Source organism: Pseudomonas asturiensis, from assembly GCF_900143095.1.
Classification (GTDB): Bacteria; Pseudomonadota; Gammaproteobacteria; order Pseudomonadales; family Pseudomonadaceae; genus Aquipseudomonas; species Aquipseudomonas asturiensis.
This window is the reverse complement of record NZ_FRDA01000025.1, coordinates 1-57,671: the sequence shown is the minus strand read 5'-3', so window position 1 is coordinate 57,671 and position 57,671 is coordinate 1. Positions and strand designations below refer to the sequence as shown.

The 57,671-nt window shown below is 56.4% G+C and carries 48 protein-coding genes and 5 pseudogenes (1 of these 53 running past the window's edge); 9 read left to right on the top strand and 44 right to left on the bottom strand.

What is annotated here, in order from left to right; all coding sequences use genetic code 11:
- The 3 genes in view from BUB69_RS26940 to BUB69_RS26930 are tightly spaced (at most 52 nt apart) and all read right to left on the bottom strand, a layout consistent with a single transcriptional unit that may run on beyond the window.
- Window positions 1-1,007, bottom strand: the 5' portion of a protein-coding gene (locus BUB69_RS26940; protein WP_073172992.1) for a sensor histidine kinase. 58 nt of this gene lie to the left of the window's left edge; 1,007 of the gene's 1,065 nt are visible here — the first part of the coding sequence; the start codon lies at window positions 1,005-1,007; its stop codon lies off the left edge, out of view.
- A 52-nt stretch (window positions 1,008-1,059) separates the two neighbouring features.
- Window positions 1,060-2,361, bottom strand: a complete 1,302-nt coding sequence (locus BUB69_RS26935; protein ID WP_024685993.1) for an ABC transporter ATP-binding protein — start codon at window positions 2,359-2,361, stop codon at window positions 1,060-1,062.
- A 25-nt stretch (window positions 2,362-2,386) separates the two neighbouring features.
- A complete protein-coding gene (locus BUB69_RS26930; protein WP_073172926.1) occupies window positions 2,387-4,141 on the bottom strand; it encodes an ABC transporter permease in 1,755 nt (584 codons plus the stop codon).
- Window positions 4,142-4,402: 261 nt separating this feature from the next.
- Here BUB69_RS26930 and BUB69_RS26925 point away from each other — a divergent pair, with 261 nt between their 5' ends.
- Window positions 4,403-5,194: a substrate-binding periplasmic protein gene (locus BUB69_RS26925; RefSeq protein WP_084537208.1), complete on the top strand. Its 792-nt coding sequence runs from the start codon at window positions 4,403-4,405 to the stop codon at window positions 5,192-5,194.
- Between the two features lie 376 nt (window positions 5,195-5,570).
- Here BUB69_RS26925 and BUB69_RS29780 read toward each other — a convergent pair.
- The 5 genes and pseudogenes from BUB69_RS29780 to BUB69_RS26910 form a co-directional block, all read right to left on the bottom strand.
- A pseudogene (locus tag BUB69_RS29780) lies at window positions 5,571-6,164 on the bottom strand (methyl-accepting chemotaxis protein); the annotation flags it as partial.
- A gap of 309 nt (window positions 6,165-6,473) precedes the next feature.
- Window positions 6,474-7,460 (bottom strand): annotated as a pseudogene (locus BUB69_RS29775) (methyl-accepting chemotaxis protein); the annotation flags it as partial.
- 429 nt (window positions 7,461-7,889) lie between these two features.
- A complete protein-coding gene (locus tag BUB69_RS29770) occupies window positions 7,890-8,600 on the bottom strand; it encodes a methyl-accepting chemotaxis protein (protein ID WP_425439410.1) in 711 nt (236 codons plus the stop codon).
- Window positions 8,601-8,759: 159 nt separating this feature from the next.
- A pseudogene (locus BUB69_RS29765) lies at window positions 8,760-8,927 on the bottom strand (HAMP domain-containing protein); the annotation flags it as partial.
- Window positions 8,928-10,482: 1,555 nt separating this feature from the next.
- A complete protein-coding gene (locus tag BUB69_RS26910; RefSeq protein WP_073172914.1) occupies window positions 10,483-10,707 on the bottom strand; it encodes a DUF6555 family protein in 225 nt (74 codons plus the stop codon).
- A 518-nt stretch (window positions 10,708-11,225) separates the two neighbouring features.
- Between BUB69_RS26910 and BUB69_RS26905 the strand changes: the two genes are divergently transcribed.
- Both BUB69_RS26905 and BUB69_RS26900 read left to right on the top strand, forming a co-directional pair.
- Entirely contained in the window at window positions 11,226-12,677 is a 1,452-nt protein-coding gene (locus tag BUB69_RS26905; RefSeq protein WP_073172911.1) for an iron-containing redox enzyme family protein, read from the top strand.
- Window positions 12,674-13,618, top strand: a complete 945-nt coding sequence (locus tag BUB69_RS26900) for a methyltransferase (protein ID WP_073172907.1) — start codon at window positions 12,674-12,676, stop codon at window positions 13,616-13,618. The genes BUB69_RS26905 and BUB69_RS26900 overlap by 4 nt, the downstream gene beginning before the upstream one ends.
- A 496-nt stretch (window positions 13,619-14,114) precedes the next feature.
- Here the strand turns inward: BUB69_RS26900 and BUB69_RS26895 are convergent, their stop codons facing one another.
- The 7 genes from BUB69_RS26895 to BUB69_RS26865 all read right to left on the bottom strand — a co-directional run bounded on the left by BUB69_RS26895 (window position 14,115) and on the right by BUB69_RS26865 (window position 21,884).
- The gene (locus BUB69_RS26895) at window positions 14,115-14,666 is read right to left on the bottom strand and encodes a hypothetical protein (RefSeq protein ID WP_175561864.1); all 552 of its coding nucleotides are present in this window, start codon (window positions 14,664-14,666) and stop codon (window positions 14,115-14,117) included.
- A gap of 849 nt (window positions 14,667-15,515) precedes the next feature.
- Window positions 15,516-16,289, bottom strand: a complete 774-nt coding sequence (locus BUB69_RS26890; protein WP_073172903.1) for a hypothetical protein — start codon at window positions 16,287-16,289, stop codon at window positions 15,516-15,518.
- A gap of 168 nt (window positions 16,290-16,457) precedes the next feature.
- Window positions 16,458-16,904: a hypothetical protein gene (locus tag BUB69_RS26885; protein ID WP_073172900.1), complete on the bottom strand. Its 447-nt coding sequence runs from the start codon at window positions 16,902-16,904 to the stop codon at window positions 16,458-16,460.
- A gap of 306 nt (window positions 16,905-17,210) precedes the next feature.
- On the bottom strand, window positions 17,211-18,494 hold the full coding sequence (locus BUB69_RS26880) for an efflux RND transporter periplasmic adaptor subunit (protein WP_073172897.1): 1,284 nt from the start codon (window positions 18,492-18,494) through the stop codon (window positions 17,211-17,213).
- Window positions 18,487-19,962, bottom strand: a complete 1,476-nt coding sequence (locus BUB69_RS26875) for a TolC family protein (RefSeq protein ID WP_073172893.1) — start codon at window positions 19,960-19,962, stop codon at window positions 18,487-18,489. The genes BUB69_RS26880 and BUB69_RS26875 overlap by 8 nt, the downstream gene beginning before the upstream one ends.
- On the bottom strand, window positions 19,955-21,172 hold the full coding sequence (locus BUB69_RS26870; protein ID WP_073172889.1) for an ABC transporter permease: 1,218 nt from the start codon (window positions 21,170-21,172) through the stop codon (window positions 19,955-19,957). The genes BUB69_RS26875 and BUB69_RS26870 overlap by 8 nt, the downstream gene beginning before the upstream one ends.
- Window positions 21,165-21,884, bottom strand: a complete 720-nt coding sequence (locus tag BUB69_RS26865) for an ABC transporter ATP-binding protein (protein WP_084537207.1) — start codon at window positions 21,882-21,884, stop codon at window positions 21,165-21,167. The genes BUB69_RS26870 and BUB69_RS26865 overlap by 8 nt, the downstream gene beginning before the upstream one ends.
- Before the next feature lie 721 nt (window positions 21,885-22,605).
- Between BUB69_RS26865 and BUB69_RS26860 the strand changes: the two genes are divergently transcribed.
- Together BUB69_RS26860 and BUB69_RS26855 are read left to right on the top strand one after the other, a co-directional pair.
- Entirely contained in the window at window positions 22,606-23,331 is a 726-nt protein-coding gene (locus BUB69_RS26860; RefSeq protein WP_073172886.1) for an NAD-dependent epimerase/dehydratase family protein, read from the top strand.
- A gap of 98 nt (window positions 23,332-23,429) precedes the next feature.
- Entirely contained in the window at window positions 23,430-24,236 is an 807-nt protein-coding gene (locus BUB69_RS26855; protein WP_073172883.1) for an isocitrate lyase/PEP mutase family protein, read from the top strand.
- A gap of 671 nt (window positions 24,237-24,907) precedes the next feature.
- Here BUB69_RS26855 and BUB69_RS29250 read toward each other — a convergent pair.
- From BUB69_RS29250 to rpmH, 23 genes and pseudogenes are all read right to left on the bottom strand, one after another.
- Complete coding sequence (locus BUB69_RS29250; RefSeq protein WP_245825330.1) at window positions 24,908-25,636, bottom strand: hypothetical protein; 729 nt, start codon at window positions 25,634-25,636, stop codon at window positions 24,908-24,910.
- Window positions 25,637-25,762: 126 nt separating this feature from the next.
- Window positions 25,763-26,161, bottom strand: a pseudogene (locus BUB69_RS29245) (TniQ family protein); the annotation flags it as partial.
- Window positions 26,162-26,493: 332 nt separating this feature from the next.
- Window positions 26,494-28,329 (bottom strand): glutamine--fructose-6-phosphate transaminase (isomerizing), encoded by a 1,836-nt coding sequence (gene glmS / locus BUB69_RS26840; RefSeq protein WP_024686457.1) that lies wholly within the window; start codon window positions 28,327-28,329, stop codon window positions 26,494-26,496.
- Window positions 28,330-28,338: 9 nt separating this feature from the next.
- Entirely contained in the window at window positions 28,339-29,106 is a 768-nt protein-coding gene (locus tag BUB69_RS26835; RefSeq protein ID WP_073172877.1) for a DeoR/GlpR family DNA-binding transcription regulator, read from the bottom strand.
- Between the two features lie 215 nt (window positions 29,107-29,321).
- A complete protein-coding gene (glmU, locus tag BUB69_RS26830; protein WP_073172873.1) occupies window positions 29,322-30,689 on the bottom strand; it encodes a bifunctional UDP-N-acetylglucosamine diphosphorylase/glucosamine-1-phosphate N-acetyltransferase GlmU in 1,368 nt (455 codons plus the stop codon).
- A 121-nt stretch (window positions 30,690-30,810) separates the two neighbouring features.
- A complete protein-coding gene (locus tag BUB69_RS26825; RefSeq protein WP_004882435.1) occupies window positions 30,811-31,236 on the bottom strand; it encodes a F0F1 ATP synthase subunit epsilon in 426 nt (141 codons plus the stop codon).
- 44 nt (window positions 31,237-31,280) lie between these two features.
- Window positions 31,281-32,660, bottom strand: coding sequence for a F0F1 ATP synthase subunit beta (gene atpD, locus BUB69_RS26820; RefSeq protein WP_004882436.1), 1,380 nt, complete (start codon window positions 32,658-32,660; stop codon window positions 31,281-31,283).
- A gap of 27 nt (window positions 32,661-32,687) precedes the next feature.
- Window positions 32,688-33,548 (bottom strand): F0F1 ATP synthase subunit gamma, encoded by an 861-nt coding sequence (atpG, locus tag BUB69_RS26815; protein ID WP_024686633.1) that lies wholly within the window; start codon window positions 33,546-33,548, stop codon window positions 32,688-32,690.
- Between the two features lie 50 nt (window positions 33,549-33,598).
- A complete protein-coding gene (gene atpA / locus BUB69_RS26810; RefSeq protein WP_073172869.1) occupies window positions 33,599-35,143 on the bottom strand; it encodes a F0F1 ATP synthase subunit alpha in 1,545 nt (514 codons plus the stop codon).
- A 21-nt stretch (window positions 35,144-35,164) separates the two neighbouring features.
- Window positions 35,165-35,701: a F0F1 ATP synthase subunit delta gene (locus tag BUB69_RS26805; protein WP_004882439.1), complete on the bottom strand. Its 537-nt coding sequence runs from the start codon at window positions 35,699-35,701 to the stop codon at window positions 35,165-35,167.
- Window positions 35,702-35,713: 12 nt separating this feature from the next.
- Window positions 35,714-36,184: a F0F1 ATP synthase subunit B gene (locus BUB69_RS26800; RefSeq protein ID WP_024686635.1), complete on the bottom strand. Its 471-nt coding sequence runs from the start codon at window positions 36,182-36,184 to the stop codon at window positions 35,714-35,716.
- A gap of 57 nt (window positions 36,185-36,241) precedes the next feature.
- On the bottom strand, window positions 36,242-36,499 hold the full coding sequence (gene atpE / locus BUB69_RS26795; protein ID WP_002555987.1) for a F0F1 ATP synthase subunit C: 258 nt from the start codon (window positions 36,497-36,499) through the stop codon (window positions 36,242-36,244).
- Window positions 36,500-36,638: 139 nt separating this feature from the next.
- A complete protein-coding gene (gene atpB / locus BUB69_RS26790) occupies window positions 36,639-37,508 on the bottom strand; it encodes a F0F1 ATP synthase subunit A (protein ID WP_024686636.1) in 870 nt (289 codons plus the stop codon).
- Between the two features lie 16 nt (window positions 37,509-37,524).
- Window positions 37,525-37,932 (bottom strand): F0F1 ATP synthase subunit I, encoded by a 408-nt coding sequence (locus BUB69_RS26785; RefSeq protein ID WP_004882442.1) that lies wholly within the window; start codon window positions 37,930-37,932, stop codon window positions 37,525-37,527.
- A gap of 146 nt (window positions 37,933-38,078) precedes the next feature.
- Window positions 38,079-38,951: a ParB/RepB/Spo0J family partition protein gene (locus tag BUB69_RS26780; protein ID WP_024686637.1), complete on the bottom strand. Its 873-nt coding sequence runs from the start codon at window positions 38,949-38,951 to the stop codon at window positions 38,079-38,081.
- Window positions 38,952-38,960: 9 nt separating this feature from the next.
- Entirely contained in the window at window positions 38,961-39,752 is a 792-nt protein-coding gene (locus tag BUB69_RS26775; protein WP_073172866.1) for a ParA family protein, read from the bottom strand.
- 18 nt (window positions 39,753-39,770) lie between these two features.
- Complete coding sequence (gene rsmG, locus BUB69_RS26770) at window positions 39,771-40,427, bottom strand: 16S rRNA (guanine(527)-N(7))-methyltransferase RsmG (RefSeq protein WP_024686639.1); 657 nt, start codon at window positions 40,425-40,427, stop codon at window positions 39,771-39,773.
- Entirely contained in the window at window positions 40,424-42,316 is a 1,893-nt protein-coding gene (gene mnmG, locus BUB69_RS26765) for a tRNA uridine-5-carboxymethylaminomethyl(34) synthesis enzyme MnmG (RefSeq protein WP_073172982.1), read from the bottom strand. Before mnmG ends, rsmG begins: the two co-directional genes overlap by 4 nt.
- Before the next feature lie 691 nt (window positions 42,317-43,007).
- A complete protein-coding gene (gene mnmE / locus BUB69_RS26760; protein ID WP_073172863.1) occupies window positions 43,008-44,378 on the bottom strand; it encodes a tRNA uridine-5-carboxymethylaminomethyl(34) synthesis GTPase MnmE in 1,371 nt (456 codons plus the stop codon).
- Window positions 44,379-44,456: 78 nt separating this feature from the next.
- Entirely contained in the window at window positions 44,457-46,142 is a 1,686-nt protein-coding gene (gene yidC, locus BUB69_RS26755; RefSeq protein ID WP_073172861.1) for a membrane protein insertase YidC, read from the bottom strand.
- Between the two features lie 2 nt (window positions 46,143-46,144).
- A complete protein-coding gene (gene yidD / locus BUB69_RS26750; RefSeq protein ID WP_024686643.1) occupies window positions 46,145-46,390 on the bottom strand; it encodes a membrane protein insertion efficiency factor YidD in 246 nt (81 codons plus the stop codon).
- A complete protein-coding gene (rnpA, locus tag BUB69_RS26745) occupies window positions 46,383-46,784 on the bottom strand; it encodes a ribonuclease P protein component (RefSeq protein WP_024686644.1) in 402 nt (133 codons plus the stop codon). The genes yidD and rnpA overlap by 8 nt, the downstream gene beginning before the upstream one ends.
- A 16-nt stretch (window positions 46,785-46,800) precedes the next feature.
- A complete protein-coding gene (gene rpmH / locus BUB69_RS26740) occupies window positions 46,801-46,935 on the bottom strand; it encodes a 50S ribosomal protein L34 (RefSeq protein ID WP_002551315.1) in 135 nt (44 codons plus the stop codon).
- Between the two features lie 584 nt (window positions 46,936-47,519).
- Between rpmH and dnaA the strand changes: the two genes are divergently transcribed.
- From dnaA to gyrB, 4 genes are read left to right on the top strand one after another with little or no spacing between them, the layout of a single operon-like run.
- On the top strand, window positions 47,520-49,058 hold the full coding sequence (dnaA, locus tag BUB69_RS26735) for a chromosomal replication initiator protein DnaA (RefSeq protein ID WP_073172858.1): 1,539 nt from the start codon (window positions 47,520-47,522) through the stop codon (window positions 49,056-49,058).
- A 38-nt stretch (window positions 49,059-49,096) separates the two neighbouring features.
- A complete protein-coding gene (gene dnaN, locus BUB69_RS26730; RefSeq protein WP_024694924.1) occupies window positions 49,097-50,200 on the top strand; it encodes a DNA polymerase III subunit beta in 1,104 nt (367 codons plus the stop codon).
- 21 nt (window positions 50,201-50,221) lie between these two features.
- Window positions 50,222-51,325 carry a DNA replication/repair protein RecF gene (recF, locus tag BUB69_RS26725; RefSeq protein WP_073172855.1) on the top strand — a complete coding sequence of 368 codons (1,104 nt, stop codon included), beginning with the start codon at window positions 50,222-50,224 and terminating at the stop codon, window positions 51,323-51,325.
- A 4-nt stretch (window positions 51,326-51,329) separates the two neighbouring features.
- The gene (gene gyrB, locus BUB69_RS26720; protein ID WP_024686648.1) at window positions 51,330-53,747 is read left to right on the top strand and encodes a DNA topoisomerase (ATP-hydrolyzing) subunit B; all 2,418 of its coding nucleotides are present in this window, start codon (window positions 51,330-51,332) and stop codon (window positions 53,745-53,747) included.
- Window positions 53,748-54,018: 271 nt separating this feature from the next.
- Here gyrB and BUB69_RS26715 read toward each other — a convergent pair whose 3' ends face one another.
- From BUB69_RS26715 to BUB69_RS28985, 6 genes and pseudogenes are all read right to left on the bottom strand, one after another.
- Window positions 54,019-54,549: a glyoxalase superfamily protein gene (locus BUB69_RS26715; protein WP_175561866.1), complete on the bottom strand. Its 531-nt coding sequence runs from the start codon at window positions 54,547-54,549 to the stop codon at window positions 54,019-54,021.
- A 173-nt stretch (window positions 54,550-54,722) separates the two neighbouring features.
- Window positions 54,723-54,965, bottom strand: a complete 243-nt coding sequence (locus BUB69_RS26710; RefSeq protein ID WP_073172852.1) for a hypothetical protein — start codon at window positions 54,963-54,965, stop codon at window positions 54,723-54,725.
- On the bottom strand, window positions 54,962-55,447 hold the full coding sequence (locus tag BUB69_RS26705; RefSeq protein ID WP_073172849.1) for a hypothetical protein: 486 nt from the start codon (window positions 55,445-55,447) through the stop codon (window positions 54,962-54,964). The genes BUB69_RS26710 and BUB69_RS26705 overlap by 4 nt, the downstream gene beginning before the upstream one ends.
- A 10-nt stretch (window positions 55,448-55,457) precedes the next feature.
- Window positions 55,458-56,000 carry a hypothetical protein gene (locus BUB69_RS26700; RefSeq protein WP_141121916.1) on the bottom strand — a complete coding sequence of 181 codons (543 nt, stop codon included), beginning with the start codon at window positions 55,998-56,000 and terminating at the stop codon, window positions 55,458-55,460.
- A 142-nt stretch (window positions 56,001-56,142) separates the two neighbouring features.
- Complete coding sequence (locus BUB69_RS26695; RefSeq protein ID WP_073172843.1) at window positions 56,143-56,658, bottom strand: hypothetical protein; 516 nt, start codon at window positions 56,656-56,658, stop codon at window positions 56,143-56,145.
- Between the two features lie 3 nt (window positions 56,659-56,661).
- Window positions 56,662-57,671, bottom strand: a pseudogene (locus BUB69_RS28985) (hypothetical protein); the annotation flags it as partial.

Genomic DNA, 57,671 nt, shown 5'->3' with positions numbered 1-57,671 from the left:
TCAGGCGTCACCCAGATACGCCCGCCATGTGCCTCGATAATGGACCGGCTGATCGCCAGACCGATTCCCATCCCCTCCTCCTTGGTCGTGTAGAACGCGTCGAAAATACGCTCGATGTTTTCCGGCTGCACGCCGACGCCATTGTCGCGCACCGAGAACTTCACCTCCCCGCCTGCGTTCCAGTCCACCATCACCTCCAGGCGAGCCTCACCGGGCTCGACCTTTCTCATCGCGTCCACGGCATTAAGCATCAGGTTCAGCAGCACTTGCTGAATCTGCACGCGGTCGGCCAGCAGCGGCGGCAACCCTTCCGACACCTGGACCGCGAGCGCGACCTGCTGCTCGTCGATTTCACTGTGGGCCAGCGAGACGATCTCGGCCACCGTATCGGCCACGTTGATCCACTCCTTGTGCGCTGCCGAGCGCTTGGCCATTGCCCGCACTCGCACAATGATATCGCCCGCCCGATTGGCATCGCCGATCATTCGCGCAAGCGCCTGGCGCGCACGGTCCAGATTGGCCGGTTCCGCGTCCAGCCAGCGCGTACAGGCGTTGCCGCTGGTAACGATGGCCGACAACGGCTGATTGATTTCATGGGCGATGGACGCTGTCAGCTCACCCAGCATGTTGACCCGGGCGATCTGCGCCAACTGCGAGCGTGCTTCGTGGACCGAGCGGATGGCTATCGCCATGCGCAGCGCCAGATAAGTCGCCATGGCAATCGCCGCCAGACTGATGATGCAGTTGATCAGCGCCGCCTCGCTGCCCCGCGATGTCGTCAGCTCGTAACTGAGCATCGTCAGCGCCATGCAGGTCACCGCGACAGCGATGACACCCGCGACCGGCAGGAACGTGACCGCCATGAGCACCACGGCAATCTGGAACACGCCCACGGCAATTTCCAGATCGGTCAGGGTATCGGCAATCGCGATCACAACGGCCAGGACCAGCAAGGCCGCCAGCCTGACCGCCATCGCGGCCTTGCCAAAGGATTCAGGCTCGCGCATCTGCACCATCTCACTCGTTTAAAGGGCCCAGCGCAGTATGCGCTGACACACCTCAGGAAGGGTTATCCAGACTGAACTGATCGGCCAGTTCATCGTAGGCGAACAACTCGGCGTAGCGTCCCCACTGCGTCACCGAATCCAGCGTCTGGCGCGCATCGCTTTCAGACATGAAGTCTTCCAGTTGATCCCGAAAACGCCGTGCCGGGGCGGTATGGGTGGAGCGATCATCCAGCACCCGACGAATATGCGCCACCAGCGGCACAAAGCTCAGCAGGTGCTGGGCAAACAGCTGCTTGCGTTCATCCACGTCCGCCAGCGCGTAACGATTGGCCGCAGGCAGCAGGCGAATGTCGCCCCCCTTGAGTTCGGCGAAGCGCAGCAGTTGCAGCACTTCGGCAATCGGAAACAGCTCGTCGGCGTTGTAGTGCAACGCACTGGCCAGTTCCGGCAGGTCGGCTTTCATGCTGTACGGCGGCGCATGAATCGCCTCGATCAGACCGGCCAGCGCGTTGGTCGACACGTGCGGCAGGACCATGCCCAGCCCGGTCCCCGGAAACACACCCTGACGAATCGCGCCCGCGTCGCTGTCCTGAGTCATCAGCACGTAGATTTCTTCGACCAGCGCCTGAAAGATCGGGTCCTGACGGTTACGTGGCTGAGGCAGGTCGACCTTGATTTCACTGATCACCCGACCCGGATTGGAGGAGAACAGCAGGATACGGTCGCACATCAGCACGGCCTCGGCGATGTTGTGCGTCACCATCAGGATTGACTTGATCGGCATGCGGCCTTCACTCCACATGTCCAGCAGGTCGGTGCGCAGGGTTTCGGCCGTCAGCACGTCGAGCGCCGAGAACGGCTCATCCATCAGCAGCACGTCAGGGTCGATCACCAGCGCCCGCGCCATGCCGACTCGCTGGCGCATGCCGCCCGACAATTCCTTGGGGTAGGCGCTTTCGAACCCGTCCAGGCCGATCAGGTCGATCGCCGCCAGCGCCCGCTTGCGTCGCAGCGAAGCCGGTACGCCTTGCGCTTCAAGCCCGACTTCAACGTTTTGCAGTACCGTCAGCCACGGAAACAGCGCGAAGCTCTGGAATACCATGCCCACCGACATGGCCTTGCCCTGCGCACGGTTGGGGAAAAGCACCTGGCCCTCGGTCGGCACCACCAGCCCTGCGATGGAGCGCAACAGCGTGGACTTGCCCGAGCCGGAGCGGCCCAGCAGGCCGATGATTTCGTTTTCGTGGAGTTGCAGCGTCACGTCATCCAGCACAAGCCGCTCTTTGCTGGCCTTGCCGTACACATGTCGAACCTTCTGCACATCCACCAGGCAACGCTTTTCGACAGCCATCATCGTGGCATCCTCCCCAAACCCAACATCAGACAAGACTCAGACGTCGCTCGGCGAACCCGTACAGTGGGCGCCACAGCAACCGGTTGAACGCGATCACGAAGACCGACATGACGGCAATGCCCAGCGCAACCCGTGCGTAGTCGCCCGCCTGAGTGGCGTTGGCGATGTACGAGCCCAGACCGGCAGCCTCCAGATGCTTGTCGCCCCAGGACACGGCCTCGGCCACAATGCTGGCATTCCACGAACCGCCCGATGCCGTCAGCGCGCCGGTAATGTAGTAAGGAAACACACCCGGCAACGCCACCCGACGCCACCACTGCCAGCCACGCATATTGAACATCGTGGCCGCTTCGCGCAGGTCGGTCGGCAAGGCGCTGGCCCCGGCGATGACGTTGAACAGGATGTACCACTGGGTGCCGAGCACCATCAGCGGCGACAGCCAGATGTCGGGGTTCAGGTGCAGGCCGACGATGGCGATGACTGCGAATGGAAACAGCACGTTCGCGGGAAACGCCGCCAGAAACTGCGCGATGGGCTGCAACCGTTCGGCCCACACCGGACGCAGACCGATCCACACGCCGACAGGCACCCAGATCAGACTGGCGATCACGATCAGTACGCTGACCCGCAGCAGCGTGGCCAGGCCCAACCCGAACGCCGTGACCAGATCGCCAAGCCCCAGCGATGCCTCGATGAAACGGAACAGGCAGACACTGGCTGCCAGGCAGCCGGCAATCACCAGCCCCAGCCAGGCGGTGTCGAGAAAACGGCTGAACCCTGGCGTGGGCTTGACGCTCCAGAAGCGCGTCAAGCCGCGCCAGTCGATCAGCATCAGGCCCTTCCAGGGCGCCACCAGCACGGCACCCAGCAACGGTGCGATTCGCGAGCGACCCAGCAGGCTGTACATCCAGGAACGCGGGCGCTTTTGCGAAGCGGTCTGCTCGAAGCGAAACTTGTCCGCCCAGGCCACCACCGGCCGAAACAGCAACTGGTCGTAGGCCACGATCACCAGCGCCATGGCAGCGACCGCCCAGGCAATCGCCGTCAGGTCTTTCTGTGCGATTGCCAGCGCGAGCCACGAACCGATGCCGGGCAGATTGACGGTGGTATCGCCCACCGAAATCGCCTCGCAGGCCACCACGAAAAACCAGCCACCGGACATCGACATCATCATGTTCCAGACCAGCCCCGGAATGGCGAACGGCAGTTCCAGCCGGGTGAACCTGAGCACCGGCGACAAGCCAAACTGACGGCTGACCTCACTCAGATCGTTGGGCACCGTGCGCAACGACTGGTAAAAGCTGAACGCCATGTTCCAGGCCTGGCTGGTAAAGATGGCAAAGATCGCCGCGCACTCGACGCCCAGTTGCCGCCCCGGAAACAGACCGATGAAAAAGGTCACGGTAAAGGTCAGAAAGCCCAGCACCGGAACCGATTGCAGAATATCCAGCGCCGGAATGATCACCTGTTCGGCCTTACGGCTTTTGGCCGCCAGCGTGGCCACAATCAGGGTGAAGACCAGCGAGGCTGCCAATGCGATGAACATGCGCAGCGTGGTGCGCAATGCATACTCCGGCAGGTTGGCCGGATCAAGCGTCATGGGGTTTGAAGTCAGCAGGGACAACGGCTGAAACATCTGCCCGACGCCGTGCAGCAACAGCATGACCACCAACGCCAGCAACGCCACACAGACGAGGTCGACCCAATACGGCATGCGCGCTCTTGCATCGCCATAGCGGGTGGCACGCAGGCTTTTACCGGGCTCGAAAATCGAATGCATGGGTTCACCTCGAAACGGCTGCACGGGTACGCGCCGACAGCGTTTCAGAAAACTGAATGTCAGCGGATACAGAGAAAATGGCAGTGAGTGTCTAACCACTCGTTGAACACAGCTTATCGATTTCCGGTGCGCGGTTAAAACCTGCAAACGTAGACCGTGTCGACTCGAAAGTATGAATGTCATATACCAAGGTATATACATACCGCTGAACATCCGACCGGCCTGTCAGTGCGTATCGGTGCAACGACGAAAGGATATCGAATGAGGGGATTACGCGTTCTGGTCCTGGGGTGTGCATGGGCGATGTGTCATCCCATCGGCGTGGCGCAGGCACAGTCGTACGTGGCCGCCAGTACCGAATGGCGGCCTTTCATCTACACCGATGAGTACAACACCTTGCGCGGTGTTTCCACAGACATTGCCCGCCAGGTATTCAAACAGGCGAACATTGATGCGCAGTTTGTTTCCTATCCAGGCAACCGCATGCAAGTGATGCTGGATAAGGGAAAGATCGATATCAGTTATGCCGAATCACCGAACTGGACCAGCGCCAATAACGCGAACAAGTATGTCTTTTCCGTGCCCTATCTGGCAGTTCGTGAGCACTTGTACTTTGCCGCGGATGATCCATTGTTGCGCGTGCCGCTGAGTGAGTTGCAAGGCGTGACGATTGGCATGGTCCGGGGTTACACCTATCGCGCTCTGGACTCCGCCCTTCAGGAACGGCGTGTGACCAAGCTTGAAACCTCGGAGGATTCAGCCCTGCTCGAGCTGGTCGCCAACAAGCGCGTAAATGCTGTGGCCATGGTCGACGACCTGTATGACTACCTCATCACGACCCACCAGATCGACCCTGGCCGGTTTCGCCAGGGCGCCCTGCTCAGCGAATCGCACTTGTCGATGATGCTGGCGAACCAGCACGCTGCGCTGCTGCCGAAAATCAATGCCGCGATCCTCGACATGCAACGTCGCGGCGAGCTGCAACGGATACGCGACGCTTACCTGCCGACGTCGTCCTCTAAAGACTGCACAACACAGGGCGTGACCTGCTGAGCCCGGAAATGGATCTCAAGGGCGGCCACAGAACCTGCGCAACATACGGCAGCAAATAAAGGATTGTAGAAGCGGACTTGTCCGCGAAAAGGCCAGTGTATTCAGTAGAAGGGTTGCGTCGGAAAGGCAGTCTTCGTGGACAAGCGGAACGCCGCCCGGTCCACTCTTACAGGCTGAAAACCGATCTCAGCCAGTGGGAGCGGACTTGTCCGCGAAAAGGCCGGTACATCCGACAACTATCCAGCGACTGGAACACGGCATTCGTGGACAAGCGGAACGCCGCACGGTCCGCTCTCACGAGGTTTGCTGCGCGATGTCGAAGACGTGGTGAGGCTTCCCACCCGTCTTCGTTTATCCGCTCGTCCGGTTAAAACCATTACACCCGAAAATGGCTGACCATCATCTGCAACTGTCCACCTAGACGCGCCAGCTCAACGCTGGAGGCGGCGGTTTCTTCGCTGGCTTCGGCGGTCTGTTCGGACACGTCGCGCACATTCACGATGCTGCGGCTGATCTCGTCGGCCACTGAGCTTTGCTGCTCGGCAGCGGCGGCGATCTGCTGGTTCATGGCCTGAATGTTCGACACCGTACGGGTGATGCTTTCCAGCGACACACCGGCCTTGCGGGTCAGTTCAACACTGCTGTCGGTCAGCGTGCGGCTGCCCAGCATGATCTCCGAGACCTGACGCGTGCCGTTCTGCAGACCAGCGACCAGGGTCTCGATTTCCTCGGTCGATTGCTGAGTACGCTGCGCCAGGCCACGCACCTCATCCGCCACTACCGCAAACCCGCGACCCGCTTCGCCAGCACGTGCGGCTTCGATGGCGGCGTTGAGCGCCAGCAGATTGGTCTGCTCGGCCACGGCCTTGATCACGTCCATGACCTTGCCAATCTTGTCGCTTTCCTGCTCCAGCACCGTCATGGCGTCGGAAGAACGAATGACTTCGGCGGCCAGTCGTTCGATCTGGCCGATGGCTTCGCCCACGACCTTGTCACCGGCGCGCGCTTGCTTGTCCGCATCGGAGGCAGCTACGGACGCCTGCTCGGCGTTGCGCGCCACTTCGTGCACGGTGGCCGACATTTCGTTCATGGCTGTGGCGACCTGATCGGTCTCGACCTTCTGGCTGTTGACGCCCGCGCTGGTCTGCTCGGTGACCGCCGACAACTCTTCGGCGGCGCTGGCAATCTGCGTCACGCCATCGCGAATCCCGGAAATCAGGTCGCGCAAAGTGGCACCCATGCGCTGGATGCCCTGTTGCAGCACGCCCAGCTCGTCGCGTCGGGTGATGACCTCGGTGTGCGTCAGGTCGCCAGAGGCGATGCGATCAACAATGGCCAGGGTTTCCTGCAACGGACGCGTGATCTGACGCGTGATAACGACTGCAGCCAGAATCCCGAGCACCAGCACCAGCAGCACGCAACCGATCTGCAGGTTGCGCGCCTGAGCGGTATCCGCGTCGCCCAGCTTCATCTGCAGGTCATAAAGTTCATCGCCCAGCTTGACGATGGTCGCGCCCTGGTTAGTCAGGTCCTTGCGCACCGTTGCCGCTTCTACAGTCGTGGCCTTGAAGGCCTCAACCGAACGGCGATAGCTGCGCAGTGCGTTTTCCAGCTGCACGACCCTCGTACTGTTGGCTGCGCCAAGGGTGGACTTGAGGCTGTCCAGGTGCTGAATGGCGGCGTCCAGTTGCTCAAAGACAGCTTTCTCGGACTTGTCGTCGGGCTTGCCGGTGTAACCGCGCACTTCATAGCGCACCAGAATCAGATCCTGCCGGGCCGTGTTCACCCACTGCACCTGATCAAAACGCGCCGGGTCCGAGGCATCCAGTTGCAGAACCGCATCGTTGAGGGCTTCAATCGACTGCATGGCCACGGCCGCGTTGGCGATCATTTCGTTACGCACTCTGGCACCGGTCTGGTAGACCGCGCGCATCTGGTTCAACGACGCCTCATAGTCGCGAATGACGTCGCTGAGCTGGTTGAGGGTTTTGACGTTGGCGGGGTTGGTGAAGGTTGCCAGCAATGATTGCTGATTCTGTTTGAAGCTATCCAGCTTGCCCTGCATGTTCTGCGCAGCGGTCTCATCACCGTCGGCCAGCATGTATTGCAGTCGGGCGATTCGCAGGTCGGTCAGCTTATTGCCGAGCTGGGTGATGTCACTGATTCTGTCGGTGCGATAGATCAGTGTGTCGAGGCTGGTCCAGCCGACCAGGGCGAGAATGGCAGTGAAAAAAAGGACGGCGCCAAATCCCAGAGCCAACTTCATGTTGACGCTGATGTTCGCAAAGCTACTGTTCATGCAATCTCCTGAATATGCTTTTTATGCGCAACGAAAGAGCTGAAGATTTGTTTTTATGAACAGCAAACCTGCGCGCTAGAGCTATCGGCTGGTATCAGGAAAAACTTGATCGAAAAGACAGAATCCGCGCGAAGACCGTTGATTCAGGAGTGATTTGGCTGAGTTTCGACACGGCGTGCAGCAGAACCCGGACCTCGTAGGAGCGGACCGGGCGGCGTTCCGCTTGTCCGCGAATACTCTGTTTCAGTCGCTGAATAATTGTCGGATGTACTGGCCTTTTCGCGAGCAAGCTCGCTCCCACAAAAGCGCGTGTATTTAGTGGGTTACAGGTTGTTTGACAGGAAGCGGCGCCAACACGCCGCTTCCCGCCATCAGGTAACGCCCATTCAGCTCAGGTCACGCCCCCAGCTTGAATCGCGACACCACCGAGCGCATTTCACTGGCCACGCGTCCCAGTTCGTCAGCCGTGACTGCGTTGTTCTCGATACCTTCCATCAGGGTCCCGGAGCTGCTGCGAATGCCCATCACGTTGCGGTTGATATCTTCGGAAACCGCGTGCTGCTGGACAGCGGCGCTGGCGATCTGGGTATTCATTTCAACGATCCGCTCCACCCCCTGGCTGATGCTCGACAGACTGCCCGACGCCTCGCCCGCGGCATTGATGCACGCCTGCGCTTTCTGTTGGCCGGCCTGCATCTGCTGTACGGCAGCTTCGGTCGCCCCCTGCAGTTGCTGGATGATGCTGCGGATCTCTTCGGTGGAGGACTGGGTCCGCGACGCCAGCGTACGAACCTCGTCAGCCACCACCGCAAAGCCGCGACCTTGCTCGCCGGCACGCGCCGCTTCGATGGCGGCGTTCAATGCCAGCAGGTTGGTCTGATCGGCGATGGTGCTGATCACCTGAATGACGCCACCGATCGACTGACTGTGCAGCGCCAGCGCCTGAACTTTCTGAGCGCTGAGCTCCACTTCCTCGGCCAGTGCCTGAATCGTCGAATGTGCCTGGTGCATGACGCGCAACCCGGTACGCGACGCGGTATTCGCCTCGTCGGCAGCCTGCGCAGCGCCTTCTGTGTTCTGCGCAACGTCGGCGACGCTGGCGGTCATTTCGTTGATGGCGGTGGCCACCTGTTCGGTTTCAGCCTGCTGGGCGTTCATCGACTGCTTGGCCAGGCTGATGGAGTTGCCCAGCCGCGCGGCCACTTCAGACAATTCGTAAGACGTGCGGTCCATGTGCGAGATGGACCCGGAGAAGGCTTGCGCCATCAGGTTCAGACCATTACCGATGTCTGCCACTTCGTCCTGGCTGCGGACCTGGACACGGGCACTCAGATCACCATCCGCCAGACGGCGCGTGACGTCCAGCAGGCCGTCGATAGCCAGACGCAAGGCACGGTAGATGCTGCAGAACGCATAGAGCAGCAGCAGGCCCATGAACACGCAGATGGCGATGACCATTTCGCGTTGCAGCAACAGTGCGTCATAGCGTGTGTCCAGCTCACCTTGCAGCGACGCCTGGATCTCGTCCTGCGCTTTGTAGAAAGCGGCGACAACGGCATTACCGCGAGCGCTCAACGACTGCCCTTGCTGAACCGATAGCGTGGTGCCGGTCACGTAGGCCTTGAGTTCATCACGGAAACTGTCCATCGCGGCGATGGCGGCCACGACCGGCGCATTGACGCGCTCGGTCAGTTCGGGCGCTCGGCGCTTGAGCAGGCGAATGCTCTGCTCCAGTTCCAGGCGGGTCTGCGCTTCCTGCTTGAACAGGGCATCCAGCGAGCCACGCATTGTCGGGCTCAGGTTCTGCCCTGTGCTCAAACCCGCCGTAATGCCGCGAATCTGGCCTGCGATGTTGATCTGACGAGGCATGCGGATGGTGCTCAGGTCGATCAGAAAGAGAGACGCGTAGTCTTCATCCAGAACCAGCCCGGACGTGGCCGACAGGTAATAGATGAAGTTGAGGGTCTGGGTCAGTTGTTCATTCCACTGAATGAACACTTCGTCCGGCGAGGCACCGGGCTTTACGCTGTCCATGATCGTGCGGGCACCATCACGCAGGCGTTGAACCCGGTTTTCTGTCTCCAGCGTACGGCCCTGACGGGTGTCAATGTCCGCCAGGTTGGCAAACGCAGCTTCCAGCTGGCTGCGATTGGCAACCAGGTCTTGAGCCGCAGCAGCGTCGCCGGTCAGCATGCGATTGGTCAGCGCACGCTGCAGCATGGAGAGGCGCAACACCGGTGTCACGACGTGCAGGTATTCACGTCCCATGCGCTCTTGCGCAACGGTATCGATACTCGCATTGAGGCTGTTGAACACCCGCAGCCCGAGAACAAGCAACGGAATCACGATGATGATGGCCAGAACGGTGAATTTGGCAGGGAAACGCAAGCGGTTGGTCAGGGAGATACCGGGCGACAGAATATTCATATCGTTCTCTTTCTAATAGGGGGCCTGATCCGGCTGAAAGAACTCCCTTCTTTGCATCGCGACAGGTGGGCGGTCAGTCACTTTTACACTCAAACGGATACATCCATATCGAGTGAAGGCATTGTGACATCACTTCTGAGCGTGCCCTCATGGGTTAGTTCAATGGGGCTCATACAATGTGATACCGGACCTATCGGCCTATCGGAGGGAAACCTGAGCGCGGCAACGCGACGCAGCACTGACGTTCGTCAACAGCTTCGGCGACGACTTTGTGTAACGTACTGTTTCTGTTGAAAACCTTTGCACACAGCTAATTCGAGGTCGGCGCGATCGCCCCCTCAATCATTTGAAACGGGATTTCATTGATTATTCGCAAAGACATCTGCGCTGAATGAAGCCATTGCGGCTCCACGAATGAGGTTGCCTGCGTGCTTGCCGCCATTGCAGGGTTATCTTCATGGAAGGACGCTGGATCAGATCAATCCCCTCGCCCCCCCTCCACCCGCGTGCGACATCAAACCTGCACGCGGGTGAATATCATCGCCCACTCAGTGCCCCGGCCTCACGCCTGCTTCCACTCCACGTTCGACAACCCGAGTTTCTCGGCCTGAGGCTTGCTCAGTTTTGGCGCCCTGTCGGAGCGGTACTTGGGAATCGCACCGAACCCTGCATCGACCGTCGCCCAATGCCAGGCTTCCTGGTTATCCATATTGACGGCCCTGATGTAGAACGTCTTGTAGCTACCGTGCAATAGATAATCAATCCGGTAGTGTTTTTCATCAGCCATTTTGGTGCTCCTGCTTTGTCCACTCGCAAAACAGATCGTGCTCATTTCGAAAAATTCCAACTTTTTTAAGGTGGGATATAGTCGATATCATATAGCCATCCCTGCCGCCCATTCATACGAATGGAAGTTGTCAAAGTTGCCCCATAGGTATTATTAATAAGTGCAAAAACTTTAATTTCCGCTGACGCGCTATAAAGAATTCATACACCCTTTGTATTCAGGCGCTGACACGCGGATCGGGAGCGGCCTGCGCAACCCCATGGCAAATAACGAAATTCTATTGAACTCCTGATAACCGCGTTTCCCGTCACCCATTCACGGGCCTGACGACTGTGCGCGCCTGATTATCCGCCAGCTGCGGCGTAATCGGCCGACAGTGGGCAGGTAAGGGCCACCTATCGGCAGGCGGTAAAAAACGCTGAATTTTCTGCAACGCCCGGCACTCCTTTCTAACTAGAACAACAGAAAGTCTCGCGCGATCGTCTCTCGTGACTCTCAACTGCCGAGGTATGTTTTTTATGACGTCTCTTCACATGATGACAGGCAGCACTGTCGTCAAACCAACCGTAGTGGAAGAAGAATCGAAAACCGTTTACCAGTCCTGCATGAGAGAGAACGCTGAAGCCCCGCGGCACGAGGCGGCCGCATTTCTGGAACGTTGCCTTGCCCTGGCCGACCGGGAAACCTGTGACCTTCCGCAACAGCCTGAAGCGCTCGAATCCTGGATCGAGCAGAACGTGGCTCAGGTTGCCGATCAATACGCGACGTATCTGGAACAACGCCGAGCGGGCGAGCCGCGACGTTTCTTCAAGAACAAAGCCCACGCCATGTACTTCATCCAGCAGGTCGCGCCCACCAAACTGGTGGACGGGGCCTGGCTCTATGGACTGCTGCCGCATTGGGCGGATTACCGTTTTCACGGGCTGATTCGCACGTATCTGGAAGAGCTGGGCGATGGCGAGCAGGCACAGAATCACGTGTCGCTGTATCGCAAGCTGCTGTCGGACCTCGATTGCGATACCCGTGCCCCGCTGCAGGACGAAGCTTATCTGCAAGGCGCGATCCAGCTCTCGCTGGGCGTGTCCAGCGATCAGTACCTGCCGGAAGTCATTGGCTACAACCTGGGTTATGAACAACTGCCTCTGCATTTGCTCATTACTTCGTTCGAGCTGAACGAGCTGGGCATTGATCCGTATTATTTCACCCTGCATGTCACCATCGACAACGCCAGCACGGGTCACGCCCGCAAGGCAGCACAGAGCGTCATGGCGCTGATGCCTGTCGGCCAGGAGCGCAACGAGTTTTATCGCCGCGTCGGCAGCGGTTACAAGCTAAACGAGCTGGGACCTGGCTCGTCTACGGTGATCCAGTCGTTCGATCTGGAACAGGAAGTCATTGCCATGCTCGAACGCAAACGCACCTTCGGCCAGCACATGCATTCTGACTACTGCCGTCTGGACGGCAAGACCGTCAATGAGTGGCTGGCCCAACCCGATCAGATCCCTGAATTTCTCGCCGTTCTGGAGAACCGAGGCTGGATCAAGCTCCATCAGGACCCGATCCACAGCCGCTTCTGGCAATTGTTCGAGGGCGTCGGCGCGCCCATGTTCGGCGTGTTCAACGGCTACGAAAAACAACTGGTGCATGACTGGATTGCGGGCGACTGGCTGGCCGATGGCAGCGCTCAGCCCAGTGCAGGAAAGCGCCTGCCGGAAGCATTCCGCTCGCGGTTTCGCAACCTCCCCGGTACGGGTCAGCCGGCACCGTTGCAGGCAGCCCACACCTCGACGGACGTGGATCCGGATGTCCGCGAACTGCATGCAAAACTCGAATCCGTTGCTGCCATTGAAAGGATGCCCACATTGATCGACAGCATGTCACCTGCACGCCACGCGAGCGCTGCCGGTCTGCACGCCACCCGCCTGTTCGTCTCCCACATGGCCGAACGCATGACAGGAGCTCACGCATGAATCCGACGCTGCCCGACCGCATGGCACTGACAACCCTCGCACAGCGCTTGAAAGCAGGCGGTTATCAGTTCATTACGCCAACCCCCCTCACCCACCAACGGGTCAACGAGCGCCCGGAAAATCGCGTCGCCTTGTCGCTGCGTGATGTCTTCGGATGGAGTCGGATCATCCCGGAGTCCATGCTGCCCGCCTCGGAAGCTCAAGGGCTGCTGGAAGCCGGTATTCTGGCGAGAAGTGATGACGGCTTGAAAAGCCGGGTCAGATTTTCCAGCCTGGATGACTTGCTGCTGGTGCATTCCGCCTACCCGACCCTGGACGAAGACTCAGTGTTCTTCGGCCCGGACACTTACCGGTTTGCGCAGTCCATCAAGGCCCATTTGCACAGCACCCCACACACCATCGCCCGCGCGGTGGACATCGGCTGCGGCACTGGCGCAGGTGCGCTGCTCATCGCACACGCCAGGCCGAGCGCTCAGGTGCACGCCGTGGACATCAACCCCAAGGCCTTGCACTTTGCGCACACCAACGCCGCCGTTGCAGGTCTTGAGAACCTGGAGTGCAGCCACAGCGATGTCCTCACTGGCATGACCGGCAGCTTCGACCTGATCGTCGCTAATCCGCCGTACATGAAAGACACTCAGAAGCGTGCCTACCGCCATGGCGGCGATTCGCTGGGCGCTGACCTGTCAGTGCGCATCGTGCGCGAATCCATCGACCGCCTCACACCCGGCGGCTCGCTGGTGCTGTACACCGGTGTCGCCATGACCGGCGAACGGGACCCGTTTCTTGAAGCCGTGAAGAGCGATATCGACCACACGGCATTGACCTGGACCTATCGCGAGCTGGACCCGGACGTGTTCGGAGAAGAACTGCTGGAAGAAGGTTATGAAGAGGCGGAGCGTATTGCGGCGGTCGAACTGGTGGTGACGCGGCAGGGGTGAGGCTGTGTTTTCAATAACATTCATGGGCCACCCAGAACGGGCGCCAGTGTTCAGCAAGGACGTGGGAAGCTGTCCAGCATCGAGCGGAACGAATCGGACCCGTCATTCCGATTGCAACGCGAACGGGTCCTTGGGAATCGAAGAACGACAGGGAAACGTTGAAGGCGAAGTCGTGTCTCGAGCAATCTGTGCGGCTTTAATTCTCTAAGATAATCACTGGTTTTAGAGAGTGAAAACTATCGCCATGCTCTAACACGGCGTTTTCGGATACTTTCATAACCTGTTGAAACCTGGCTGTTGATGCTGATCCCGAACTGCCCCATGCCTTTACCGCACTGTTGCTCAGCGTCACTGGCTGACTAACAGCCCCCCTACGGCTGCCATGGAAAGCAATAACGCAATTCGTTGCACAGGTATTCCTTGGAGAGGTTCTGGAGCAGGCGCCGTTTTTCAAGAGTCATCGCGGCGCTCGCCGTATTTTGCGCGTCGTGACCGGTCATTCCGTTACCGGTAAAACCAACTCCTTCTGCCCTTCCACCGTCACGTCATAAACCTTCTGGCTGCACTCCGAGAACCCCTGCAAATCAAACTCCACCAGATAGGTCTTGTTCGCTTTCGGCAGAAAGCTGAGCGACAACGGCCCGCACTTTTCCAGGCTGTACGAGGTCCCGCGATCATTGCGCCAGTTCGCAACGCCCTCCACCACCGTCAACTGATCCGCCGGCACCAACGTCTCACGGAACGGCCGGGCACGATAGAGCCCACGGGCCAGGCCCTTGTATAACCCTCGGAACAATGCCGGCGCCTGTTGCTCCAGGGAATCGTTGTAAACACCCCCCACGCTGCTCAAATTCCCCACGGGCCCAGCGCTAAAGCTCACCAGCGATTCGGTGCTGAGCATTCTGAAAATAATCTTCGCATGTTGGTCATCTGCCATCAGCACGACCGGCTTGGGTTTGGCCGGCGGCGGGCCTTTATGAGAAGAACAACCCGCACCCAAAACAGCCACCAGGCACAACGGAAAGACCCAGGCAAAGGAACGACCCATAGATAAATTCAAACCCTGTCAAATGCCATGATGGTTAACTGCGAGCCAACAGAAATTTGTTGCGCAGAAGCTAGATGCCCTGATCGCTCAGACCACAGCTAGCTGCATTCGCGGCGTCATGAAAACTCGAAGTGGGAAAGCGGCCACTTGCGAACGTTTTAATTCACAAGCGACCGGTTTGATTCACAAAACTGAAGCTAAGGAATAAAAACTGTCGCGCAAAACCTAGCAAACACGGGGTATGGCTGAAACCCAAACCAGCTCCAAAAACTGTCGCGACGTCCAAAAACGGCCATTCCATGAGTTGCTCTAGGTATTAAAAACTGTCGCGGGCATTTCACAACCATCAATTGGCTCGATTCGCCGCTAGGGCGGACCGGCTTTGCCAACCGACTGACTATCACTCTTAACCTCCTCCCGGTGCCGATAAGCGGCTAAATCCGGCATCCGCCCGTCTCTGCGAAAATACGGGGTTGCCTTGCTGAAGCTGATCTAGCATCTCGAACTGGTCAGTCGCGGTGCGAACAGCCATCGGTATGTTGACGCTGACATCGAGTTGACCCACTGGCCGATGCCACGCTGACCCAGCATCGATTGGTGAAAGCTCCGCACCGGTAATGGTCCGTAAGGTGGATGCATGGGTTAGTGAGTTTTTAGCAACTGGGTCAATCCTATGCTGGCGATGACACTCCGTTATTGTCGATGGGCATGTAACCGCCTTGGAATACGGCGATTCTCCAAAATGCTTGGTTTCTAATTTTTCGTAATGCTGTTTCGTTTAAATTAACAGCATTATACGGATACGGGGCGTTCCTCTTGAAAAGACGCAATGGCGAGTGCGTATTGTACTCAAGCGGTATCTGCACTAGTGTCATCAAACATCTGTTTGTCGAGATTTAAGACCTTGTCCATCACGTCCTGTGCACTGCCCGTGCCTTCAGCGGTATGGGTCTTGTAGTTGAAATCGAGTGCTATCCAACCCTGTAGCTTCGCCTCATAACTATTAGGATATTGTGCCTGCTCAATAGCGGGTAAATCCTTGTAATGTTCAAGGGCTTCAGTAAAGAATTTCGTTAGCTTCCCGGTTCCATTATATTCTGCCATCGCACTAGCAACAACCTTTTGCTGCCAGGCGTATTCGCGATCGGATGACTCACTCAACGCTGCGCGGCGCTCATTAGTCGTAAAACTCCCGCTGTCATCATAGATAATCAATGAGAGCTGATCGCTCGACATACCCGCAAATGGATTTTTACCGTTGCCATTGACGAATTGCGTCGCATTCTCCGCACGTGCCAATAACTCAGGGTCCTGAGTGTCAGGCACTTCTGCATCGATGGCTTTTTTGTTGGCGAAATAACCATCACCAGAAATCTGGCTCAAAAGCTCACTGGCTTTTGCACCAAGCTCTTTCCTGCTCAAGCTCGAGTCCCTTGCCGCCGCACGCGCCGCACTCTCACTCAACTGCAGAGAGAGTGAAGAAAAGCTACTGGTATCTTTCTGACTGCCACCAGCGGCGTATTCAGTAGTCACCTGATTTTTAGTCAGCGATTTATTTTGGCTCGCGGTCATATTGGAAACCTGCGAGTTGGATACCTTATTTGAGTCTATCGAAACGACCATAGTTATGCCTCCATGTTATTAGCCATTTCTGAATTCCCAGCTAGTCTATTATCGGCAGCACTCAAAAAAACTGTAATACTACGCGATGAATGGACAAAAAACCGGTGCAGGCCCAGCGGCACAGGTAGGATCTGCGCAAGCAGCACACCGCCAGGCCCAGCGTGGGTATTACTTCATGGTGAATTCAACAGCCCAAGCGTATGTGGAGATATTGGTTGACGTTACTTTCGCCGTACATACTGCACCACCGCTAGGCGTTGCTGTATTGTTCCATTTTGGAACAGTCGAACCTAACTGGCCAACCGTCCCAACGTAGGTTGCTAGGAAAGTACAAGTCTTCCCACCAATGGTGTAACGCAAGTTCGCATAGTTGACAATAGGCGAAAGATTACTCTGAATGGTATAAGTATTAGAGTCACCCGCCAGGACCGTAGTCATTGGCTTCGGGGTCGAATTAACATTAGTCGTTGCTTCATTACTGGTAATGATTTTGTAAGTGGCATCGGCTGTCCCAAGATTCTTGAAAGTAACAGCAACGGGAGGACCTGCAAGGGCTGAACCCGCAATCAACATACTTACAGCCAGTACCGGAAAAACTGATTTCGACATTTTCATACATTTATTCCTTTGAATTGAATTCCATGTTCATATTTTTCATAAAGCAGCAAAATATCGCCACAACAATTCGACCAACAGTAAAAATCACACATTATAAAATAACATGCAAAATCCAAACACACTCCTTCCACCACAAGGAAAGCAGTTCTGTGATCTAATTGAGGGAAAGATAATGCATAAGAAATATGACGTGCTCATTGCATCCCGCAGAACACTTCACATCTAGACAGCACTTACTATGACATCCCTATCAGTACCAGACTGTATCACAAGCTTTGCAATCCAACCATACCTGGACTTTCGTCAGAGCTGCGCGGGCTTCAACTCAACGTACCCCGGCTCAAGATTCTCTACCTCAAGACCATCAGGCATGGTCCGCCCCGTTGTTACCACCACTTGGCTTGGTCTTTCAGACAAAGTAGGGCGATAGGTCACAACGGGCCGCCCATGACTGTCGCTGGACAGTGCCTCAAGCGGCACCACTAGACCGCGATCACGGTGATAGGTGACGATCTGCAGCCTCGCACTCATTCCAAGTCGCAATCGCTGCAGTTGCTCGCTCTCGATATCTTTAATTGAAGCAATCACCTCATAAAATGCACCGCCAGATGTAGCCTGTGCATCGACACCCTGTACACCGACGCTGTTAATTTGACCATGCAGCACCACACCATCGAAACCATCACCAGTGATTTCCACCGGCAGCCCCTCGTGGAGCTGATGAACGTCGCTTTCCTCGACCCGCGCAACAACTTGCACCTGCTCGATATTGATCAGCTCAAATAACGGGGCGCCTTGACCAATACGCTGCCCTTTTTGTATGAAGGGCAGATTAACGCCATTTCCTTGGGGCGTGCGTGAACGAATCACCACGCCGGCGAATGGTGCTAGTACCTCTCGTTGTGCCTGTTGCTCAACAAGTGATTTGTAACGTGACTGAGTATTGGCCCATTGCATCTGAGCTATCTGAAGATGCTCTTCGCCCCCTTTTTTCAGGACCTCGCCGAGTTCCGACTGGGCAGCCGCCAGATCTAACCGTTGCGACCGTACCTGCTGCTCAACTGCATCTAACTCCATCCGCGGCACAATTCCTTGGGCCAGAAGGACTTTTGTTTCTGCCAAGCGGCTTTCGCTATCATCCAAAGTAGACTGGACGCTGGAAAGCGTCCGTTTTGCCCGAGCGACGTCCTGTCCTTTAGACCAGTGTTCGACTTCCAGCACATTACGCCTGGCGATCAGTTGCTCCGCCAAAGCGGAACGCAACTGGATATCCAGTTGCGTCGTGTCTAGGCTCAGCAAGCGTTGTCCACGCTCAACACGCTGGCCTTCTTTTACAGCGACGTCCGCAACAACTCCCTCGAAAGGCGATGACATAGTTTGTTGCATCGCTGCCTCAATACGTCCAACAAGCCCCAGTCGATTTTCCAAGGGCTGATAGTCCACCTTGAACCAGCTGGACACTGCGGTCTGCTCCCTTTGAAGTCGAGGTACTGCAGCTACTACTGCAACGACCACCGCCACTAAAGCTGCCGCCACGAGGAGCAATCGCAGATTGTTCCGACGAGAAAATCCGGTAAGTTTAATCATTAAGGACAATATCCCAACTCGACAAAGTGGTCCCTAATGCCTGATCCAGAAGGGTTTTTGCATTCAAATAAGAGATGAGCGCGTCCAAGCTTGTATTTTGTACGTTACGAAAATCAGTCTCATAACTGATGACTTGAAAATTGCTTGAGCGACCGACTTGTAACTTCTGTCGTTCAATATCAAGCTTTCGGCGCGATAAATCCCGCGCACGCAACGAAATTTCGTACTGGCGCCACCGCGTGCCTACTGTACGAACCGCGTTCGTTACATCTCGCTCTAAGGTTTGGCGAGCCTCGACTACCCCGATCCCTTGGTTCTCCAGATTTACCTGGGCACGCACCATCTCCTGCCGACGATTGAGATCGCCAATCGGAATTTCGACCTGGATTCCCGCATAACCCTCCCAGCGCCGATCCGAACGCTGCCCCTCTCTATCAGGGTAACGATCACTAACCTGACTTGCTCCGCCGACCAATGAGACATCCCACAACTGGTTATTGCGGGCAACCGCTAGGTTGATGCCGGCCTGTTCGTGCGAAATCAGCTGCCCAAGGTAAGCTGGCTGCTGCTCCAGTGCTGTATCAAGCGCCTGCGTTCGACTCAGCTGAACAGGCGTGGCATCCAGCATTTCTACCGCCTGAATACGCGACTCCTGCCCCAACGCCAAGAGCTGAAGTAACTCAAGACGATAGGTATCCAGCTGATTCTGAGCTTCTTGAACACCCAACTCCTGTGTAGCGTAGTCGGCCTCCGTTTGCACAATTTCAAATTCAGCCATACGGCCCGCCGTAATCATGGCCCTGTTTACATCCAGTAACTGCTGTGAACGGCTCAACGCCTCTGTCGCGATACGCAACTGCTCTTGAGCACGAAGCAAATCGCGGTAAGACGTGATGATCTGCGTGATGGTTTGCGCCACCGTCGCTTTTAACGCAAGACGGTTCGTCAATTCGGAAAGCCTTGCCAAGCGCATCGGTGCTGTCGTGACCTCCGCTCCAGCCCCCCGAAGCAAGGGCTGTATGAGTGTAAACGTCGCACCATCGCTTCGGGTACGCCCGTCATTATTACTATCGGTCAACTGATTGGCCCACGAGAGGCTTAGCCGTGTACCGAACTCCCCCAACAGAGTGGTTGTTGGAGACAGCTGCCGATTACGTGAACCATCGCTTTCACTTCGCTCACCCCGATAATCCCCCCTCAACACCAACTTGGGTGTAAACATATCCTCAGCGACGCGCAAATCGAACTTCTGCGCAACACGCTCAAGGTAAGCACTACGGATGGAGCGGTTGTTTCGCAACCCTAGATAGACTGCATCAGCCAACGTCAGATTGATCGTTTCACCTCGCAAAGATACGGCAACACCTGGCATCGATGCTTGAGACGGCTTTAGCGCTGCGAACACCGTCGGCGCAAATAGCGTCCACAGCAGCCCCAGAAAAATCCAGAGTCGCCGGTGCTCAATCATCTCGCAAAGCCTGAACCGGTTGCAGGCGAGACGCGGTCACTGCGGGATAAAGGCCGAAGAATAGGCCGATCAATAAGGAGCTTCCCACCCCCATTGGCAGAGATTCAAGGGCCAGCGTAAATCGCCACCCCGAGAGCCATACGAACAAAAAAGCTGAAAGCAGTCCGATGGCCGCTCCGACCAGTGACCCTGTCACTGACAAGCAGGCCGCCTCCAGAAGAAACAACATGCGAATGTCGCGTGCACGCGCACCGAGGGCCATTCGCACGCCAATCTCCCGGCGGCGCTCAGAGACATTCATGAGCATCACATTCATCACCCCGGCTCCGCCGACCAGGAGGGAAATTCCCCCAAGACCGGCCAACAGGTAAGAGAACGTATTAGATTGACGTGTGAGGCTGTCTATCAGTTGTTGTGGCACTAGAACCTCAACGTCACGCCCCTTGAACAACCCTTCCAAATAAGCACGTAAGTCACTCGCACTTTCTGTGATCATTGCACCATCGTGTACCGTTGCAATTACGCTGTTAATTTGTGGAGAAGGCTGAAGCCGTCTCATGCTTTCTATCGGTATAAACAATGCTTCATCTACCTGAATCGGGATCAAGGGATTCGGTATCTGAGGTTGAGCAATACCGATTACTTCAAACAAATACCCTTCGATCTGAAGCTGCATACCCCTTACCAGCGGTCTATCCGGTCTGCCTAGCCCAAGCTCATTAGCGACCTTGGCCCCAGCTACGATGTAGGTTGCCTGCTGATCGAAATCGGAGATAAAGCGTCCTTGAGCGAGCTTGAGATCTAAGGTTTCGGCTAATCCTCCGGTGGTCCCCAAAATCGCCGAGTCAACTTTTCGTCCTGCGAAACGAACTTCACCAGAATGAAATGTTGTTGGAGCCACTTGAGCAATTGAGGGAAGCTTTTTCAGAAGCGACCGAGTGTCCAGCGTGGGTGGTAGCGCCCGATTGTTGAGCTGCGAGAATGGAAAGGACGCCACCATGCTCTCGGCGCCCATCCCCTTGAAGGCCGTCATCGCTTCATTCGCGGCGTTCTGCCCGATGTTCAGCAATGCAACAATCGCCGCGCAGCCAACGGCAATGCCCATCATCGCAAGCCACGAACGCCGCCCCAAGAGGCGCAAGCTGTCTAGGGACTCAATCAACGTCTGCAAAAAGCCCGGACCTTGATGATGAAGTGAACCTTCAAGCATCCGTCATTGCTCGGTTATTCGCAGTTTCTTTCAAAATCCCGTCTTGAACCAACAGGCAGCGGTCAAGGCGTTCGGCCAATTGTGCATCGTGAGTCACCATGACTAATGTCACTGCCTCCTCATCGTTGAGACCGAGCAGCAGATTCATCACGTCATGGGCTGTTGAGCGGTCCAGGTTACCCGTCGGCTCGTCGGCAAGAATCAATGAAGGACTACCCACTAAGGCTCGCGCAATCGCCACACGCTGACGTTGCCCACCGGATAGATCAGCAGGCCTATGATGAGCTCGATCATCCAGACCCACGCGTGCTATCTGAACCCGCGCGCATTCACGCGCTTCGTTGCGCGCAAAGCCCCTATAGAAAAGAGGCAGAGCAACGTTATCGAGTGCAGTAAGGCGAGGAAGCAAGTTGAAGCTCTGGAACACGAAACCGATCTCACGGTTGCGTAGCTGAGCGCGCTCGTCGGCGGTGGCATCGATCATATTGCGGCCAGCGAACAAGAATTGGCCGGATGTAGGAAGGTCAAGAAGTCCCAGGATGTTCAACAGAGTGCTCTTGCCGGAACCAGATGTACCGAGAATGGCGCAAGTTTGCCCACGTCGAATATCGAGCGACACATCGCGCAGAACGGGCAAGTTGTGTCCTGCCATAGGATAAGACTGGCACACATCTTTCATAGTGATGAGCGTATGTGTCGACTGTGGCTCCATGCCGGACCTCTTTTCTCCATTGATCTAGCCGTCTGGCCACAGGGTTCGCGAAGTGACACGTCAGGGGAATGCGCTTCGTGAGGCGAAGGTGTTTACCACAAAAATCAGAAAGAAGGAAAAAGCATCTGACTCAATAGTCCTGGCGCGGTGCCCATGCGCTTTGATATGGGCTATAGCCAGCAGATCCGCGCTCGATCGCAGCGGCGGGTTTGGGCGACATCCAGGGCCTGGTGCTGCAGATGTTGCCGGTGTCCACTCTGGTGAGCATCATCTGTTCCTGAGAACCACTGCCACATCACGCAAACGTTTCAAATCGAACAACGGATTGCCATACAGTGTTATCGCTGATACAGAATTGACCCTGCTGCCGACTTGGCGTTGCCCCATACGCATTCAGCCCAAAGTCAGACCTGCTAACGCTTTACGAAGTAAACGCTTAGGTCAGCAAAATTCCGGCAGCTGGGTCAAACCTGTATCAGCGGCCACAGACCTATGCCCACATCTGTTTAAGGGACAAGATTTGACAACTCGAACACGACAAGAAAGCGGTTCTGGCAAAGTTTCGGACGGGCTCGACGCTCTAGGACACAGCACTCTTGTCATGGTCTGTTTTATGCTTTTTGGCCCCTAGGAGATTCAAGCGCAGCGGCTAAGATGCTTGAGCGAAGTCTTGGCCACCGGCCTGCTTCCGTCCCAATGAAACCTCAAGGAGATGAGTGCAATGTCGCGTAAAGTTTTTGTAGCCGGCGCATCCGGTGTAATCGGCAGAGCCCTGCTCAAGCTCTTGGTGGCTGCGGACTACAGCGTATATGGCGCTACCCGTCGCGCCGAAAAAGTGAAGGACATTGAGGCCACAGGTGCTACGGCAGTAGTGGTCGATGCCTATGACGCCGAGCGTTTAAACGAAGAGTTGGTCCGCATCCAGCCATGGGCTGTTATTCATCAACTGACAGATCTGCCTCGTGGCCTAAGTCCCGAATTGATGGCAAAAGCGGTCGAGAACAACGCACGTATCCGTACAGAAGGAACGCGTAATCTGGTAGCCGCCGCTCGAGCTGCTGGCGCTACCCGTCTGATAGCTCAAAGCATCGCCTGGGCCTACCGTCCAGGCGACACCCCTTATCTCGAAACATGTCCTCTGGACGAGGAGGCACAAGGCAGCCGTGGCATAAGCGTGGGGGGTGTGGCGGCCTTGGAAAAGCAAGTGCTCAGCGAGCCTACATTGAAAGGAACCGTCTTGCGCTATGGCCAGTTATACGGGCCCGACACTGGCACTGACGAGCCGACAGGCACCAGCCCTGTGCACGTAGAAGCCGCTGCACGCGCCGCACTGCTGGCGTTGCAAACAGAGCAAAGTGGTATTTTCAATATCACTCAGGACAGCCCGACCGTCAGCAACGAAAAAGCCAAGCGCATACTGGGGTGGTCTCCTACCGTGGAGGCTTGACGCCCCAACGCAGCTACTCCGTACGAAGGCAGGCTTTCTATCTCCAGTCGCTTGCCTGCCACGGTCAATGGATGGCAACTTTCAGACAGGAAAGTGTTATGAAATCACTGGACAATATTTTTCATGAGTTACACAACCATGGTCTTTTGATCTTGGCCAATGTCAGCGATGCAGGCGGGGCAAAAGTCGTAGAGTCATTGGGTGCCACCGCGATCGCCACCAGCAGTGCAGGCATGGCGTGGGCGCATGGTTACGCCGATGGCAACCAGCTCCCCCTTACGCGGCTGGCAGCCAGCGTTGAATCTATGACGCGAATACTGCGCGTCCCCCTGACTGTAGACATTGAGGCCGGTTACTCCGACGATCTTCAACATGTCGCCAGCGTTGTCGAAGCGGTTGTCGCCGCAGGTGCCGTGGGTATCAACATCGAAGACGGTACCGCACCACCGGGAGTACTTGTGCGCAAAATCGAAGTTGCCCGAGAAGTCGCCGACAAGCATGGTATTAATCTATTCATCAATGCGCGCAGTGATGTCTATCTGAAAAGCCTGGTGCCACCCGTACAGCGTCTGGATGAAATCATCCGGCGTGCAGCGCTTTACGCACAAGCAGGAGCCAACGGCCTGTTCGCCGCCGGTATGGTCACACCTGCCGAGATTTCCACACTGTGCAACACCTCCACGCTACCGGTGAACCTGCTTGCACGCGATGGGCTGTCGGCGCCCGACGATTTGCAGCGTTTAGGCGTAAGACGCCTGAGCACCGGTTCAAGTATCGCGGAGTTCCTTTACGGAGCGATGGAAGGGCTTGCGCGCTCTTTCATCGAGCGCGGGCAGTTGGATACGCAAGCGCTTACGGGTTTTACGTATGCAAAGTTGAATGGGTTAATGGGGGAGCGTGGATAATGCTACACGCCCACGGGCAGAGTATGCGGTGGTGCCCAGGGGCCACAGCACAGGCGTGCTGGGGAAACGCCTGCTGGCTTGGCAAGGTCCTGGAGCACACTACCGGGTCATGAACCGAGCGGTAAAACGGCGCCAGCCCGGATCTAACCGGATCTCAGAAGCAGCGCCGACTGTATGTCGCGCTAGCCGAGTAGCACATCAGCAACCTTGCTGCTCGGCTAGTTGCGGGTGGCGCCAAAAAGAACTGCATAAGCGATGGGGCGACTTTAGAGAACTGTCGCGGGTATTTCACAACCATCAATTGGCTCGATTCGCCGCTAGGGCGGACCGGCTGTTGCCGCTGATGCAGAATTGATCCAGCTGCCGAAATTTAGCTGACCCAAGCTTCTACTTCGTAAAGCGTTAGCAGGTCTGACTTGGGCTGAATACTAATGGGGCAATGCCAAGTCGGCAGCTGGGTTAATTCTGCATCAGCGATAACAACAGAGTTATCTGGCTTACAGGAAGTAGCGCCAAATTTGGTTGCTACCAATCTGCCGAGCAATGTTAGGAAGGCCTCAGTCCGCAAGACATCTGACGAAGAAATGGCCAAGAATCATGCCAGATTACTAGCTAAAACACTCGCTTCAAAAAATAAGCCTAAGACCTGACTATCAAACTAATTACAACGACTATATTGATTTTCCATATTGTATTTCTAGTAAATTTTCTAGCTCTTGGAATTCATCCTCAGTTATAGCATTTCCTTTTCTGGGACTTACAATAACCCTAGAAGAAAAGCACTTTAACGTCTCCATTAGCTCACTAGATCGAGAAAATTCATCTACTGTTTTTTTTCCTAGCCTAGGTATACTAAACATTGAGGCACGTGCAGGGCCATCGGATGTGCAATTACCTTCAAAGCTATCGCAGAGAATTTCATTATCAAGCTGGATATCATGCCCGTAGCCTTTGTAAATTCCTTTCTTCTTGGGTGCCGCAAAAAAGAAAATTCCGATTCCTGAGCGATAATTCTCCTCTACATACGCATCTTGATCAAGAGAGGTATAGAATTGATGTGTTAGCCATAAGTCATTGATTTTTATCATCTCACTGGCGTCACAACCGATACTGACGACAAAATCATCAAAGCTTTCAAAGCCATAACTCAAAGCTTTTAAAAAAGTATTAGTGCACTCTATGCTTTGGCTAGTTAGGGGCACTTTATAATATCCGTAATGGACGCAAAACTGATCAACCACATTGAAAAAGCTTTGATTAACATCTAGAACTTCTTTATCTTCTACTAAAGTATTTATTCGGCTATTAATTATGTCCAGTGCCATCTGTGCAGGCAAGTGATACCTAAATTCACATATATCATGCGCATCTCGTGCAGCTCTCAGCGCAGACACATCCATGTTGGGGCTTGAGGAGGACTCAGAGACGTAGTGCCCATTACACCCTGACCAAAGAAAGTTTAAGGCGTGCCTCCCAAACTTAAACGGCTCGTCACAAAAAGGGCAGCGGTTTATGAGTTTTACGTTATGTCGTGCGCAGACCGACCAAGGTTGTCTATGAAGCCTACGCCAGTAAGTAAATCCAATATTATCAAGGTCTTCACGGACACAGTCAGGACAATAACTAGCTGGAGAATCTTCGTATCGAAAATGCTTCATAGAATAAGCTGAGCCTGAATAAGCGAGCTCATTATAGTGCTTCAGTAGCGCACGAATAGGAAAGTCGGAGTGGCAGTGAAGCAGTCGATTGAAACCATAAACTCCAGGCCATTTTAGTACGCTGGCAATCTTCCTCAAATCCATCATATCAAAGTACGAAGTCGAAATTTTATGTAGAGCTTTAGCGATAGGCTCGCCTTGACTCACGAAAACAGTTCGCTCGACAAAGGAACGGATCGATTCATCTTTTTGGATTGTGACTAGCATCTGGGATTGCCGCTTAGGCGAACCGAATCGGTAGTCAGTTCGCAGTAGCTTGGATATCAAGAATCGACAGTTCCCAAATGAGGAACCACCCGAAAACAGTGCTGCTGAAACGCGTATTTCAGCTCATCGCGGACGGGGCGCCATAGGTTTTTTTGGGGCATCCCCCCCCCCCGCAGCGCGAGCCGCGAATCAGGAGATCGATCCCTTAATCTAATCATAGGTATACAAATTGCCGCAGAGTGATGCCGTGTAGCTATCACTCTGCGACAGTTTTTAATACCTAGCGACAGTTTTTAATACCTAGGACCAAAAACCGCACACCCTGTGGATAACTACTCCACCGTCACCGACTTCGCCAGATTGCGTGGCTGATCCACATCCGTGCCCTTGAGCACCGCCACGTAGTACGAAAGCAACTGCAGCGGGATGGTGTACAGAATCGGTGCCAGGGCATCGATGATGTGCGGCATCGCGACGACGTGGGTGCCTTCGCCGTTTTTCATGCCGGCCTGTTCGTCAGCGAACACCACCAGTTCTCCACCACGTGCGCGGACTTCCTGCAGGTTGGATTTGAGTTTTTCCAGCAGTTCGTTGTTTGGCGCGACAGTGACCACGGGCATGTCGGCATCGACCAGCGCCAGCGGGCCGTGTTTCAGTTCGCCAGCCGGGTAGGCTTCGGCGTGGATGTAGGAGATTTCCTTGAGCTTGAGTGCGCCTTCCATCGCAACCGGGAACTGCGCGCCTCGTCCGAGGAACAGGGTGTGGTGCTTCTCGGCGAACAGCTCGGCGACTTTCTCTACCGTAGTGTCCATCGCCAGCGCTTCGCCCAGACGGGTTGGAAGGCGGCGCAGTTCGTCGACCAGTTGCGCTTCGACGCCCTCTTCCAGCGAGCCTTTGACCTGACCCAGAGACAGGGTCAGCAGCAGCAACGCGACCAGCTGTGTGGTGAATGCCTTGGTGGAGGCGACGCCGATTTCCGGTCCGGCCTGGGTCAGCAGGGTCAGGTCGGATTCGCGCACCAGCGAGCTGATGCCCACGTTGCAGATCGCAAGGCTGGCCAGAAAACCCAGTTCCTTGGCGTTGCGCAGCGCAGCCAGGGTGTCGGCGGTTTCGCCGGACTGGGAGATCGAGACGAAGAGCGTGTCGGGCTGAACCACGACCTTGCGATAACGGAATTCGCTGGCCACTTCCACCTGACACGGAATGCCGGCCAGGCCTTCGAGCCAGTAACGCGCGACCATACCGGCGTGGTAGCTGGTGCCGCACGCCACGATCTGCACGTTGCGCACCTTTGCAAACAGCTCGGCGGCCTGTGGACCAAAGGCGTGGACCAGCACCTGCTGCTGACCCAGGCGGCCTTCGAGTGTGCGCTGCACGACCTTGGGCTGCTCGTGGATTTCCTTGAGCATGAAGTGGCGATACTCGCCCTTGTCAGCAGCTTCAGCACCTTCGTGGTACTGCACCACTTCACGCTCGACCGGCAGGCCGTCCACGGTCCAGATCTGTACGCTGTCGCGGCGAATCTCGGCGATGTCGCCCTCTTCCAGGTACATGAAGCGGTCAGTCACCTGACGCAATGCAAGCTGGTCGGAAGCAAGGAAGTTCTCGCCCAGGCCCATGCCGATCACCAACGGGCTGCCACTGCGTGCGGCCAGCAGACGATCCGGCTGGGCAGCACTGATCACTGCCAGCCCATAAGCACCGTGCAGTTCCTTGACCGCCGCCTTCAGGGCAACGGCCAGGTCCGGCGTGTCCTTGAGCTTGTGGTGCAGCAGGTGAACGATGACTTCGGTGTCGGTATCGGACGAGAACACATAGCCCAGGCTCTTGAGTTGTTCACGCAAGGCTTCGTGGTTTTCGATGATGCCGTTGTGGACAACTGCCAGCTCATTGGCCGAGAAATGTGGGTGGGCGTTACGCTCGCAGGGCGCACCGTGGGTAGCCCAGCGGGTGTGAGCGATGCCCAGACGGCCGACCAGTGGCTCGCCGGCAAGTGCCTGCTCCAGCTCGCTGACCTTGCCTGAACGACGACGACGCTCCAGCGTGCCGTCGTTGCTGAAAACAGCCACGCCTGCGCTGTCATAGCCACGGTATTCAAGACGTTTCAGGCCTTCGAGCAAAATGGCCGTGATATTCCGTTCAGCGACTGCGCCGACGATTCCACACATGGTTCTCTCCTAGCTGACAGCAGCACAAATCAGATTGATGCCGCGGGCCTTTATCTGGTCGCGCGCCTCGATGGGCAGACGATCATCGGTAATAAGGGTGTGGATACTGCCCCAGGGCAGTTCCAGATTGGGGATCTTGCGGCCGACCTTGTCGGCCTCGACCATCACGACGACTTCCCGGGCAACTTCAGCCATGACGCGGCTCAGGCCCAGCAGTTCGTTGAAGGTCGTGGTACCACGGATCAGATCGATGCCATCGGCACCGATGAACAATTGATCGAAATCGTAGGAGCGAAGCACCTGTTCGGCGACCTGCCCCTGAAAGGACTCGGAATGCGGGTCCCACGTTCCGCCGGTCATCAGCAGGACGGGTTCCTGTTCCAGTTCAGTCAGGGCGCGCGCGACGTGCAGCGAGTTGGTCATGACCACAAGACCAGGTTGTGCGCCCAGTTCAGGGATCAACGCTGCGGTGGTGCTGCCGCTGTCGACGATGATTCGGGCGTGCTCGCGAATGCGCGTGACGGCGGCGCGGGCAATGGCCTGTTTGTATTTGGAGACCGGCTGGCTGCCTTCGCTGATCAGCTCGTGGGGCAACGTGACGGCGCCACCATAACGACGCAACAACAGGCCATTGGCTTCGAGCGCGGCCAGATCCTTTCGAATCGTAACTTCGGAGGTTTCGAAGCGCTTGGCCAAGTCGTCCACACTGACCTCACCCTGCTCGTTGAGCAAAGCAAGGATGTTGTGGCGGCGTTGTGGTGTATTGCGCTTCGACATGACAGCCTTAAGTTTCGTTTCGAAAGATAACGAAGGCAATCAAAACCTATTTGAAGGCATTGGTCAAGCGCTCAGGTGGTTCACAGGACCAGTGAGTGAACGTGCGCACGAAACGCTATAGGCCGTGGCGTCAGGCCTTTCGCGAGCAAGCTCGCCCCCGCAAAAGACCTGTTTGACGCCTGAACAGCATGTGCACGTTTTCGGGCTGTGGATAACTAGTCCTTCCTGGTTTTTACCGGACGCTTCCAGCCGTCGATGTTGCGCTGGCGAGCACGAGCGACGGCCAGCTGGGACTTATCCACATCTTGAGTGATGGTCGAGCCCGCCGCTGTGTTCGAACCACTGCCGATATCCACAGGTGCGATCAGCGAGTTGTTCGACCCAATGAAAACGTCCTCTCCGATCGTGGTCTGATGCTTGTTCGCACCGTCGTAGTTAACGGTGATCGTACCGGCACCAATGTTGGTACGAGCCCCGATAACCGTGTCACCCAGGTAAGTCAGGTGCCCGGCTTTCACACCTTCACCGAGCACGGCATTCTTGAGCTCGACAAAGTTACCCACATGCGCCTTGGCCCCCAGCACGCTGCCTGGACGCAGACGCGCAAAAGGACCGGCATCGCTGCCCTCGCCCAGAATTGCGCCGTCGATATGCGTGTTGGCCTTCACCACGACCCCTTTGCGCAGGGTGCTGTCCTTGATGACGCAGTTGGGACCGATAATCACGTCATCCTCGATCACGACGTTGCCTTCCAGCACCACGTTGATGTCGATCAGCACGTCACGACCCACGCTGACCTTACCGCGCACGTCAAAGCGCGCAGGGTCGCGCAGGGTTACGCCAGCGGCCATCAGACGACGGGCCTCACGCACCTGATAGTGGCGCTCGAGTTCGGAAAGCTGCTTGCGGTCATTGGCGCCCTGCACTTCCATCGCGTCGTGCGGCTGTTCGGTGGCTACCACCAGGCCGTCATCTACCGCCATGGCGATCACGTCGGTGAGGTAGTACTCGCCCTGCGCGTTATTGTTGGACAGACGCCCCAGCCATTCAGCCAGCCGCTTGCCAGGCACGGCCAGAATGCCGGTATTGCCTTCCTTGATCGCCCTCTGTGCCTCGCTCGCGTCCTTGTGCTCGACAATGGCCGACACACAGCCCTGCTCGTCACGCACGATACGGCCATAGCCGGTCGGGTCTTGAAGCGTGACGGTCAATAAACCCAGCTGCATGGGAGTCACGAGCTTGAGGAGGCGCTGCAGCGTATCGACTTCAATCAGCGGAACGTCGCCGTACAGAATCAGGACGGTGTCAGCGGTCAGCGCAGGCACGGCCTGAGCGACGGCGTGACCAGTGCCCAGTTGCTTGTCCTGCATCACGAAGTTCAGATCGTCAGCTGCCAGACGCTCACGAACCACATCCGCGCCGTGGCCGATGACGACGTGTATGCCGGCTGGGGATAACTGACGTGCGCTGTGAATAACATGACCAAGCATGGAGTGGCCAGCAACGGGATGGAGCACCTTCGGCAGGGCCGAACGCATCCGGGTACCTTGGCCAGCAGCGAGAATAACGATATCGAGGGACATGAGGACTACCAACTGAGCGGGGCGGCAAACAGCGCCACGTACCGGGAACGGGCTGATTCTGAAAAAAGAAAAAGGGTAGCCGAGGCTACCCTTTTTCTCAATCGCGCGTGAAGCAGCGGGGTTAGCCGCCGAACTTCTTGCGAATTTGCTGAACGGTGCGCAGCTGAGCTGCGGCCTCGGCCAGACGAGCAGTTGCAGATCCGTAGTCGAAGTCTGCGCCTTTCTCGTTCAGGGCCTTCTCGGCAGCCTTTACGGCTGCTTGAGCGGAGGCTTCGTCCAGGTCGGCAGCACGTTGCACAGTATCGGCAAGCACCTTGACCATGTTCGGCTGAACCTCAAGGAAACCACCGGAGATGTAAAACACCTCGGCTTCCCCACCCTGCTTGATCAAGCGGATCGGGCCCGGCTTCAGATCAGTGATCAGCGGCGCGTGGCCTGGAGCGATACCGATATCACCCAGGTTACCGTGCGCAATCACCATCTCGACCAGACCGGAGAAGATTTCCCCTTCCGCGCTGACGATGTCGCAATGGACTGTCATAGCCATTTGCTTGCCTCAACCTGATTAGCGCCCGTTGCCGGGCGCCGGGATTACAGTTTCTTGGCTTTCTCGATCGCTTCTTCGATGCCGCCGACCATGTAGAACGCTTGTTCTGGCAGGTGGTCGTAGTCACCGTTGAGGATGCCTTTGAAGCCAGCAATGGTGTCTTTCAGGGAAACGTATTTACCCGAAGCACCGGTGAAGACTTCTGCCACGAAGAAAGGCTGGGACAGGAAGCGCTGGATCTTACGAGCACGGTTAACCAACTGCTTGTCGGTCTCCGACAGCTCGTCCATACCCAGGATCGCGATGATGTCTTTCAGCTCTTTGTAACGCTGCAACACGTACTGAACGCCGCGAGCGGTGTCGTAGTGTTCCTGGCCGATAACGTTCGGGTCCAGCTGGCGCGAAGTCGAATCCAGTGGATCGACCGCCGGGTAGATACCCAGGGAGGCGATGTCACGGGACAGTACGACGGTTGCGTCCAAGTGGGCAAACGTGGTCGCTGGCGACGGGTCGGTCAGGTCGTCCGCCGGTACGTATACCGCCTGGATCGAGGTGATCGAACCGTTCTTGGTCGAAGTGATGCGCTCTTGCAGAGTACCCATCTCTTCAGCCAGGGTTGGCTGGTAACCTACTGCGGAAGGCATACGGCCCAGCAGTGCGGATACTTCTGTACCGGCCAGTGTGTAACGGTAGATGTTGTCGACGAACAGCAGAACGTCGTTACCTTCGTCACGGAACTTCTCGGCCATGGTCAGGCCGGTCAGGGCTACGCGCAGACGGTTACCCGGCGGCTCGTTCATCTGGCCGTAGACCAGAGCAACCTTGTCCAGAACGTTGGAATCCTTCATCTCGTGGTAGAAGTCGTTACCCTCACGAGTACGCTCACCCACACCGGCGAACACGGAATAACCGCTGTGCTCGATGGCGATGTTACGGATCAGTTCCATCATGTTTACGGTCTTGCCGACACCGGCACCACCGAACAGACCGACTTTACCGCCTTTGGCAAACGGGCAGACCAGGTCGATAACCTTGATGCCTGTTTCCAGCAGATCGTTGCCGCCCGCTTGCTCAGCGAAGGTTGGCGCAGGACGGTGAATGCCCCAGCGCTCTTCGGTGTCGATCGGACCGGCTTCGTCAATCGGGTTGCCCAGTACGTCCATGATCCGGCCCAGTGTCGCTTTACCGACCGGTACGGAGATGGCTGTGCCAGAGTCTGTCACTTCCAGACCACGCTTCAAGCCCTCGGTAGAGCCCATCGCAATGGTACGAACCACGCCGTCGCCCAGCTGTTGCTGAACTTCCAGGGTGGTTTCTGCCGCGCTTTGTACTTTCAGCGCGTTGTAGATGCTCGGTACGCTATCGCGTGGGAATTCCACGTCGATCACGGCGCCGATGATTTGAACGATACGTCCGCTACTCATTAGCTGGTTCCTCTAATATTTGAACCGTTAAACCGCGGCAGCGCCGCCGACGATTTCCGAGATCTCTTGGGTGATCGCTGCCTGACGCGCCTTGTTGTAGATCAGCTGCAAATCACTGATCAGATCACCGGCGTTGTCGGTGGCGTTCTTCATTGCAATCATCCGCGCCGCTTGTTCAGCTGCGTTGTTCTCGACCACCGCCTGGTACACCTGCGACTCAACGTAGCGAACCATCAAGCCATCGAGCAGCTCTTTGGCATCGGGTTCGTAGAGATAGTCCCAGTGGTGCTTGAGTTTCTGATCCGGGGTTGCCACCAGTGGAATCAACTGCTCCACCGTTGGCTGTTGCGTCATGGTGTTGATGAACTTGTTGGATACCACGGACAGGCGATCAATACGGCCATCCAGGTAGGCATCCAGCATCACCTTGACGCTGCCGATCAAGTCATTGATCGACGGCTCTTCGCCCAAGTGGCTGATCGCAGCGACGACGTTACCGCCGAAGTTGCGGAAAAATGCCGCACCTTTGCTGCCAACCACGCACAGATCGATCTCTACGCCGTTTTCACGGTTTACCGCCATGTCCTTGACCAGAGCCTTGAACAGGTTGGTATTCAAGCCACCGCACAGACCACGGTCACTGCTCACCACGACATAACCGACACGCTTTACTTCGCGCTCGATCATGAACGGGTGGCGATATTCCGGGTTAGCGTTGGCAAGATGACCAATCACCTGGCGGATGCGCTCCGCGTAAGGACGGCTAGCAGCCATGCGCATTTGAGCCTTGCGCATTTTGCTGACCGCCACTTTTTCCATGGCGCTGGTGATCTTTTGCGTGCTTTTGATGCTCGCAATCTTGCTGCGAATCTCTTTTGCGCCTGCCATGTAACACCTATCAGGTTAGCAAGCGGGAGCCTTGCGGCCCCCGCTGCGGCTTACCAGGTTTGGGTGGCCTTGAACTTCTCGATACCGGCTTTCATGCCAGCGTCGATTTCGTCATTGAAGTCACCCTTCACGTTGATCTTCGCCATCAAATCGGCGTGATCGCGGTTGAAGTAAGCAATCAGCGCTTGTTCAAAGCTGCCAATCTTGGCGATTTCGATGTCGGTCAGGAACCCACGCTCAGCGGCATACAGCGACAGCGCCATGTCAGCGATCGACATTGGTGCGTATTGCTTCTGCTTCATCAGCTCGGTAACGCGCTGACCATGCTCAAGTTGCTTACGGGTCGCTTCGTCCAGGTCAGAAGCGAACTGGGCGAATGCCGCCAGTTCACGGTACTGAGCCAGAGCGGTACGGATACCACCGGAGAGCTTCTTGATGATCTTGGTCTGAGCGGCACCACCTACACGCGATACCGAAACACCGGCGTTCACAGCTGGACGGATGCCAGAGTTGAACATGGCCGATTCCAGGAAGATCTGACCGTCGGTGATGGAAATCACGTTGGTCGGAACGAACGCGGAAACGTCGCCAGCCTGGGTTTCGATGATCGGCAGTGCAGTCAGGGAACCGGTTTTGCCGGTCACTGCGCCGTTGGTGAACTTCTCTACGTATTCTTCGGAAACACGCGATGCGCGCTCCAGCAGACGGGAGTGGAGATAGAACACGTCACCTGGGTACGCTTCACGACCTGGCGGACGGCGCAGCAGCAGGGAAATCTGGCGGTAAGCCACTGCTTGCTTGGACAGATCGTCATAAACGATCAGCGCGTCTTCACCGCGGTCGCGGAAGAATTCACCCATGGTGCAACCCGAGTACGGTGCAAGGAATTGCAGCGCAGCGGATTCAGAAGCACTTGCAGCCACGACGATGGTGTTAGCCAGTGCGCCGTTTTCTTCGAGCTTGCGAACAACGTTGGCGATGGTCGATTGTTTCTGACCGATTGCCACGTAGACGCAGAAGATGCCGCTGTCTTTCTGGTTGATGATTGCGTCGATGGCCAGAGCGGTCTTACCGATCTGACGGTCACCGATGATCAGCTCACGCTGGCCACGGCCGACTGGAATCATGGCATCGACAGCCTTGTAGCCAGTCTGTACAGGCTGGTCTACCGACTTACGCCAGATCACGCCTGGAGCAACTTTCTCGACCGCATCGGTCTCGGTGTTGTTCAGCGGACCTTTGCCGTCAACTGGGTTACCCAGTGCATCGACTACGCGACCCAGCAGTTCCTTACCTACCGGAACCTCCAGGATGCGGCCAGTGCACTTGGCGCTCATGCCTTCAGCCAGAGTCGTGTAAGCGCCCAGTACAACGGCACCCACGGAGTCTTGCTCAAGGTTCAGCGCCATACCGTAGACGCCGTCCGGAAACTCGATCATCTCGCCGTACATTACGTCGGCCAGACCGTGAATCCGCACGATACCGTCAGACACGCTGACGACTGTGCCTTCGTTACGGGCTTGGGAGGTTACATCGAGCTTCTCGATGCGACCCTTGATGATTTCACTTATTTCGGAAGGATTGAGTTGCTGCATTGCTCTGCTGCCCCTTCAAACTCAAGATTTCAATGCTTCGGCTAGTTGCGCGATTTTGCCGCGAACTGAGCCATCGATAACCAGGTCGCCGGCGCGGATTACGACACCACCGATAAGGGTGGCATCCTCCGCAGCATGCAGGCGCACTTCCCGGCCGAGCCGTGCACTGAGAACCTTGGCGAGTTTGTCTTGCTGTTCTTGGTTCAATGCGAAAGCACTGGTGACATCCACATCGACCGATTTTTCCTGCTCGGCCTTGTACAGGTCGAACAGTTCGGCGATCTCCGGCAGAAGCGGGAGGCGGTCGTTTTCAGCAACGACGTGAATGAAATTCTGTGCCTTGGCATCGAACTTGTCGCCACACACTTCAATAAAAGTGGTGGCCTTTTGTGCGCTCGTCAGTCGCGGGGCCTTGAGCATGCGCTGCATGGTGTCGTCTTGCGACACCGCAGCAGCCAGGCCGAGCATGGCTGACCAATTGGCCAGTTGCTGGTGGGCCTGCGCGTGCTCGAAGGCCGCCTTCGCGTAAGGTCGGGCCAACGTGGTCAGTTCTGCCATGATCGCCCTCGCTTAAATTTCAGCAGCCAGTTTGTTAACCAGCTCCGCGTGCGCGTTTTGATCGATTGTGGCACCCAGGATCTTCTCTGCGCCATTGACTGCCAGGCTGCCCACTTGGGCGCGCAAGGCGTCTTTGACACTGTTCAGTTCCTGCTCGATCTCGGCCTGAGCCTGAGCCTTTACACGGTCAGCTTCAACGCGAGCCTGTTCACGGGCTTCGTCGACAATCTGAGTACCGCGTTTCTTGGCTTGCTCAATGATTTCAGCTGCTTGAGCCTTAGCTTCGCGCAGTTGTTGACCCACTTTGTCTTGGGCCAGCTCCAGGTCGCGAGCTGCTCGGGAAGCAGCGTCCAGTCCATCCGCGATCTTCTTCTGACGTTCGTGCAAAGCCGCGATGACCGGAGGCCACACGAACTTCATGCAGAACAGCACAAAAATGAAGAACGCAACGGACTGGCCAATCAGGGTTGCATTAATGTTCACGCCAACACCTCGCTCGTTCGTTGTCCATCACACCAATCAACTCGAAAATTCGAGTGATCAGCCAGCGAGTTGACCAACGAAGGGGTTCGCAAAGGTGAAGAACAGAGCGATACCAACACCGATCATGGTCACGGCGTCGAGCAAGCCCGCAACGATGAACATTTTAACTTGAAGCATTGGAACCATTTCCGGCTGACGCGCTGCGCCTTCCAGGAATTTGCCGCCCAACAGGCCGAAACCGATTGCAGTACCCAGTGCGCCCAGGCCGATCAACAGTGCAACAGCGATAGCGGTTAGACCAACTACAGTTTCCATCTTTCCTCCCGACTTTTACGTCGTATTGGTTAGGTTTTTTTAATTAAAGCGGTAAAGCAAAATCGTTTGTTGCATCAGCCCTTGCGGGCACCGTCCCGCGCACGGCGAGACGGTCATCAGATACGCCCGAAGGCGGATCTCAATGGTTATCTTCGTGAGCCATCGACAGGTAGACGATGGTCAGCATCATGAAGATGAACGCTTGCAGGGTGATGATCAGGATGTGGAACACAGCCCATGCCCATTGCAGAACGATACCCAGCCCGCTCAGCCAGAGCAGACCGCTGCCGAACATGACGGCGATCAGGATGAACACCAGCTCGCCAGCATACATGTTGCCGAACAGACGCAGTGCCAGAGAAATCGGCTTGGCTACCAGCGTCACGAACTCCAGCAGGAAGTTGACCGGAATCAGCAGTGCCTGAACGAAGATGTTCTTGCTGCCGAACGGGTGCAGGGTCAGTTCGCCGATGAAGCCGCCGATGCCCTTGACCTTGATGCTGTAGAAAATGATCAGCGCGAAGACCGACAGGGCCATGCCCAGGGTCGCGTTTGGATCGGTGGTCGGAACGGCACGGAACGCAATGTGCTCGTTGCCCGACACCATCATCGCCAGTTGAGGAATCCAGTCGACCGGCACCAGGTCGACGGCGTTCATCAGGAACACCCAGACGAAAATGGTCAGGGCCAGTGGCGCGATGACCGCGCTGCGACCGTGGAAACTGTCCTTCACGCTGTTGTCGACGAACTCGACCAGGACTTCAACGAAGTTCTGCAGGGCGCCCGGCTGGCCGGAAGTCGCCTTCTTGGCCGCCATGCGGAAGATCAGAACGAAAATCAGACCCAACGCAACCGACCAGCCGAGGGTATCGACGTGGAAAGCCCAGAAACCCATTTCCTTGGCTTCTGCTGCGGTGTGGGCAAAGCCCCATTCGCCATTGGGCAGGTGCCCGAATGTCAGGTTCTGCAAGTGGTGCTGGATATAGCCCGAAGCTGTTTGCTCTGCCATGGTTGCCTCAAACGCCCTAAGGTCTCGAAAGTCTTGTTCTCGTAAGCAGGGGAGCGAACCAGTTGACCACCTGGATCAACATGAACACTCCGAAAACCGCCAGCGGTGCCAGCGGCTTCACGCCTGCAAACGTCAGTGCAAACAGCACTGCCGTCAAAATAAGTTTGCCCGCCTCACCGGCGTAGAACGACCGGACGATGGCTTGAGCGGCTCGGGCCCCGGAAAACCGGAACGCCTTGTGAGCGAAATATAAATTGGGTAGCCAGGCTATCAGGCCTCCACAGAGCCCTGAGTATCCTGCTACGACTCCGCGCCACTGCCACAGCGCCAATGCGGCTATCAGCAGGACGATCAATTGAGCCAGCAAAACCGGAAAAACCGCGAGGCGATGAAACGGCAAGCGGTCTGGCATGCGTGATTCCATCGCATCTGCTCCTTGGCTGTCGGTCGCCATCATCTGTAACTTGGCATAATTTGTGCCGACAAAATGCGCGCAGAGTATAGGGGCGGTTAAGTCCCTATTCAACAGTCAGGTAGTGATTTCCGACTATACGCTACGGAGCAATTGTTTCAGCGGATGTGGGCGAGCACACCTTGCAACTCATCCAGCGAGTTGTAGCGGATGACTAATTGCCCTTTTCCCTTCTGTCCGTGACGAATCTGGACTGCAGACCCTAAACGCTCGGCCAGACGCTGTTCGAGGCGGCTGATGTCAGGATCGGTCTTGACCGGTTCAGCAGGGGTTTCCTTGCCGCTGAGCCATTGCCTGACCAGTGCTTCTGTCTGGCGTACGGTCAGCCCGCGTGCGACAACGTGTCGCGCCCCTTCAACCTGCCTCTCTTCCGGCAGACCGAGCAAGGCACGTGCATGCCCCATCTCGAGGTCGCCATGGGACAGCATGGTCTTGATGACCTCAGGCAGCGCAATCAAACGTAACAGGTTGGCGACGCTGACCCGCGACTTGCCGACAGCATCGGCCACCTGTTGTTGAGTCAGTTGAAATTCCTGCTGCAGACGCTGCAAGGCCATCGCTTCTTCGATGGGATTGAGGTCTTCGCGCTGGATGTTCTCGATCAACGCCATGGCGATAGCGGTTTCATCCGGCACATCGCGGACCATGGCCGGAATCGTTTCGACACCGGCCTGCTGACTGGCGCGCCAGCGACGTTCACCGGCGATGATTTCGAAGCGGTTGTCACCGATCGGACGAATCACGATGGGCTGCATTACGCCCTGGGCCTTGATCGACTGCGCGAGTTCTTCAAGCGCCTGAGGGTCCATGTCGCGGCGTGGCTGATACTTGCCCCGCTGGATCATGTCCAGAGGCACATGCTGCAGTTCGCGTTCGGGCGCCTTGATGGCCTGCTCTTCCAGCGAACTGACGGTTGGACTGCTCAGAAGTGCGTCCAACCCACGTCCGAGACCTCGTTTCTTGACGGCCATGGGAATTCCTTAGGTTGGCTGAGCGGTTTTCGTACCGCGACGTTGACGACGTACCAGCTCACTGGCGAGCGCCAGGTAGGCCAGCGCCCCCCGGGAGGACTTGTCGTAGGCCAGTACCGGCATGCCGAAACTTGGCGCTTCGGCCAGCCTGATATTTCGTGGAATCACCGTGTCGTACAACTGCTCGCCAAAGTGTTCCTTGAGCTGCGCCGAGACATCGTTGATCAGGCTCAGGCGCGGGTCGTACATCGTGCGCAACAACCCTTCGATCTTGAGTTGCGGATTGAGCAGCTCGCCGATGCGCTTGATGTTATCCACAAGGTCGCTCAGACCTTCCAGGGCGAAATACTCGCACTGCATGGGGATAATCACGCCGTCGGACGCCACCAGGGCGTTGAGCGTCAGCATCGACAGCGATGGAGGGCAGTCGATGAGAATGTAATCGTAGTTTTCGCGGATCGGCGCCAGCGCGTTGCGCAGACGGCTTTCCTTCATCTGCATTTCCAGCAGCACCACTTCGCCCGCCGTCAGGTCGCGGTTGGCCGGAAGCAGTTGATAACCGCCGTGTTCGGAGAACTGCATGGCCTCGGCCAGATCGCACTCGCCGATCAGCAGGTCGTAGACGGAGTTCTCCAGATTGTGTTTATCCACACCGCTCCCCATGGTCGCATTGCCTTGGGGATCGAGGTCGATCAGCAGCACGCGTCGTTTGGTAGCAACCAGTGACGCGGCGAGGTTGATGCATGTGGTGGTCTTGCCTACTCCACCTTTCTGGTTCGCTATCGCGAATACCTTAGCCATTATCGCTTGTGTTCCCAATCATGCCGTGCGGCGCAGTATCAGCAGATGGCGTTGGCCTTGGCAACCTGGAACGGTCAAGGCTTGTGCGCTATCGAGTTGAAAATCCGAGGGCAATGCTACCAGCTCATCGGCAGGATGCAGCCCTTTCATCGCCAGCCAGCGTGTCTGTGTGTCGCCCATGTGGCGAGTCCATCCGGTGAAGTCTTCCAGACTGCTGAACGCACGGGAAATGATTCCGTTGAACGGTAGCGCTGGCTGGTAGGTTTCGGCACGGCTGTGGATAACTTCCAGGTTATCCAGCTTCAGCTCCAGTTTGACCTGGGTCTGGAAGCGAGTCTTCTTGCCGTTGCTGTCCAGCAGCGAGACTTTCATCTGCGGAAACATGATGGCCATGGGAATACCAGGCATGCCGCCACCACTGCCCACATCGAGCCAGCGCTCGCCTTCGATACCGCCTTCGATGAAGGAAATCACGCTGAGGCTGTCCAGCAAATGCCTGGACACCATCTCGTCGGGGTTGCGCACAGCCGTGAGGTTGTAGGCCTTGTTCCACTTTATCAACAGCGCCAGGTACGCCAGCAGTTGCTCATGCTGAGTCTGGGTCAGACTGATGCCCAGTTCACGGGCACCGGTGGATAACTCTGCTGCGTGTTGCGGGGTGACCATAGAACTCAAGCGCTTTGCTCCAACTGACGGCCCGCGCCGCGTTTTTTCAAGTGAATCATCAACAGGGAAATCGCTGCCGGCGTGACACCCGGAATGCGCGAGGCCTGTCCGAGCGTCTCGGGACGAGTTATCCCCAGCTTGCTTTGAATCTCTTTCGACAGCCCGGAAATCCCGGCGTAGTCGATGTCTTCAGGCAGCTTCGTGTCTTCACTGGCCCGCAGACGAGCGATTTCGTCCTGCTGCCGATCAATGTAACCGGCGTATTTGGTCTTGATTTCGACCTGCTCGGCGACTTGTGGGTCGCTGCAGCCTTCACCGGTGAGGGAAATCAGGCTGGCGTAATCGATTTCCGGACGCGTCAGCAGGTTGAGCAAGTTGTATTCGTGCGTCAGCGGTGTGCCGAAATGCGCGGCAATGGCATCGCCTTGCTCGGTACCGGGGCGGACCCAGGTACTTTTCAGACGCTGCTCCTCGCGTTCGATGTTTTCACGCTTGGTGCAGAACGCAGCCCAGCGTACGTCATCGACCAGACCCAGTTCGCGACCCTTTTCGGTCAGACGCAGGTCGGCGTTGTCTTCGCGCAGGATCAAACGGTATTCGGCGCGGGACGTGAACATCCGGTAAGGCTCTTGGGTACCCAGCGTGATGAGGTCATCAACCAGCACGCCGATGTACGCCTCGTCCCGACGCGGGCACCAACTGTCTCTGCCCTGCGCGCGCAGCGCGGCGTTGGTTCCGGCCAGCAAACCTTGAGCGCCCGCTTCTTCGTAGCCGGTTGTTCCGTTGATCTGGCCTGCGAAAAACAGGCCGCCGATCACTTTGGTTTCGAGGCTGTACTTCAGATCGCGAGGATCGAAGTAATCGTACTCGATGGCATAACCCGGGCGAACGATGTGCGCATTCTCCATCCCGCGAATCGAGCGAACGATCTGCAACTGAACGTCGAACGGCAGCGACGTGGAAATCCCGTTCGGGTACAGCTCATGGGTGGTCAGTCCTTCCGGTTCGATGAAGACCTGATGGCTTTCCTTGTCGGCAAAGCGATGAATCTTGTCTTCGATCGACGGGCAGTAACGCGGGCCGATGCCTTCGATTACCCCGGAATACATCGGCGAGCGATCAAGGTTGGACGCGATGATTTCGTGCGTCCGCGCATTGGTGTGAGTAATCCAGCAACTGACTTGCGCCGGATGCTGTTCCTTGGACCCCATGAACGACATGACCGGAATCGGCGTATCGCCCGGCTGTTCGGTCATCACCGAAAAATCGACAGAGCGACCATCGATACGCGGTGGCGTGCCTGTCTTCAGGCGCCCGACCCGCAAAGGCAGTTCACGCAGACGGCGTGCAAGTGCGATGGAAGGTGGATCGCCCGCACGGCCACCGGAATAGTTCTGCATACCGATGTGGATAAGACCGCCCAGGAACGTACCGGTGGTCAACACGACGGAGCCGGCCATGAAACGCAGACCCATTTGGGTCACAACACCGCGTACCTGGTCCTGTTCGACGATCAAGTCGTCACAGGATTGCTGAAATATCCACAGGTTCGGCTGGTTTTCGAGCGTTTCACGTATTGCAGCCTTGTACAGAACCCGGTCTGCCTGCGCACGGGTTGCCCGCACCGCCGGACCTTTACGGCTGTTCAGCACGCGAAACTGGATACCGCCTTTGTCGGTGGCCATGGCCATAGCGCCGCCAAGGGCGTCGATTTCCTTGACCAGATGGCTTTTACCGATGCCACCGATAGCGGGGTTGCAGCTCATCTGGCCGAGGGTTTCCACGTTATGCGTCAACAGCAGGGTTTTGACACCCATGCGTGCCGACGCAAGTGCGGCCTCGGTACCGGCATGACCGCCACCGATGACGATCACTTCAAAACGGGAAGGGAAATCCACCACGCACCTCGTGCCTGTTGTCGATGGGAAATTGGGATAGCTGACAAGTATAGGGACTTACCCCACCTGAATGAAACCCGTTGCACAAAATTTAACCAGCTGTGGAAAACTCGCGGATAAAGAAAATAAAAAGGAAAGAAAGTTTATAAAGCCTTGTTTTTATGTTTATTCTTACTGAGCCTACTTTCTGTGGATAGATCGCTACAGACCTTTATTTTCAATGTGTACAGAGAATCAAAAGTCTGTGGTCAGGTGCCAATGAGGGTTTGGGATAACCGTCCTGAGCCTGTGGATTAAAGTGCCATTTGTCCACAGGCAGGTTTATCTTCAGCTTTCAACCCCGGTTATCAACCGAGCTAAGGCGCGGTTATGCACAGGGCTTATTTCACAGAAAATGATGAAATGCCGTCGCCGGGTACGTTTTGAGAGGCGTTACTCGGTCGTGGATGAATTCCACAGCGGTCAAAAATCGTATTTTCTGGACGAACGATATGCACGGACATGCTCACTCAGCGACAAATCTGGTTGCCAGTGAGCCGCGCATGGGCTGGGATGTGGATTGATGTGACGACTTATCAACAGGACGCAGGACCGATTGCCGTGTCCTTCCCGTGGTGTCGTGAGTGACATGACGGGTGCCCGGATGCTGACGCCCCTGTTCAAAAACAGAGGGCGTCAGCGTGTTGCCTGGCTACTTTCCGATGCAGAAACTGGAGAAGATCCTGCCGAGCAGGTCATCGGAGCTGAAGGCACCGGTGATTTCACCAAGCGACTGCTGCGCCTGGCGTAAATCCTCGGCCAACAGCTCTCCTGCACCCGCCAGCGTCAATTGTGCCCTTCCGTGCTCCAGGGAGTCGCTGGCATGTCGCAATGCCTCAAGGTGCCTGCGACGGGCGCTGAAGCTGCTTTCCGACGTCTGTTCGTACCCCATGCACGCTTTGAGGTGTTCACGCAGCAGTTCAAGGCCTTCCCCACCCGCCTTGGCGCTGAGGCTGATGGTCACGTGCCCGTCATGGCTGGTTTCAAGTTCAGTTCTGTCGCCGCTGAGGTCCGACTTGTTACGGATCAGCGTGACCTTGGCCGGGTCCGGGCGTTGCTCGAGGAACTCGGGCCACAGGGCAAAGGGATCACTGGCTTCTGGTGCTGTGGCATCTACTACCAGCAAGATTCGATCGGCCTCGCCAATGGCCTTGAGTGCGCGCTGTACACCAATCATCTCCACTTGATCCTGTGTGTCGCGCAAGCCGGCAGTGTCCACCACGTGCAACGGCATGCCATCAATGTGGATATGTTCGCGCAACACGTCGCGCGTGGTGCCGGCGATTTCGGTCACGATGGCCGCTTCGCGCCCGGCCAGTGCATTGAGCAGGCTGGATTTTCCCGCATTGGGACGACCTGCGATCACCACCGTCATGCCATCACGCAACAAGGCGCCTTGACCGGCCTCGCGCAGGACTGTGGATAACTCATCGCGCACGTCATCGAGCATGGTCAGCACATGACCGTCGGCGAGAAAGTCGATTTCCTCCTCCGGAAAGTCGATGGCCGCTTCGACATAGATTCGAAGACTGATCAGTTTCTCGGTGAGGTTATCCACACGCTGGGAAAAAACGCCCTGCAGCGAGCGCAGTGCATTACGCGCAGCCTGTGCAGAACTGGCTTCGATCAGGTCGGCAATGGCCTCGGCCTGCGCAAGGTCCAGCTTGTCGTTGAGGAATGCCCGTTCACTGAATTCCCCAGGACGTGCCAGTCGGCTGCCCAGTTCCAGACAACGCTGCAGCAACATGTCGAGCACGATAGGACCGCCATGGCCCTGCAGTTCCAGCACGTCCTCACCAGTAAACGAGTTCGGGCCGGGAAAATACAGAGCGATGCCTTCGTCCAGAACCTGGCCGTTGGCATCGGCGAACGGTCCGTAATGGGCATAACGCGGTTTGGGCGTTCGGCCGATAATGGCGTGCGCAGCCTTGCTGGCCAACGGCCCTGAGATGCGGACGATACCGACGCCACCCCGACCTTGAGCGGTAGCGATGGCGGCGATGGTTTCACGAGGAACGTTCATGGTCCGGCTCCTGTACAACTGACAGATAGCAAAACGCCCCACGAGGGGGCGCTTTGTAGAACTTATTCACAGGTTAGATCAGGCAGCTGCTTTCTTGGTAGCCGCTTCGATCTTGCGAGTGATGTAGGCCTGCTGTGCGATCGACAGGGTGTTGTTCACAACCCAGTACAGAACCAGACCGGCAGGGAACCACAGGAAGAAGAACGTGAAGATGATTGGCATCATTTTCATGACCTTGGCCTGCATCGGATCCGGCGGAGTCGGGTTCAAACGCTGCTGGATGAACATGGTTGCGCCCATGATGATCGGCAGGATGAAGAACGGGTCCTTGATCGACAGGTCGGTTATCCACAGGATCCACGGAGCCTGACGCATTTCCACGCTTTCCAGCAGAACCCAGTACAGCGAAAGGAAAACCGGCATCTGTACAAGAATCGGCAAGCATCCACCCAGCGGGTTGATTTTCTCTTTCTTGTACAGCTCCATCATGGCCTGGGACATTTTCTGGCGATCATCGCCATGTTGTTCCTTCAGCAGCGCCAGTTTCGGCGCCACGGCACGCATGCGGGCCATGGATTTGTAGCTGGCTGCCGAGAGCGGGAAGAACAGGCCTTTGATCAACATGGTCAGGACAATGATCGACCAGCCCCAGTTGCCCAGAATGGCGTGAATATGTTGCAGCAACCAGAAGATCGGTTGGGCAATGAACCACAGGAAGCCGTAGTCGACAGTCAGCTCAAGGCCTGGGGATAACTCTTTGAGTACCGCCTGGCTTTTCGGACCTGCGTACAACGTTGCAGTGGTTTCGCCTTTGGCACCCGGAGCAACGGACAACGTCGGGCTGGTGAAGCCGATGATGTAGTTACCCTGGCTGTCTTTGCGGGTCTGAACGACGTTGGTTGCGTTGTGATCAGGGATCCACGCGGTCACGAAGTAGTGTTGCAACCATGCAACCCAACCACCATTAACCGTCTCCTTGACCTGACCCTTGTCGATATCTTTCATCGACACTTTCTTGTAGGGCTCGGCCGCTGTCCACAGGGCAGCACCCAGATAGGTTGCGGTGCCGGTAGCAGTGGTCGACGAAGGATCGGAGCTGGAATCGCGCTTCAATTGCGCGAACAGATTACCGGCCCATGGCTGAGCGCTCTGGTTATCCACAACGTACGTCACGACCAGGTCATACAGGCCGCGCTTGAACGTGAAGCGCTTGATGTAATTGACGCCGTTTTCCGAGAATTTCAGGTCAACGACCATATCGTTCTGGCCGTCAGCCAGTTGATAAGTCTTCTGCGCCGAGGTGTAAACCGGACGACCGGCAGCACGCGCATCAGGACCATTGGTCCCTGTCAGGCCGCTCTGTGCCAGAAAAGTACGCTCGCCGCCGTTATCGAACAGCTGAAACGGAACGTCAGGACGATCCTGACGGCGTGGGTACAGAGGCAGACGAAGCTGTACAACGTCACCACCTACCGGATCGATCGCCAGATCGAGCACGTCGGTCTTGACCTGGATAAGGTCTTTGCTGGCTACGGCCGGAGTCTCAAGAGGTGCCGTGGCATTGGTCGCATTGGCGCTTGGAACATCGGCGCTAGCAGAACCATTATTACCAGCAGCCGTATCCGGAATACCCGGTGCGGTGTTGCTGGTTGCAACATTCTGGGTCGGCATGGCTGCCTGACCGTAGTCCTGGTTCCATTTCAGAACCCCGACGTAGGTCACGATTGCCAGGGCGACGATCAGGATCGTGCGTTTAATATCCATGATTACTCGGCCATCGAAGAAGAACGGGAGGTGGGAACAGGTGGAACCGGGTCATAACCACCGGGATTCCACGGATGACAGCGACCCAGGCGACGAATTGTCAGCCAGCCGCCGCGTAAAAGGCCATGATTATCGATGGCTTCATACGCGTAGCAGGAGCAACTGGGGTAGAAACGACAGTGACTGGCCATGAGCGGGCTAATGGCGTAGCGATAAAACTGGATCGGAACGAGTGCCAGTTTACGCATCGGGACTGTCCACCCCTGCAGGTTCGGATTTTGCCGCGGGAACAGGCTGGCTACGTGCCAGACGTTTCCACAGTTTGCCGAAATGCTGAATGAGTTCAGGGTTTTCTACGTCACCCAAACCTTTACGCGCGACGATAACGATATCCCAACCGACCAAACTGTCTTGGTGTTGGCGAAATGATTCGCGCATCAGGCGTTTCAAACGATTGCGCTCAACGGAAAGCTTGACGCTCTTTTTACCTATCACCAGCCCCAGGCGGGGATGATCAAGGTCGTTGTTGCGCGCAAGGAGCAGGAGATTTTTCCCCGGAACCTTGCCGGTAGGGGAGTCAAAGACTGCCTTGAAATGCCGGGGAGTCAGCAAACGCTTTTCCCGACTGAAGTCTCGACTCACCTCCTGTGCCGATTTATCAAACTGCCAGACGCTTACGGCCTTTGGCGCGACGACGCGACAGGACTGCACGGCCGTTTTTGGTGGCCATACGTGCACGGAAACCGTGGGTGCGGGCGCGCTTGATAGTGCTGGGTTGGAAAGTACGTTTCATGGCGTGTTACCTGGTTCGTCCACTACGGGCCGGAATGGCCCCCGTTTTAAGAGACCGGGGATTCTAGAGAAAGCAGGGCCTCAGGTCAATTTCCAACCAGTTTTTCTTCATATAGCTCCGACAGAGGTCATTTGCCCTTCCGACCAGCCTTTTTGTCCGCACCCGGGTTGGCCCGTTATAGAAATAAGAAGAGAGAGTATTTAAAGCTTCTTTATAAAGCTTATAATTCTTACGCAGCGGATATCTGTGGATAACATCCTGAAAGGCTTTAACAGCAAGGTGTACAGCGTTTCAAAAGGTTGTCCAGAAGCGGTGCTTTGCCTGTGCCAGGCCTTCGGAAAAGCTGTGCATGGAATGCGATCTTATCCACAGGCTGGTTATCCACAGATTTACGACCCGGGTTATGCAACGGGCTGAGGCTGGTTTATCCACAGGGCTTATTCACATACCGTTCGTCATGTTTCAGGGTCATAAATGACTGATTTATAGCCCTCTGTGCATACGCTACATGTGGATAAGTCTTCCCCGGATCGTTACAATGGCGGCTGTTTTTGCCTCACCGGCTTTCAACTTAGGGGATATCCGTGTCAGTGGAACTTTGGCAGCAGTGCGTGGAGCTTTTGCGCGAGGAGCTGCCTGCCCAGCAATTCAACACTTGGATCCGTCCGCTACAGGTCGAAGCCGAAGGCGACGAGTTGCGCGTCTATGCACCGAACCGCTTCGTACTCGATTGGGTCAATGAAAAATACCTCGGTCGTTTGCTCGAGCTTCTGGGTGAGCGTGGTCAGGGCATGGCGCCCTCGCTTTCCTTATTAATAGGAAGCAAACGCAGCTCCGCGCCTCGTGCTGCTCCCAATGCACCGTTGGCCGCTGCCGCTTCGCAGGCCTTGTCTGCCTCGTCAGTCAATAACAACGCGCCTGCTCCCGCTCCCGCACCGGCTCAGGCAGCTCCAGCGGTAACGCCGTCGCCTGCGGTCCAGACTGCAACGACTCACGATGAACCGTCCCGCGACAGCTTCGATCCGATGGCAGGTGCCAGCTCACAGCAGGCACCGGCACGTGCCGAACAACGGACCGTGCAGGTCGAAGGTGCGCTCAAGCACACCAGTTACCTGAACCGCACGTTCACCTTCGAGAATTTCGTCGAAGGTAAGTCCAACCAACTGGCACGTGCTGCCGCCTGGCAGGTGGCAGATAACCCCAAGCATGGCTACAACCCGCTGTTTTTGTACGGCGGTGTGGGCCTGGGTAAAACTCACTTGATGCACGCGGTGGGCAACCACCTGCTCAAGAAGAACCCCAATGCCAAGGTGGTTTACCTGCATTCGGAGCGCTTCGTCGCCGACATGGTCAAGGCGCTGCAGCTCAATGCGATCAACGAGTTCAAGCGTTTCTATCGTTCGGTCGATGCGTTGCTCATCGATGACATTCAGTTCTTCGCTCGTAAGGAGCGTTCGCAGGAAGAGTTTTTCCACACGTTCAACGCGTTGCTGGAAGGCGGACAGCAGGTCATTCTGACCAGCGACCGTTATCCGAAAGAGATTGAAGGCCTTGAAGAGCGCCTCAAGTCGCGTTTCGGCTGGGGCCTGACCGTTGCGGTCGAACCTCCAGAGCTTGAAACCCGCGTCGCGATTCTCATGAAGAAAGCAGACCAGGCCAAGGTCGATCTGCCCCACGATGCGGCGTTCTTCATAGCCCAGCGTATTCGCTCCAACGTCCGTGAACTGGAAGGTGCGCTCAAGCGAGTTATCGCCCACTCGCACTTCATGGGCCGAGACATCACTATCGAGCTGATCCGTGAGTCGCTCAAAGACCTGCTCGCGCTCCAGGACAAGCTGGTGAGTGTGGATAACATTCAGCGCACGGTGGCCGAGTACTACAAGATCAAAATCTCCGATCTATTGTCCAAGCGACGTTCGCGCTCTGTCGCGCGACCGAGGCAGGTCGCAATGGCGCTCTCCAAGGAGCTGACCAACCACAGCCTGCCCGAGATCGGCGACGTGTTTGGCGGACGGGACCACACCACTGTTCTGCACGCCTGCAGAAAGATCAACGAACTCAAGGAATCCGACGCGGATATCCGCGAGGACTACAAGAACCTGCTGCGAACTCTGACCACGTGATGACGCCAGTGCAGCTTATTAAGGCAAGGGACTAGACCATGCATTTCACCATTCAACGCGAAGCCCTGTTGAAACCCCTGCAATTGGTCGCCGGCGTGGTTGAACGCCGCCAGACCTTGCCGGTGCTATCCAATGTGCTGTTGGTCGTCGAAGGTCAGCAACTGTCGCTGACCGGTACGGACCTTGAAGTGGAACTGGTTGGGCGTGTCCAGCTGGAAGAGCCTGCCGAGCCAGGGGAAATCACCGTCCCTGCGCGCAAGCTGATGGACATCTGCAAGAGCCTGCCCAATGACGCGCTGATCGACATCAAGGTCGACGACGCCAAGCTGGTGGTCAAGGCCGGTCGCAGCCGCTTCACGCTGTCGACGTTGCCAGCCAATGATTTCCCGACCGTCGAAGAAGGCCCGGGCTCGCTGAAATTCGAACTGGTGCAGAGCAAACTGCGCCGTCTGATCGAGCGCACCAGCTTCGCCATGGCTCAACAGGATGTCCGTTACTACCTGAACGGCATGCTGCTGGAAGTCAGTGCAGGCGTGTTGCGCGCTGTTGCCACAGACGGTCACCGTCTGGCGATGTGCTCCATGACGGCAGACATCGAACATGCCGATCGTCATCAAGTCATCGTGCCACGCAAAGGCATTCTGGAAATGGCGCGCCTGCTCACCGAGCAAGACGGCCTGGTCAGCATCGTTCTGGGTCAGCACCACATTCGAGCCACGACGGGTGAGTTCACGTTCACCTCCAAACTGGTCGATGGCAAATTCCCCGACTACGAGCGCGTTCTGCCAAAAGGCGGCGACAAGCTGGTACTCGGAGATCGTCAGGCGTTGCGTGAAGCCTTCAGCCGAACGGCGATTCTGTCCAACGAAAAGTACCGTGGCATTCGCCTGCAACTGGCCAATGGTCAGCTCAAGATTCAGGCGAACAACCCTGAGCAGGAAGAAGCAGAAGAAGAGATCGGCGTTGAGTACAACGGTGCTTCTCTGGAGATCGGATTCAACGTGAGCTATCTGCTCGACGTGCTGGGTGTCATGACCACTGAACAAGTGCGTCTGATTCTGTCTGACTCCAACAGCAGTGCGCTGGTGCAGGAATCGGACAACGACGACTCGGCTTACGTCGTCATGCCGATGCGTCTGTAATCCATGCACAGCGCAACCTAGATGTCTCTTAGCCGCATCTCGGTCACCGGGGTGCGCAATCTGCACCCGGTGACCCTCTCCCCCTCCCCGCGTATCAATATCCTTCACGGTGCCAACGGCAGCGGCAAGACCAGCGTGCTGGAAGCCATCCATCTGCTGGGTATCGCCCGGTCGTTTCGCAGCAGCCGTCTGCTTCCTGTCATCCAGTACGAGCAACCCTCTTGCACAGTGTTCGGCCAGGTTGAACTCGCCCAGGGCGGTCATAGCAGCCTGGGTGTTTCACGTGACAGACAGGGTGAATTCCAGATCCGCATCGATGGCCAGAATGCACGCAGCGCAGCGCAGCTCGCCGAGATTCTGCCTCTGCAATTGATCAACCCGGACAGCTTCAGATTGCTTGAGGGTGCGCCAAAGATTCGCAGGCAGTTTCTGGACTGGGGAGTGTTCCACGTGGAACCTCGTTTCATGGCCACGTGGCAGCGCCTCCAGAAGGCCTTGAGGCAGCGAAACTCGTGGCTTCGGCATGGTACACTTGACGCCGCTTCGCAGGCGGCATGGGACCGAGAGCTGTGCCTTGCGAGTGACGAAATCGATGAGTTTCGTCGAGCGTACATCAAGGCATTGAAGCCAGTCTTTGAGCAAACTTTGAGCGAACTTGTTGAGCTTGAAGGTTTGACCCTGAGCTATTACCGAGGATGGGACAAGGAAAAAGAGCTGAGCACAGTGCTCGCTTCTTCCCTGAATCGCGATCAGCAGATGGGCCATACCCAGGCCGGACCACAGCGCGCTGACCTGCGCCTTAGATTGGGCGCTCATAACGCCGCGGATATTTTGTCGCGGGGTCAGCAGAAGTTGGTGGTCTGTGCGTTGCGCATTGCTCAAGGGCATCTGGTTAGCCAGGCCCGACGCGGCCAGTGTATCTATCTCGTCGATGACCTGCCCTCCGAACTGGATGACAACCATCGCCGAGCGCTCTGCCGTTTGCTGGAAGAATTACGCTGCCAGGTTTTTATCACCTGTGTAGATCAAGAATTTTTGAGGGAAGGCTGGCAGACGGAAACGCCAGTCGCTTTGTTCCACGTGGAACAAGGCCGTATCACCCAGACCCACGACCATCGGGAGTGATTGCATGAGCGAAAATCAAACGTACGACTCGTCCAGCATTAAAGTGCTGAAAGGACTTGATGCCGTACGCAAGCGTCCCGGAATGTACATCGGCGATACAGACGACGGTAGCGGTCTGCATCACATGGTATTCGAGGTAGTTGATAACTCGATCGACGAAGCGCTGGCAGGCCATTGCGACGACATCAGTATCATCATCCACCCCGACGAATCGATCACCGTTCGCGACAACGGCCGCGGTATTCCGGTAGACGTGCATAAAGAAGAAGGCGTGTCGGCAGCCGAAGTCATCATGACCGTGCTCCACGCAGGCGGTAAGTTCGACGATAACTCGTACAAGGTCTCCGGCGGCCTGCACGGTGTGGGTGTCTCCGTTGTAAACGCCCTTTCGGAAATTCTGCTGCTGACCGTGCGTCGCAGCGGCAAGATCTGGGAACAGACCTACGTTCATGGTGTTCCACAGGAACCGATGAAGATTGTAGGCGAGAGCGATACGACCGGTACCCAGATCCACTTCAAGCCGTCTGCCGACACGTTCAAGAACATCCACTTCAGCTGGGACATCCTGGCAAAGCGGATTCGTGAACTGTCCTTCCTGAACTCCGGCGTCGGCATCATGCTGAAAGACGAGCGCAGCGGTAAGGAAGAACTGTTCAAGTACGAAGGCGGTTTGCGTGCATTCGTTGAATACCTGAACACCAACAAAACGCCGGTCAACGAAGTGTTCCACTTCAACGTCCAGCGTGACGATGGTGTGGGTGTCGAGATTGCCCTGCAGTGGAACGACAGCTTCAACGAAAACCTGTTGTGCTTCACCAACAACATCCCGCAGCGCGACGGTGGTACTCACCTGGTTGGTTTCCGCTCTGCGTTGACACGTAACCTGAACAACTACATCGAGCAGGAAGGCCTGGCCAAGAAGCACAAGGTTGCCACGACCGGCGACGATGCGCGTGAAGGCCTGACCGCAATTATCTCGGTGAAAGTGCCCGATCCCAAGTTCAGCTCGCAGACCAAGGACAAGCTGGTTTCGTCCGAAGTCAAAACCGCCGTTGAGCAAGAGATGGGCAAATACTTCTCGGACTTCCTGTTGGAAAACCCGAACGAAGCCAAGGCTGTTGTCGGCAAGATGATCGACGCCGCGCGCGCTCGTGAAGCTGCACGCAAGGCCCGTGAAATGACCCGCCGTAAAGGTGCGTTGGACATTGCCGGCTTGCCGGGCAAACTCGCCGACTGCCAAGAGAAAGACCCTGCCCTCTCTGAACTGTACCTGGTGGAAGGGGACTCTGCTGGCGGATCAGCCAAGCAGGGGCGTAACCGTAAAACCCAGGCCATCCTGCCGCTCAAGGGCAAGATCCTGAACGTCGAGAAAGCACGTTTCGACAAGATGATCTCTTCGCAGGAAGTGGGCACCTTGATCACCGCGCTGGGCTGCGGCATCGGCCGCGAAGAGTACAACATCGACAAGTTGCGTTATCACAACATCATCATCATGACCGATGCTGACGTCGACGGTTCTCACATCCGTACCCTGTTGCTGACGTTCTTCTTCCGTCAGTTGCCCGAGCTGATCGAGCGCGGTTACATCTACATCGCTCAGCCGCCGCTGTACAAGGTCAAGAAAGGCAAGCAGGAGCAGTACATCAAAGACGACGAGGCCATGGAAGAGTACATGACCCAGTCGGCTCTGGAAGACGCCAGCCTGCACCTCAGCGACTCCGCGCCGGGCATTTCCGGTGAGGCGCTGCAGCGCCTGGTCAACGACTTCCGCATGGTCATGAAGACGCTCAAGCGTCTGTCGCGCCTGTACCCACAGGAACTGACCGAGCACTTCGTTTACCTGCCGCCCGTCACGCTGGAGCAGCTTTCAGACCACGCCGCCATGCAGTCGTGGCTCGACCTGTTCGATGCCCGTCTGCGCACCGGTGAGAAGTCGGGTCTGGTGTACAAGGCCAGCCTGCGCGAAGACCGTGAACGTAACGTCTGGCTGCCAGAGGTCGAACTGATCTCCCACGGCCTGTCGAACTACGTCACCTTCAACCGCGACTTCTTTGGCAGCAACGACTACAAGACCGTCACAGCGCTGGGCCTGCAGATCAGTTCCTTGCTGGAAGAAGGTGCCTACGTGCAACGTGGCGAGCGCAAGAAGCAGGTTACCGAGTTCAAGGATGCCCTCGCCTGGCTCATGGCAGAAAGCACCAAGCGTCACACCATTCAGCGATACAAAGGTCTGGGTGAAATGAACCCGGATCAGCTGTGGGAAACTACCATGGACCCAAGCGTGCGTCGCATGCTCAAGGTCACCATCGAAGACGCCATCGGCGCTGACCAGATCTTCAACACCCTGATGGGTGATGCGGTCGAACCACGCCGTGACTTCATCGAGAGCAACGCGCTGGCAGTGTCCAATCTGGACTTCTGACAACGTGTAGGTTCTCAAGATAAATGAGAGCGCTCACCATGAGTTGAATCGCGCTAGACAAAAAAGCCAACGCTATTAAGCGTTGGCTTTTTTTTGGGGCAAGAACTCGCCACCCTTTCGGTGCGCGAACAATGTTGTCAGGCCATATCAAAAACGAATGCATGGCAGAGATCGGTATATTTCTTCCTCCGCGCTTGGCTCGACACATGGAAACGTGCACCCGAAATCGAATGCACGTCTTCATCAAACGCGGGATGAGGTGAAAGGTTGCTCAATCCTCACAGAACCGAATCCTGTTTCCGAATGGATCGTGAACCTCCAGCACTTTCCCCCAACCCTGCTCGACAATATCAGGGCGGCCGTAGCCATAACGCTTGGCCAGCAACTCGTCCCGCAACATCTGAATATTCTGCATAGGGATGAACACCGTCGAGCCGGGGCTGCAATCGCCATGATGCTCGGATAAATGCAGCCGCAACCCGTCTCGGATAATGCCCAGATACAAAGGTAAGTCAGCCTCGAAACGGTGCTCGAACTCCACACTGAAGCCCAGGAAGTCCAGGTAGAACTCACGTGCTTTGGCCTCGTCGAACATCCGTAATATCGGTATCGGGCTCTTGAACGTGATCGCAGGTTGCGCCGGGTCTTGAGGCAACAGCGCCGAGGCGGTATTCCAGTCCTTGTAACCCAATTGCTGCGCTACCAGCTCCAGGGCCGCAGAGTGAGACACAGGCTGATCACGGGCTTCCAGCGACGCACGCAACGTCTTGGCGAACTGCTTGGCTTTCTCGATGGATAACATCATTCCTCCCGGAGTCGAAGCATGCGGGTGCTCGCGTTGCCAAGCCTCGACCGGTTCAGAAGATGCGATTGAGTTGGAAGAAGAAATGCTTTCACCTTTCCTTTCGGAGCGAGCGGCGGGCAGCATCGGCCCGTGGAAGATGGTACACAGGCAGAGCGGCGCAGGGGAAGTGCTTACTTCCCATCGTGAGCGACTACATACCGGTTGCGGTTAAGAACAAGATCGAGTCCTGTAGCCCAGGCAGCGACGTAAACATAATGAAAGCCCTCGGGTGCGAGAGGCAGCAAGAAAATGGCGATCAGGCTTGCCGCAATCAGCGAAGTGCCCAGCCCTACCCTCCAGCGTGGAGGCTGTACTCCGAATGACATCAACAGGCCTGCCGCCAGGGAAATGCCGATGATGATGACGTCGCTCATTGGCTGCCGCCTCCGACCTTGATCAGCAGTGATGTTGAAGTGTGCTGTGGACCAATGCCACCCACGACTTTGGCATCGACCGCCACAATCACGTCGCCTGCATGGCGGGCTTCTAAACGACTGTACACAAATGCCGATACCGCCGGCCCTGCAGGAGCGCCATAAATACCCCCGGGTTTCGCCGCTAAACTGACGGCGCCCGCAGCAACTGCACTTATCTTGATACGCTGTTGATTGAACAGATCAGCCTGTTCTCGGGTTAGCGGGTTGGAAATCGCTACCACTATGTCGCACGGTCGCTGATCAGCAAGCATTCGGTCGTAGGTTTCAACGATGAGGTCGCTGACTTTGTAGCACTGCGATCCAGGCTCGCAGAAAAAGACCTGACGCAACACGGGGCGATCCGATGGCGCGACGGTAAACGAAGTGACGTTGAAGACCACGCCAAAATGGCCCTGATACCGAAATTTCCGCTTGTTCAAGTCCAGATCTCTATCGATGGATCTTGTGGATGAACAAGACCAATGCTCGGCGCGTATTTTTCCATTCAAGAATCGCGAGCGTCTGTCTGATAGGGCTGGGTATTGGGTAAGAGACATCTGGCAATTCAGTCAGATGTGGTCTGCAGTAATGATGATGGCCGGTAGAGCAAATCGACAGTCGATTGAACGCGAGCTGCTTGGTCGTTTGACCGGAAGCCCGCCGTGTCAGCATAGAGTTTGACGCGGCAAACCCCTTCATCGCGACCAGGCTTTCCTTGGGGTCGCGCAGGAAGCTGACGGCACTGTTGAGCGTGTCGAGGCCTGTACCCGCCATGCCCTCGGTGAAGCCTTTGGCGATGCCTGTGCCGGTCAGGACATTCTGGGGCATGGAAGTGCCTTCCCACTTCGCAACGACGCGCAGCTCTTCGCTGATTGTTTTGGCCTCGGCGAGTTCTTTTTTGTACTGCACTTCCTGTTGGGTGGCGAGCCAGTTGTTATCGACGTTGGCGGTCGCCGCATTGCTCGCCGTGGCCGCGCCGGATGCGCTGTCCATGGCCGCGATACCGGTCACCAGGCTGGTGATGATATTGCGCTTGGCCTCACAGAAGGCAACGCCTCTTACGGCACCGGCCTTGCAGTTGTGGACCAAACTGAAAATGCTTGATCAACTCGGAGCGTTACGTTGAAGCTGTTTTTTACCGAAGGGACCAGTCATGTATTGATATAAACTTGATAACTTGTTCTGGTGCATCTTCCAAGGAAGCTCTGTAGTCCGTAATAAAACTAACGCCCGTCAATATGCTGTCACTTTCTTTTAGAAGAAAGTCATCATCCGCATCATTGAACAAAATATCAAAACCCCTTTCTAAACTTCGAAGATCATCGCCTACGCTGACGCCACTAAATTTGCCATGATACCCTTCACCTACTGAGATTCTATAAAGTCTTTCGCTGTTTTCGAAGTACAGTGAGACCGACTCATTCATAAATCGATATGACAATAAAAGCTCATTGCCAAAACCGATCCTTCTCTTAACTCCGATCCAAGACTTGCTATTAAGGAGAATATCTCGAACAGCTACTTCCGGACCATACCACTCAACCATCCCAACTTTTTCGCTAACGTTGGAAAACGATTCACCTAAAGAGAACCCTGCTGCTGAAATGCCTGGAACAAGGTCAGAGTATAAATCAGGGAATAAATTTCTCATCGATCACTTCCAGCCCTTCCACTCACCGCCTTCATATTTAAGACGATTTCCTTGGGTGTCATAATATTGTTGATAACGCGTAATGGTGCCCGGACTAAAATCAGGCGATGGATCAATTACGCGTATTTCTATATTTTTATTGTCAATCTTCTCAGTACTAACAAGCTTATAGTACGGACTATCACCGTGGGTCCCTCCGCCCGGATGGAACTCTACCTCTTTTATTTTCGGGTGTCCTTCAACGTTAAAGACCTGTGCTTTACCTGAAGTACCAGCCAATGGTGCTTTCGGCGTAAGGCTCGCACCATCAAGCGTTAGCGACTGCTTGATATCATCAATTGATTTACCCCACATGCTAGACGGCGATTCAGCAATATTTCGAGGAATCCCTGCTTGGGCGGCCAGATCGTCTCTTAGCCCAACACGCGCAATTGCAGAAGTAGCTGGCACTTCATCTGCAACAGTCGCTTTCGCCTCAGCAATCTCACGCTCAGCCTTAACCAACTGGGCCAGATTACCCCCAGCCTTGGGTGTGAGTCCACCGTCTGCTGTCTGGAGGTAGAGCGTGCCGTCAGGGCCGGCAACCTCCACGTTTCCGGTCCTGGTGTTGATGACTCGCTGGTAGCCCTCAGGCAGACCTCCCGTTTTGTTGAAGGATGCTCCCGCCGAGCTATCTTCACGGTAGTAAGAGGGCAGCGTAATCTTCCGGCTCTCCGCATCGGCAACGCGGGGTGGGGTTTCCGGCTCGATCATCGGAACATCCGAGTCCCTGCCCGGCGGCCGCTCCAGTTCGGCGATTTCTTTCTTGAGGCCTTTGAGTTTGACAGTGGTGGCGATTTCTTCGAGTTTCTTGCTGGAAATGTCGATGCCCATTCGGGACAGGGTCAGTGATTTGGAGGCTGTACCGCTGCCACCGCTCGCAATCGCACCGATGCTGATGGCGGCGGCCTGTCCCATCTTGTAACCCAGGCTTTCCGAGTTTTCGTCGCCTCCTTTGTCGAACGCTTCATCGA

Bases quoted from the DNA above. Each gene is read 5' to 3' on its own strand.
- BUB69_RS26935 (WP_024685993.1), bottom strand. From the start codon at position 2,361: ATGATGGCTGTCGAAAAGCGTTGCCTGGTGGATGTGCAGAAGGTTCGA.
- BUB69_RS26885 (WP_073172900.1), bottom strand. From the start codon at position 16,904: ATGAAAATGTCGAAATCAGTTTTTCCGGTACTGGCTGTAAGTATGTTG.
- atpD (WP_004882436.1), bottom strand. From the start codon at position 32,660: ATGAGTAGCGGACGTATCGTTCAAATCATCGGCGCCGTGATCGACGTG.
- BUB69_RS26695 (WP_073172843.1), bottom strand. From the start codon at position 56,658: ATGAGAAATTTATTCCCTGATTTATACTCTGACCTTGTTCCAGGCATT.
- BUB69_RS26825 (WP_004882435.1), bottom strand. From the start codon at position 31,236: ATGGCTATGACAGTCCATTGCGACATCGTCAGCGCGGAAGGGGAAATC.
- BUB69_RS29770 (WP_425439410.1), bottom strand. From the start codon at position 8,600: ATGACCGCCAGCGTCGCCGACGTTGCGCAGAACACAGAAGGCGCTGCG.
- atpB (WP_024686636.1), bottom strand. From the start codon at position 37,508: ATGGCAGAGCAAACAGCTTCGGGCTATATCCAGCACCACTTGCAGAAC.
- gyrB (WP_024686648.1), top strand. From the start codon at position 51,330: ATGAGCGAAAATCAAACGTACGACTCGTCCAGCATTAAAGTGCTGAAA.
- BUB69_RS26925 (WP_084537208.1), top strand. From the start codon at position 4,403: ATGAGGGGATTACGCGTTCTGGTCCTGGGGTGTGCATGGGCGATGTGT.
- recF (WP_073172855.1), top strand. From the start codon at position 50,222: ATGTCTCTTAGCCGCATCTCGGTCACCGGGGTGCGCAATCTGCACCCG.
- BUB69_RS26805 (WP_004882439.1), bottom strand. From the start codon at position 35,701: ATGGCAGAACTGACCACGTTGGCCCGACCTTACGCGAAGGCGGCCTTC.
- BUB69_RS26700 (WP_141121916.1), bottom strand. From the start codon at position 56,000: ATGGACAGCGCATCCGGCGCGGCCACGGCGAGCAATGCGGCGACCGCC.
- BUB69_RS29250 (WP_245825330.1), bottom strand. From the start codon at position 25,636: ATGGATGTGTCTGCGCTGAGAGCTGCACGAGATGCGCATGATATATGT.
- atpG (WP_024686633.1), bottom strand. From the start codon at position 33,548: ATGGCAGGCGCAAAAGAGATTCGCAGCAAGATTGCGAGCATCAAAAGC.
- mnmE (WP_073172863.1), bottom strand. From the start codon at position 44,378: ATGAACGTTCCTCGTGAAACCATCGCCGCCATCGCTACCGCTCAAGGT.
- BUB69_RS26835 (WP_073172877.1), bottom strand. From the start codon at position 29,106: ATGTCGAAGCGCAATACACCACAACGCCGCCACAACATCCTTGCTTTG.
- BUB69_RS26895 (WP_175561864.1), bottom strand. From the start codon at position 14,666: ATGGGTCGTTCCTTTGCCTGGGTCTTTCCGTTGTGCCTGGTGGCTGTT.
- BUB69_RS26930 (WP_073172926.1), bottom strand. From the start codon at position 4,141: ATGCATTCGATTTTCGAGCCCGGTAAAAGCCTGCGTGCCACCCGCTAT.
- BUB69_RS26900 (WP_073172907.1), top strand. From the start codon at position 12,674: ATGAATCCGACGCTGCCCGACCGCATGGCACTGACAACCCTCGCACAG.
- BUB69_RS26875 (WP_073172893.1), bottom strand. From the start codon at position 19,962: ATGATTGAGCACCGGCGACTCTGGATTTTTCTGGGGCTGCTGTGGACG.
- BUB69_RS26855 (WP_073172883.1), top strand. From the start codon at position 23,430: ATGAAATCACTGGACAATATTTTTCATGAGTTACACAACCATGGTCTT.
- BUB69_RS26780 (WP_024686637.1), bottom strand. From the start codon at position 38,951: ATGGCCGTCAAGAAACGAGGTCTCGGACGTGGGTTGGACGCACTTCTG.
- glmS (WP_024686457.1), bottom strand. From the start codon at position 28,329: ATGTGTGGAATCGTCGGCGCAGTCGCTGAACGGAATATCACGGCCATT.
- BUB69_RS26880 (WP_073172897.1), bottom strand. From the start codon at position 18,494: ATGATTAAACTTACCGGATTTTCTCGTCGGAACAATCTGCGATTGCTC.
- atpE (WP_002555987.1), bottom strand. From the start codon at position 36,499: ATGGAAACTGTAGTTGGTCTAACCGCTATCGCTGTTGCACTGTTGATC.
- BUB69_RS26775 (WP_073172866.1), bottom strand. From the start codon at position 39,752: ATGGCTAAGGTATTCGCGATAGCGAACCAGAAAGGTGGAGTAGGCAAG.
- BUB69_RS26710 (WP_073172852.1), bottom strand. From the start codon at position 54,965: ATGAGCGACGTCATCATCATCGGCATTTCCCTGGCGGCAGGCCTGTTG.
- atpA (WP_073172869.1), bottom strand. From the start codon at position 35,143: ATGCAGCAACTCAATCCTTCCGAAATAAGTGAAATCATCAAGGGTCGC.
- BUB69_RS26910 (WP_073172914.1), bottom strand. From the start codon at position 10,707: ATGGCTGATGAAAAACACTACCGGATTGATTATCTATTGCACGGTAGC.
- dnaN (WP_024694924.1), top strand. From the start codon at position 49,097: ATGCATTTCACCATTCAACGCGAAGCCCTGTTGAAACCCCTGCAATTG.
- BUB69_RS26890 (WP_073172903.1), bottom strand. From the start codon at position 16,289: ATGGTCGTTTCGATAGACTCAAATAAGGTATCCAACTCGCAGGTTTCC.
- yidC (WP_073172861.1), bottom strand. From the start codon at position 46,142: ATGGATATTAAACGCACGATCCTGATCGTCGCCCTGGCAATCGTGACC.
- BUB69_RS26860 (WP_073172886.1), top strand. From the start codon at position 22,606: ATGTCGCGTAAAGTTTTTGTAGCCGGCGCATCCGGTGTAATCGGCAGA.
- yidD (WP_024686643.1), bottom strand. From the start codon at position 46,390: ATGCGTAAACTGGCACTCGTTCCGATCCAGTTTTATCGCTACGCCATT.
- BUB69_RS26870 (WP_073172889.1), bottom strand. From the start codon at position 21,172: ATGCTTGAAGGTTCACTTCATCATCAAGGTCCGGGCTTTTTGCAGACG.
- BUB69_RS26905 (WP_073172911.1), top strand. From the start codon at position 11,226: ATGACGTCTCTTCACATGATGACAGGCAGCACTGTCGTCAAACCAACC.
- rpmH (WP_002551315.1), bottom strand. From the start codon at position 46,935: ATGAAACGTACTTTCCAACCCAGCACTATCAAGCGCGCCCGCACCCAC.
- glmU (WP_073172873.1), bottom strand. From the start codon at position 30,689: ATGTCCCTCGATATCGTTATTCTCGCTGCTGGCCAAGGTACCCGGATG.
- BUB69_RS26865 (WP_084537207.1), bottom strand. From the start codon at position 21,884: ATGGAGCCACAGTCGACACATACGCTCATCACTATGAAAGATGTGTGC.
- BUB69_RS26785 (WP_004882442.1), bottom strand. From the start codon at position 37,932: ATGGAATCACGCATGCCAGACCGCTTGCCGTTTCATCGCCTCGCGGTT.
- BUB69_RS26715 (WP_175561866.1), bottom strand. From the start codon at position 54,549: ATGTTATCCATCGAGAAAGCCAAGCAGTTCGCCAAGACGTTGCGTGCG.